General features: G+C 70.4%; 47 protein-coding genes and 2 pseudogenes (1 of these 49 running past the window's edge). 20 read left to right on the top strand and 29 right to left on the bottom strand.

Going from position 1 to position 57,671, the window contains the following annotated elements; translation table 11 throughout:
- A pseudogene (locus OM076_RS02490) lies at positions 1-594 on the bottom strand (hypothetical protein); the annotation flags it as partial.
- A gap of 96 nt (positions 595-690) precedes the next feature.
- On the opposite strand from OM076_RS02490, the gene OM076_RS02495 reads away from it, so the two are divergent.
- Positions 691-1,809, top strand: a complete 1,119-nt coding sequence (locus OM076_RS02495) for a M20 family metallopeptidase (RefSeq protein WP_270037797.1) — start codon at positions 691-693, stop codon at positions 1,807-1,809.
- Here the strand turns inward: OM076_RS02495 and OM076_RS02500 are convergent.
- The 3 genes from OM076_RS02500 to OM076_RS02510 are packed head-to-tail and all read right to left on the bottom strand — an operon-like array spanning position 1,788 to position 3,839.
- Positions 1,788-2,426 (bottom strand): response regulator, encoded by a 639-nt coding sequence (locus tag OM076_RS02500; RefSeq protein WP_270037798.1) that lies wholly within the window; start codon positions 2,424-2,426, stop codon positions 1,788-1,790. The genes OM076_RS02495 and OM076_RS02500 overlap by 22 nt on opposite strands.
- The gene (locus OM076_RS02505) at positions 2,411-3,358 is read right to left on the bottom strand and encodes a HAMP domain-containing sensor histidine kinase (protein WP_270037799.1); all 948 of its coding nucleotides are present in this window, start codon (positions 3,356-3,358) and stop codon (positions 2,411-2,413) included. The genes OM076_RS02500 and OM076_RS02505 overlap by 16 nt, the downstream gene beginning before the upstream one ends.
- A gap of 52 nt (positions 3,359-3,410) precedes the next feature.
- Entirely contained in the window at positions 3,411-3,839 is a 429-nt protein-coding gene (locus OM076_RS02510) for a universal stress protein (RefSeq protein ID WP_270037800.1), read from the bottom strand.
- Positions 3,840-3,928: 89 nt separating this feature from the next.
- Here OM076_RS02510 and OM076_RS02515 point away from each other — a divergent pair, with 89 nt between their 5' ends.
- The gene (locus tag OM076_RS02515; RefSeq protein ID WP_270037801.1) at positions 3,929-4,984 is read left to right on the top strand and encodes a M42 family metallopeptidase; all 1,056 of its coding nucleotides are present in this window, start codon (positions 3,929-3,931) and stop codon (positions 4,982-4,984) included.
- Positions 4,985-4,998: 14 nt separating this feature from the next.
- Positions 4,999-5,688 (top strand): haloacid dehalogenase-like hydrolase, encoded by a 690-nt coding sequence (locus OM076_RS02520; RefSeq protein WP_272597543.1) that lies wholly within the window; start codon positions 4,999-5,001, stop codon positions 5,686-5,688.
- On the opposite strand, the gene ggt is transcribed toward OM076_RS02520, so the two are convergent.
- From ggt to OM076_RS02550, 6 genes are all read right to left on the bottom strand, one after another.
- Positions 5,672-7,612, bottom strand: coding sequence for a gamma-glutamyltransferase (ggt, locus tag OM076_RS02525; protein ID WP_270037802.1), 1,941 nt, complete (start codon positions 7,610-7,612; stop codon positions 5,672-5,674). The genes OM076_RS02520 and ggt overlap by 17 nt on opposite strands.
- Before the next feature lie 54 nt (positions 7,613-7,666).
- A complete protein-coding gene (locus OM076_RS02530; protein ID WP_270037803.1) occupies positions 7,667-9,097 on the bottom strand; it encodes a hypothetical protein in 1,431 nt (476 codons plus the stop codon).
- The gene (locus OM076_RS02535; protein WP_270037804.1) at positions 9,091-9,660 is read right to left on the bottom strand and encodes a hypothetical protein; all 570 of its coding nucleotides are present in this window, start codon (positions 9,658-9,660) and stop codon (positions 9,091-9,093) included. The genes OM076_RS02530 and OM076_RS02535 overlap by 7 nt, the downstream gene beginning before the upstream one ends.
- 71 nt (positions 9,661-9,731) lie before the next feature.
- Positions 9,732-10,610 (bottom strand): MauE/DoxX family redox-associated membrane protein, encoded by an 879-nt coding sequence (locus OM076_RS02540; protein WP_270037805.1) that lies wholly within the window; start codon positions 10,608-10,610, stop codon positions 9,732-9,734.
- 74 nt (positions 10,611-10,684) lie between these two features.
- Positions 10,685-12,814 carry a MopE-related protein gene (locus OM076_RS02545; RefSeq protein WP_270037806.1) on the bottom strand — a complete coding sequence of 710 codons (2,130 nt, stop codon included), beginning with the start codon at positions 12,812-12,814 and terminating at the stop codon, positions 10,685-10,687.
- A gap of 159 nt (positions 12,815-12,973) precedes the next feature.
- Positions 12,974-14,680, bottom strand: a complete 1,707-nt coding sequence (locus OM076_RS02550) for a hypothetical protein (protein ID WP_270037807.1) — start codon at positions 14,678-14,680, stop codon at positions 12,974-12,976.
- Between the two features lie 183 nt (positions 14,681-14,863).
- Between OM076_RS02550 and OM076_RS02555 the strand changes: the two genes are divergently transcribed.
- A complete protein-coding gene (locus tag OM076_RS02555) occupies positions 14,864-16,252 on the top strand; it encodes a hypothetical protein (protein WP_270037808.1) in 1,389 nt (462 codons plus the stop codon).
- A complete protein-coding gene (locus OM076_RS02560) occupies positions 16,249-17,691 on the top strand; it encodes an Ig-like domain-containing protein (protein WP_270037809.1) in 1,443 nt (480 codons plus the stop codon). Before OM076_RS02555 ends, OM076_RS02560 begins: the two co-directional genes overlap by 4 nt.
- Here the strand turns inward: OM076_RS02560 and ettA are convergent.
- Positions 17,688-19,343, bottom strand: a complete 1,656-nt coding sequence (gene ettA / locus OM076_RS02565; protein ID WP_270037810.1) for an energy-dependent translational throttle protein EttA — start codon at positions 19,341-19,343, stop codon at positions 17,688-17,690. The two genes, OM076_RS02560 and ettA, sit on opposite strands and share 4 nt — an antisense overlap.
- 102 nt (positions 19,344-19,445) lie before the next feature.
- On the opposite strand from ettA, the gene OM076_RS02570 reads away from it, so the two are divergent.
- The 3 genes from OM076_RS02570 to OM076_RS02580 are packed head-to-tail and all read left to right on the top strand — an operon-like array spanning position 19,446 to position 21,842.
- Entirely contained in the window at positions 19,446-20,171 is a 726-nt protein-coding gene (locus OM076_RS02570) for a gamma-glutamyl-gamma-aminobutyrate hydrolase family protein (RefSeq protein ID WP_270037811.1), read from the top strand.
- 13 nt (positions 20,172-20,184) lie between these two features.
- Positions 20,185-21,066, top strand: a complete 882-nt coding sequence (locus OM076_RS02575) for an ABC transporter ATP-binding protein (RefSeq protein WP_270037812.1) — start codon at positions 20,185-20,187, stop codon at positions 21,064-21,066.
- A gap of 35 nt (positions 21,067-21,101) precedes the next feature.
- Positions 21,102-21,842 (top strand): ABC transporter permease, encoded by a 741-nt coding sequence (locus OM076_RS02580; RefSeq protein ID WP_272597545.1) that lies wholly within the window; start codon positions 21,102-21,104, stop codon positions 21,840-21,842.
- A 160-nt stretch (positions 21,843-22,002) separates the two neighbouring features.
- Here the strand turns inward: OM076_RS02580 and OM076_RS02585 are convergent, their stop codons facing one another.
- On the bottom strand, positions 22,003-23,355 hold the full coding sequence (locus OM076_RS02585; protein WP_270037814.1) for an HD-GYP domain-containing protein: 1,353 nt from the start codon (positions 23,353-23,355) through the stop codon (positions 22,003-22,005).
- A 475-nt stretch (positions 23,356-23,830) separates the two neighbouring features.
- On the opposite strand from OM076_RS02585, the gene OM076_RS02590 reads away from it, so the two are divergent.
- Positions 23,831-25,075, top strand: a complete 1,245-nt coding sequence (locus OM076_RS02590) for a tetratricopeptide repeat protein (RefSeq protein ID WP_270037815.1) — start codon at positions 23,831-23,833, stop codon at positions 25,073-25,075.
- Positions 25,076-25,122: 47 nt separating this feature from the next.
- Here OM076_RS02590 and OM076_RS02595 read toward each other — a convergent pair whose 3' ends face one another.
- Positions 25,123-26,505 (bottom strand): MDR family MFS transporter, encoded by a 1,383-nt coding sequence (locus OM076_RS02595; RefSeq protein WP_270037816.1) that lies wholly within the window; start codon positions 26,503-26,505, stop codon positions 25,123-25,125.
- 83 nt (positions 26,506-26,588) lie between these two features.
- Here OM076_RS02595 and OM076_RS02600 point away from each other — a divergent pair, with 83 nt between their 5' ends.
- The gene (locus tag OM076_RS02600; RefSeq protein ID WP_270037817.1) at positions 26,589-27,107 is read left to right on the top strand and encodes a DUF3455 domain-containing protein; all 519 of its coding nucleotides are present in this window, start codon (positions 26,589-26,591) and stop codon (positions 27,105-27,107) included.
- Here OM076_RS02600 and OM076_RS02605 read toward each other — a convergent pair.
- The gene (locus OM076_RS02605; protein ID WP_270037818.1) at positions 27,092-28,567 is read right to left on the bottom strand and encodes an FUSC family protein; all 1,476 of its coding nucleotides are present in this window, start codon (positions 28,565-28,567) and stop codon (positions 27,092-27,094) included. The genes OM076_RS02600 and OM076_RS02605 overlap by 16 nt on opposite strands.
- Here OM076_RS02605 and OM076_RS02610 point away from each other — a divergent pair.
- Together OM076_RS02610 and OM076_RS02615 are read left to right on the top strand one after the other, a co-directional pair.
- Positions 28,566-29,015 (top strand): MarR family winged helix-turn-helix transcriptional regulator, encoded by a 450-nt coding sequence (locus tag OM076_RS02610; RefSeq protein ID WP_270037819.1) that lies wholly within the window; start codon positions 28,566-28,568, stop codon positions 29,013-29,015. The two genes, OM076_RS02605 and OM076_RS02610, sit on opposite strands and share 2 nt — an antisense overlap.
- A 129-nt stretch (positions 29,016-29,144) precedes the next feature.
- Entirely contained in the window at positions 29,145-32,300 is a 3,156-nt protein-coding gene (locus OM076_RS02615; RefSeq protein WP_270037820.1) for a M14 family metallopeptidase, read from the top strand.
- Between the two features lie 50 nt (positions 32,301-32,350).
- Here the strand turns inward: OM076_RS02615 and OM076_RS02620 are convergent, their stop codons facing one another.
- Positions 32,351-32,977, bottom strand: coding sequence for a type 1 periplasmic-binding domain-containing protein (locus OM076_RS02620; protein WP_372517993.1), 627 nt, complete (start codon positions 32,975-32,977; stop codon positions 32,351-32,353).
- Positions 32,978-33,151: 174 nt separating this feature from the next.
- Here OM076_RS02620 and OM076_RS02625 point away from each other — a divergent pair, with 174 nt between their 5' ends.
- The 3 genes from OM076_RS02625 (at position 33,152) to OM076_RS02635 (ending at position 37,288) form a co-directional block, all read left to right on the top strand.
- Entirely contained in the window at positions 33,152-34,369 is a 1,218-nt protein-coding gene (locus tag OM076_RS02625; protein WP_270037822.1) for a HupE/UreJ family protein, read from the top strand.
- A gap of 83 nt (positions 34,370-34,452) precedes the next feature.
- The gene (locus tag OM076_RS02630) at positions 34,453-36,321 is read left to right on the top strand and encodes a purple acid phosphatase family protein (protein WP_372517991.1); all 1,869 of its coding nucleotides are present in this window, start codon (positions 34,453-34,455) and stop codon (positions 36,319-36,321) included.
- 61 nt (positions 36,322-36,382) lie between these two features.
- Complete coding sequence (locus tag OM076_RS02635; RefSeq protein WP_270037824.1) at positions 36,383-37,288, top strand: WxL protein peptidoglycan domain-containing protein; 906 nt, start codon at positions 36,383-36,385, stop codon at positions 37,286-37,288.
- Positions 37,289-37,383: 95 nt separating this feature from the next.
- Here the strand turns inward: OM076_RS02635 and OM076_RS02640 are convergent, their stop codons facing one another.
- The gene (locus OM076_RS02640; RefSeq protein ID WP_270037825.1) at positions 37,384-39,531 is read right to left on the bottom strand and encodes an MMPL family transporter; all 2,148 of its coding nucleotides are present in this window, start codon (positions 39,529-39,531) and stop codon (positions 37,384-37,386) included.
- Between the two features lie 121 nt (positions 39,532-39,652).
- Between OM076_RS02640 and OM076_RS02645 the strand changes: the two genes are divergently transcribed.
- Complete coding sequence (locus OM076_RS02645) at positions 39,653-40,351, top strand: alpha/beta fold hydrolase (protein ID WP_270037826.1); 699 nt, start codon at positions 39,653-39,655, stop codon at positions 40,349-40,351.
- Here OM076_RS02645 and OM076_RS02650 read toward each other — a convergent pair.
- From OM076_RS02650 to OM076_RS02675, 6 genes are all read right to left on the bottom strand, one after another.
- Entirely contained in the window at positions 40,348-41,313 is a 966-nt protein-coding gene (locus OM076_RS02650; RefSeq protein ID WP_270037827.1) for a Dyp-type peroxidase, read from the bottom strand. The two genes, OM076_RS02645 and OM076_RS02650, sit on opposite strands and share 4 nt — an antisense overlap.
- Positions 41,243-42,721 carry a bis-aminopropyl spermidine synthase family protein gene (locus tag OM076_RS02655; RefSeq protein WP_270037828.1) on the bottom strand — a complete coding sequence of 493 codons (1,479 nt, stop codon included), beginning with the start codon at positions 42,719-42,721 and terminating at the stop codon, positions 41,243-41,245. Before OM076_RS02655 ends, OM076_RS02650 begins: the two co-directional genes overlap by 71 nt.
- 12 nt (positions 42,722-42,733) lie before the next feature.
- Positions 42,734-44,044, bottom strand: a complete 1,311-nt coding sequence (locus OM076_RS02660) for a hypothetical protein (protein ID WP_270037829.1) — start codon at positions 44,042-44,044, stop codon at positions 42,734-42,736.
- 150 nt (positions 44,045-44,194) lie between these two features.
- Positions 44,195-44,827 carry a TetR/AcrR family transcriptional regulator gene (locus OM076_RS02665; protein ID WP_270037830.1) on the bottom strand — a complete coding sequence of 211 codons (633 nt, stop codon included), beginning with the start codon at positions 44,825-44,827 and terminating at the stop codon, positions 44,195-44,197.
- Between the two features lie 66 nt (positions 44,828-44,893).
- On the bottom strand, positions 44,894-45,157 hold the full coding sequence (locus tag OM076_RS02670) for a hypothetical protein (protein ID WP_270037831.1): 264 nt from the start codon (positions 45,155-45,157) through the stop codon (positions 44,894-44,896).
- The gene (locus tag OM076_RS02675; RefSeq protein ID WP_270037832.1) at positions 45,157-45,795 is read right to left on the bottom strand and encodes a hypothetical protein; all 639 of its coding nucleotides are present in this window, start codon (positions 45,793-45,795) and stop codon (positions 45,157-45,159) included. The genes OM076_RS02670 and OM076_RS02675 overlap by 1 nt, the downstream gene beginning before the upstream one ends.
- 98 nt (positions 45,796-45,893) lie before the next feature.
- Here OM076_RS02675 and OM076_RS02680 point away from each other — a divergent pair, with 98 nt between their 5' ends.
- Positions 45,894-48,257, top strand: coding sequence for a PASTA domain-containing protein (locus OM076_RS02680; protein ID WP_270037833.1), 2,364 nt, complete (start codon positions 45,894-45,896; stop codon positions 48,255-48,257).
- Between the two features lie 4 nt (positions 48,258-48,261).
- Here the strand turns inward: OM076_RS02680 and OM076_RS02685 are convergent, their stop codons facing one another.
- From OM076_RS02685 to OM076_RS02695, 3 genes are read right to left on the bottom strand one after another with little or no spacing between them, the layout of a single operon-like run.
- Positions 48,262-49,698, bottom strand: a complete 1,437-nt coding sequence (locus OM076_RS02685) for an alkaline phosphatase PhoX (RefSeq protein WP_270037834.1) — start codon at positions 49,696-49,698, stop codon at positions 48,262-48,264.
- Positions 49,699-49,755: 57 nt separating this feature from the next.
- The gene (locus tag OM076_RS02690; RefSeq protein WP_270037835.1) at positions 49,756-50,139 is read right to left on the bottom strand and encodes a nuclear transport factor 2 family protein; all 384 of its coding nucleotides are present in this window, start codon (positions 50,137-50,139) and stop codon (positions 49,756-49,758) included.
- Entirely contained in the window at positions 50,139-50,888 is a 750-nt protein-coding gene (locus tag OM076_RS02695; RefSeq protein ID WP_270037836.1) for a phosphotransferase, read from the bottom strand. The genes OM076_RS02690 and OM076_RS02695 overlap by 1 nt, the downstream gene beginning before the upstream one ends.
- Positions 50,889-51,015: 127 nt before the next feature.
- Between OM076_RS02695 and OM076_RS02700 the strand changes: the two genes are divergently transcribed.
- Entirely contained in the window at positions 51,016-51,456 is a 441-nt protein-coding gene (locus OM076_RS02700; protein WP_270037837.1) for a hypothetical protein, read from the top strand.
- Here OM076_RS02700 and OM076_RS02705 read toward each other — a convergent pair.
- Both OM076_RS02705 and OM076_RS02710 read right to left on the bottom strand, forming a co-directional pair.
- A complete protein-coding gene (locus OM076_RS02705) occupies positions 51,395-54,742 on the bottom strand; it encodes a tetratricopeptide repeat protein (protein WP_270037838.1) in 3,348 nt (1,115 codons plus the stop codon). The genes OM076_RS02700 and OM076_RS02705 overlap by 62 nt on opposite strands.
- A gap of 207 nt (positions 54,743-54,949) precedes the next feature.
- A complete protein-coding gene (locus OM076_RS02710; protein WP_270037839.1) occupies positions 54,950-55,948 on the bottom strand; it encodes an aldo/keto reductase in 999 nt (332 codons plus the stop codon).
- Between the two features lie 41 nt (positions 55,949-55,989).
- Here OM076_RS02710 and OM076_RS46735 point away from each other — a divergent pair.
- A pseudogene (locus OM076_RS46735) lies at positions 55,990-56,088 on the top strand (helix-turn-helix domain-containing protein); the annotation flags it as partial.
- Between the two features lie 24 nt (positions 56,089-56,112).
- Positions 56,113-56,469, top strand: a complete 357-nt coding sequence (locus OM076_RS02715) for an SbtR family transcriptional regulator (RefSeq protein ID WP_270037840.1) — start codon at positions 56,113-56,115, stop codon at positions 56,467-56,469.
- Between the two features lie 149 nt (positions 56,470-56,618).
- Here the strand turns inward: OM076_RS02715 and OM076_RS02720 are convergent, their stop codons facing one another.
- A complete protein-coding gene (locus OM076_RS02720; RefSeq protein WP_270037841.1) occupies positions 56,619-57,200 on the bottom strand; it encodes a hypothetical protein in 582 nt (193 codons plus the stop codon).
- A 148-nt stretch (positions 57,201-57,348) separates the two neighbouring features.
- Positions 57,349-57,671: the final stretch of a peptidoglycan-binding protein gene (locus OM076_RS02725; protein WP_270037842.1), read on the bottom strand. Its footprint extends 1,078 nt past the window's final position; the window shows 323 of its 1,401 coding nt (coding positions 1,079-1,401); its start codon lies beyond the right edge, outside the window — the gene reads right to left on this strand; its stop codon occupies positions 57,349-57,351.

The raw sequence follows: 57,671 nt of genomic DNA on the forward strand, positions 1-57,671 counted from the left end.
GGCTCCGGCGGCGGCGGCCGGGGCGGGTCCGGCGGACGCGGCGGCGCTCTCGTTGCCGGGCGTCGCCTGCTCGCCCGCCGGAGGGGCGGTCGCGGGCGCGGCGCCGGCCTCGGGCACCTCCGCGGGGCTGGACGGCTCGGACCCCTCGGCGCGGTCGGAGGAGGCCGCGACCGGGATCGGCGGGGCGGGCGGGATCGGCGCGCGCCCGACGCCGATGTCGATCGAGAAGGCGTTGCGCTGGACGATCTCGCCGCCCGCGACCTCGCGGCCCTTGTCGAACTTCCCGCCGCCGTCGTACGCGGCGGCCGGCAGCACCTCGTGGCCGCAGCCCGGCCCGCAGACGTGGGCGGTGCGGGCGAGTGTGTGCCCGCAGCCCGGCCCGCAGATGTGCGCGTCGAGCATCCGCAGCACCGCGGCATTGCCCGCGCCGGCCTGGAGCGCGCGCATCGCCGACGCGCGACCGTCGGTGCCCTGGCGAGCGAGCGAGGCCATCGAGACCGGCCCGGACGGCATCGGCCCACCGAACTGCGGGGCCGCGACGGCCGCCGGCGCCTCGGGGGCCATCTCAGCCGTCGTGTCGCGCTGCCGATCCATCAGTCCTCCTCGCCGGAATCGTCGGCCGGGAGCCTACGGACGCGCCGCGCATCCGCAAGGGCTCATCGGGCAGACGATCAGGTCAGAGTGTCCGGGATGGACGACCTCACCGCATGGCTCGACGCGCGGGCCGACGAGATGGCGGAGCTGGTGATGCGGCTCGTCGCCATCGACACCGAGAACCCGCCCGGGCGCGGGTTGCGCGAGTGCGGCGCGGTGCTGCGCGACGCGCTCGAGCGCCTGGACTTCGCTCCTGAGCTGATCGAGCTCGGCGACGACGCGTGCATCGTCCGCGGGAGCGTCGGCTCCGGTGCGCGGCTCGTGTACTTCCACGGACACTTCGACGTCGTTCCGGCCCAGAGCCGGCAGCAGTTCGAGCCACGCCGTGAGGGCGGCCGGATCATCGGGCGCGGGACCGCGGACATGAAGGGCGGCCTCGTGAGCATGCTCTACGGCGCCGCGGCGGCGCGCGAGCTCGGGCTGCTCGGCGACACCCGCATCGGGCTGCACTTCGTCTGCGACGAGGAGACCGGCAGCGCCGTCGGCTCCGGGTACCTGCGCGAGGCCGGGCTGATCGACCCGTCCGCGGTCGCGATGCTCACCGCCGAGCCGACCGGCGGCGTGATCTGGAACGGCTGCCGCGGCGCGATCACCATGCGGATCTCGTTCGAAGGTCGCGAAGCGCACGTCGGCTACGCGAACACGGGTGAGAACGCGTTCGAGAAGCTGGTCCGCGGCGCCGCGCCGCTGACCGAGCTGGCGCGCGAGCTGTTCGCTCGCGACTCGATGCTGGTCGTGGGAGGGACCTCCGGGAGCGGCGCCAACTTCAACGTCGTGCCCGGCGAGGCGTGGTTCTCCGTCGACCGCCGCTTCAACCCGGACGAGGACCTCGAGACCGAGATCGAACGGATCACGAAGCTCGTCGGGGAGGACGCGCGTGTCGAGATCCTGCAGCGCGCGCCGTCGGCGTCCACGGACCCCGAGCACGCGCAGACGCTCGCGGAGATCGTCAACGAGATCGAAGGCACGGCGCCCGTCATCGAGCTCTGCCCGGGCGTGCTCGAGACGCGCTGGTACGCCCAGCTCGGCATCCCCGCCTTCGCCTATGGCGGCGGACGTCTCGACGTCTCCCACGGCCCCGGCGAGTACATCGACGAGGCCGCCATGCGGCGCTGCGCCGCGGTCTACGCGCGCTACGCCTCGATCAGCCCGTGACGGATCGCCCAGCGGGTGATCTGCACGCGGTCGCGCATCCCGAGCTTGGCCAGGATGTTCTCGCGGTGGCGCTCGACCGTGCGCGGGCTGATCACCAGCAGCTCGGCGATCTGGTCGGTCGTGTGCGCCTCGGCGATCAGCTTGACCACCTCGAGCTCGCGCGGGGTGAGCGGGCTCTCGAGGTCGTCGAGGTGCGCGCGCATCAGCGTGCGGATCGTCGGCGGTGAGAGGAACGGCTCGCCGCGCATCGCGGCCCGGCAGGCGTCGACGAGCTCCTTGTCGGCGACCGTCTTGAGCACGTAGCCCGACGCGCCCGCCTTCAGCGCCTGAAAGCAAAACTCCTCGACGTCGTGCATCGAGAGCATCAGGATGCGCATCTCCGGGCGATGCTTGAGCAGCTCGCGCGCCGCGTCCAGGCCGGTGCGCCGCGGCATCGCGACGTCGATCACCGCCAGGTCGACCGGCTCGCGCAACCCGCGCTCCACGGCCTCGATCCCGTCGCCGGCCTCGGCCACGACCTTCAGGTCCGGCTGCGCCTCGAGCACCATCTTCAGGCCGCGGCGGACGACCGTATGGTCGTCCGCGAGGAGGATTCGCGTCGTCAGGGGGACGGCCACAGGTCCAGCCGTACTTCGGTCCCGCGCTCGGGCAGCGCGCGCACCCGCAGCCGCCCGCCCGCCAGCAGCGCCCGCTCGCGCATACCCCCGACGCCGCCGTCGGTCGCGGTGGTGTGGATCACGGGGATGCCGCAGCCGTCGTCGGACACGCGCAGGACGACCGCGCCGTCCTCCTCCTCGAGCTCGAGCTGCGCCGTGCGCGCCTGCGCGTGGCGCGCGACGTTGGTCAGGCTCTCCTGGGCGACGCGGTAGACCGCGAGGTCCTGGTCGGGGCTGAGCACCGGCAGATCGGTGTGGACGGAGTGGCGTACGCGCAGGCCGGTGAAGCTGTTCGCCAGCGTGGTCAGCGCGCTGCGCAGGCCGAGCTCCTCCAGCGCTCCCGGCCGCAGCCCGCGCGCGATCTCGCGCACCTCTTCCACGCCGGCGCGCGCGGCCTCCTGCGCCTCCACGATGTCCCCGTGCAGGTTGGCCGGCGCGCGCCGGTGGATCTCCTCCAGGGCGAGCACGACGCCGGTCAGCGTCTGTCCCACCTGGTCGTGCAGCTCGCGGGCGACGCGCACCCGTTCGGCCTCGGTGGCGGCGAGCGCGCGGCGCGCACTGCCGTGGCGCTCGGCCTCGAGGCGGTCGAGCATGTCGTTGAACGCCTTCGCCAGCTCACGCACTTCGGCGGCCGGGCGGCGGATCGCGACGCGGCGGCCGGGATCGTGCGGATCGACGCGGCGCATCGTGCCCGTGAGCCGCTCGAGCGGGACGAAGATCCGGCGCAGCAGCAGGACGTTGAGCACGATGACCAGGACTCCGCCGGTCACGAGCACCTCGATCTCCGCGGCCGTCGGCGTCGCGCTGACGCTCGCCGGGGTGACGACGAGCGCGAGCACGGCGCCGACCACCACGAGGGCGTTGACGATCACGACGCGCCAGAACATCGACATTCGCTCCAGTCTGGTGGCCGCGCGTCAGGTTTCGATCCGGGCCAGTACCCAACTACGCCGGGGGGAGCACCACCACGGGGGTGGTTGCGCTCCGCAGCAGGCCGCGGTCGAAGCTCGGGCGGGTGACGGGCTCGGCCTCCGGATCCGCCGCCGGCCCGACGATCATCACCGGGCAGCTGGCACGCTTGGCGATGTGCTTGGCGACGCTGTTGAAGCGCTTCGCGCGCGTGCCGACGACGATCAGTTCGGCGTGATGGCCGTCGGCGACGGCGAGGATCCGCTGGGCGGGCGGGCCGTGCTCGACGATGCGTGCGGTCGCGCCGGCGTCCGCGTGGAACGCGGGCACGTCCGCGCCCCAATGGCTGGTCGAGACGTGGGTCAGCAGGAGCATGGCACCGGCACGGTCGGCGGCCGCCTTGGCCGCCGCCATCACCGTGGTGCCGGTTTCGGTGTCGTCGACACCACACAGGACGAGGCTCATGCCGCCAGCATGCGCCGTGTTTGCAGGGGACTCCATGGGGAGCGCTCCCCACGTGTGGCGGGAGGTCGGCGCTAGAGTCCCCGATCGCCATGGGGATGCCAGAGACCCTCTACAAGCTCGTGACCGCAGCCGGTCCGTCCGGTTACGAGCAGGCCCCGGCCGCGGTCTTCCGCGAAGCCGCGGGCGCCTTCGCCGAGGTCACCTACGACACGGTGGGCTCCACCGTCGCACGGGTGCCTGGAACCGGCGAGGGCCGGTCGGTCGCGATCGTCGGGCACATCGACGAGATCGGCCTGATCGTCCACCACATCGACGACGACGGGTTCCTCTGGTTCACCGGCGTCGGCGGGTGGGATCCGGTCGTGCTGGTCGGCCAGCGGGTGGCGATCTCGACGCGCTCCGGCGTCGTCGTGGGCGTCGTCGGCAAGAAGCCGATCCACCTGATGAAGGACGACGACCGCAAGCGCGTCCCGCAGCTGAAGGACCTGCACATCGACATCGGCGCGAAGGACGGCGACGAGGCCCGTGGGCGCGTTCGCGTGGGTGACGTCGCGGTGATCGACGCCGAGCCGGTCGAGTTTCCCAACAACCGCTTCGTGTCGCGCTCGATGGACAACCGGATCGGTTGCTACGTCGCGCTGGAGGCCGCGCGGATCGTCTCCGAGGCGGGCGGCGCGCCGGGCGACGTCTACGCCCTCGCGGTCACGCAGGAGGAGATCACCTTCGGCGGCGCGCGCACGTCGGCGTACTCGCTGAACCCGGACGTGGCGATCGCGGTCGACGTGACCTTCGCGACCGACCAGCCGGGCCTGTCCGAGCAGGAGCTGGGCCGCCATCGCTTCGGCGGCGGGCCGGTGCTGACGCGCGGGTCGACGCTCGATCCGCGTGTGTTCGAGCTGCTCTATGAGGCGGGTGAGGCGGAGGGCATCCCGTTCACCGTCACCGCCTCCGCACGGGCCACGGGCACGGACGCGGACGCGTTCCACATCACCCGCGCCGGCATCCCCACGAGCGTCGTCTCGGTCCCGCTGCGCTACATGCACTCGTCGGTCGAGATGATGCAACTCGACGACGTCGAGAACGCGGCGAAGCTGATCGCGGCGTTCGCGCTGCGGCTCGCTCCGGACATCGACTTTCGCCGGTAGCGCTGACGCTCCTCCTGCTCTTCGACATCGACGGGACGCTGCTGCAGAAGGCGTCCGTCGAGCACGGGCGCGCGCTGCGCGAGGCGGCGGGTGCGGTGCACGGAGTGGACGTGATGAACGTCGACGCCGTCAAGTACGTGGGCCGGACCGACGCGGCGATCACCCGCGACCTGCTGCGTGCGGTGGGCCTCGAGGGCGCGGCGATCGACGCGCGCTGGGACGAGGTCAAGACCGCCGCCGCCGAGGCGTACGCGCGGCTGTGCCCGCCGGACCTGAGCGCGTACGTCGCGCCGGGGATGGTCGAGCTGCTCGACGAGCTGGCGGCGCGGCCCGCGGAGTTCCGGCTCTCGCTCGTGACCGGCAACCTGGAGCCGATCGCGCGGCTCAAGCTCGGACGCGCGGGGGTCGGGCGCTACTTCGAGGCGCTGCGTGGCGGCTTCGGCTCCGACGACGAGGATCGCGGGCGGCTGCCGGCGATCGCCCGCGCCCGCGCCTCGGACCCGCCGTGGGAGCGCTCGCGGACCGTGGTGATCGGCGACACGCCGCACGACATCGCCTGCGCGCGGGTGGACGAGGTGCGCGTGGCCGCGGTCGCGACCGGACCGTTCGCGATCACCCAGCTGGCGGACGCGGACGCCGTCGTCGACGACGCCCGCGCCCTCCTGCCGGTGCTCGAGGACTGGGTGGCTACGCCCCCGGCTTGACGACCGCCGCGGCGCCGCCGCCGCGGCGCTTGGGCTCGGCGACGGCGGTGAACGTCAACGTGCTGCCGCCGCCGTGATCGTTCCCGCCGCCCTTCTTACCGGCCGCGCGGCCGTGCGGGCCGCCGTGGCCGTGGCCGTTGTCGTTGCCGCCGTGCCCTCCATGGCCGTCATCGCCGTGGCCTCCGTGACCGCCATGGTCGCCGTCGCCGCCGTGACCGCCGCCCGCGGTCTGGCCGAACTCGATGCCCGTCGCGGCGCCGATCTCATCACCCGCCGGCGCCCGGTAGGCCTCCTTGTAGGTGTTCAGCAGCGCCTGGCCGTCCGGAGAGTTCACGAAGGACGACTCGGCCTCGGTCGTCGCCGAGTTGCGCTGGCTGGCGCGCGGCGCGGCGATCGAGTCCGGCAGGGACATCCCGAGATCGATCCGGTTGACGATCGTCTGCAGCACCGTCGTGATGATCGAGGCGCCACCCGGCGAGCCGACCGTGAAGAACGGCTTGTCGCCCTTGGTCACGATCGTGGGCGCGATCGACGAGCGCGGGCGCTTGCCGCCCCGCACCGCGTTCGGGGCGTCGAGGTTGGGGGACGTGATGTCGAAGTCCGTCAGCTCGTTGTTGAGCAGGAAGCCGTAGCCGGGGACGACGATGCCGTTGCCCCCGGTCTGCTCGATCGTGAACGTGTAGCTGACGACGTTGCCGTTCTTGTCGGCCACGCTGAGGTGCGTGGTCGAGCCGACGCGGTCGATCGAGGCCGCGCTTCCCCCTGGCGCCGAGGTGGGCGGGTTGCCCGCGGCGACGGGACCGGGAGGCGCGGTCGGGCCGATCCGGCTCGCCTGCTGCGCGGCGTAGCCCGGGTCCAGCAGACCCGCGATCGGGTTGTCGACGAACGCCGGGTCGCCGAGGAACGCGTTGCGGTCGGCGTAGGCCAGGCGCGAGGCCTCGAGGTAGCGGTACAGCGTCTCCGTCGAGTTCGCGGCGGGCGGGAGCGACTGCATGATGTTCAGCGCCTCGAGGTCGGTCGTGCCGCCCGAGGACGCCGGCGGCATCCCGTAGATGTCGTTTCCGCGGTAGTTGATGTGCACCGGCTCGCGCGGGATGACGTTGTAGTGCTTGAGGTCGTTCTGTTCGAGCAGACCCGGCCGCCAGGTGTGGTCGGCGGTGGGCGCGAGCGGCGGCGTGTCGGCCGCCTTGACGATCGCTTCACCGATCGGGCCGCGGTAGAACGCCCGCTTGGTGCCGTAGCGGCCGAGCAGCTCGTAGGTCTTGGCCAGGTCGGGGTTGGTGACCGTCGTCCCGACGTCGTGCGGGGTGCCGTCGGCGTCGAGGTAGATCGCCGCCGTCGAGGGCACGTCGTCGAAGTACGGCGCGTTGGGCGTCGTCTGGTCGAAGAACGTCTGGTCGACCGTGAAGCCCTTGCGCGCGACGTTGGCGCCGTACGCCAGCGCGCGGCCGAGCGAGTAGGTGCCGTACCGGTGCAGGACGTAGTCCCACAGCGCGGGCGTGCCGGGCACGCCGGTGCTCAAGCCGCTGTAGCGGTTGATCGGGAACTGCGCGTCCGTGGGCGGCACGCCGTTGATGAAGAACGAGTTCGGGACCATCTTCTGCGGCGCGGTCTCACGCGAGTCCAGCGTCGTGATCTTGCCACTGCGCCCGTCGCGGATGGTCATGAAGCCGCCGCCGCCGATGCCGCAGCTGTAGGGCTCGACGACACCCAGCACGCTCGCGGCGGCGATCGCCGCGTCGAACGCGTTGCCGCCGCGCGAGAGCACGTCGATCGCGGCGTTGGTCGCCAGCGGGTCGACGCTCGCGGCGGCACCGCCCGTGCCGGTCGCCGTCGGCTGCTTGTCCTGCGCACGTGCTGGTGGCGCGGACAACGCCACCACGGCCATGGCTGCCCCCACCGGCAGCCAACGAAGTCGCATCATTGATCCTCCAATCGCTTGTTCGCGCGCCTACCCCCACCCGGCGGCGACCAAGCGTCAGAGGTCGATCCGGAGGATGTCGGCGGTGGCGTTCTGCCCGCGCAGTTGACGGACGCGGGTGACGTAGACCGCGGTGTCCGCGGTGGCGGTCGTGGTCAGCGTGTCATGGACGCCGGGCGGCGGGTTCTCCCACAGCGGCTTGTTGATGTGGCCTTCGGCGGGAAAGCGGCCGGGCTCGTGGCCCGCATCGCGCCGTGCCGTGGGCGTGGTGCCGTAGAGCGTCCGGTCGCTGTTCACCTTGCGCGGGAAGAACGGCCCTGTCATCACCTGTTGACGTTTGAACGTCGCGCGGATGTACGTGAGCCGGTTGCCGAGCAGCGACGGCCCGCGCAACTCGGCGCGCGGCTCGCGGCGCATCACGGTCCGCACGCCGGTGGCGAGGTCATAGACCTCGATCTGGCCGGCGAGCTCGTAGAGGAGCAGCGTGCCGGAAAGGCTCGGCTTGCCGACCGCCCCGGTGACGACCGGGGTCGGGTTGAAGCCCTGGGTCGGATCGAGCGGCGCGACCCAGAGCGCCGGGCCGGCGCGCCACGCGACCCAGTCCGTGCTGACCGCGAGGGCATCGGCGCCGGGGGCGGGGATCGCGGCGACGTTCTCGACGACGACCGTCGCGCCGGAGAGGTAGGCGAGCCGTCCTCCGCCGACCGCGGGGTGGTTTCCCGGCAGCACCTGGATGCCCGCCGGGCTGCGCAACTCGCCGACCGCCCCGGGCCGGTGGAACGCGAAGACGAGCCCGTCGACGCTCGGGTCCGCGTAGCCGACGGCCTCGACCCTGACGGCGGCCTGTGCAGGCGTGGCGGCGAGCGCCGCGGCGGTCACGACCAGGGCGAGCGCGTCGAGCGTTCGCAGGCCGCGCAGGATGCGCGGACGCTCGGCCACCGCGGCGTGCAGGTCGCCGCCGCCCGACGGGGCGAGGGCGATCACGGGCAGCGCTCGTCCCGCCCCGAACGCGACCCCGATCATGAGGCCGGTGTGCGGGTCGCCGAGGGCGACGCTGATCCCCGCCAGCGCCCACACGGCGAAGCTGAGGATGAAGGTCGTGAAGCCGAGCCCGAGCAGCACGCCGTAGAGGCCGGCCGCGAGCGGGACCGGCATGACGCGCCGCCACGACTCAGGCACCTGCCGGCGGACCTGCGGCATGATCCGCGCGCCGCGCGCCTCGCCCGCCGCGGCGGCGAGCGCGATCGCGGCGGCGACGAACGGCGCGTTCGCACCCAGCGCCTGCCCGAGCAGCGCGAGGCCGCCGAACGTGATCGCTCCTCCCGCGAGCGCACCGAGCGCGAACGTCGCGCAGGCGACCGCGGTGGTCCGGAGCCTGCCGGCGTAGCCGCTCGGCGCGAGCGTCTCGACCATCGAGAACCCGCACGGCGACCACGCGCCCGTCACCCCTGCGACGACGGCGGCGGCGATGACGATCGCGCTCAGCACTTGACCTTCGTGTCGTAGTACATGACGCAGAAGACCTTGCGGCCGTGGTAGCAGTAGCCGGTCAGCGCCTTGTCGCCGTTGACCCGGTGCTTGACGTGGCCGCAGCAGTCGACGAGCTTGCGCACGTGGCCGCCGCAGCAGCGGTACCAGGCGCCGTCGATGTGGGGCTTGAAGTCGTACTCGACCGCCGTGGCGTCGCACACACGGGTGCGGGTGGCGTGCGCGAGCGGCGTGCCGTCGGCGTCGACGAGCAGGTTGCCGTCCTCGTCGACCGGTGCGCCGGTGGCGTCGATGTAGCGGCCGAGGTCGTCGACCGGTCGTCCGCTCTTGGCCTTCAGCGGCAGGCCCTTGGCGTCGATCCGCGGAAGGCCAGTCGGGTGCGGGCAGCTGTCGGTCGTGTAGATGTGGCCGCAGAAGTGGTACGCCTCGGCTTCGCCGGGAGCGACGAGCGAACCGATGGTCTTCGCTCCCGCCACGCCCATCACCGCGGCGCCGACGCGGGCCAGGAAGCCGCGGCGCGAGCTCGCCGCCGCGACCGCGTCGGCGATCCGCGCGCCGCTCATCGGGGCACCCTCCCGTGTCTGGGCCCCTGGGCCACGGGTATGGGCCCTCGCCATCGGGTGGCCAGGGTCGCTCATGCGCGCACCGCGCCGCGGCGGCGTTCGGCGGTCGCGAGGACGGACTCCAGCTGCGCGCCGGTGTTGAACGTGCCCTTCGCCAGCACCGTGCCGTCCGCGTCGAGCGCGACGGCGAACGGGCTTCCGGGAACGTCCGCGGCGGCCCAGGCGTCGGCGTCGCCGACCTCGTCGAAGGTGCGCAGGATCACGCTGGGGTGTCGGCCGAAGGCGGCGATCGCGGGCGCGAGCACGCGGCACATCCCGCAGCCCTCGGAGGTGAAGACGGCGAGCGCGATCCGGCCCTGGGCGAGCTCGAAGCGGGTGGCGAGGGCGCTGCGGGCGCCGACCTCCGGGCCTTCGTGGGCGACTTCGAGCGCGCCTTTCGGGGCGACGGAGAGCCGCAGCATCCCGACCTCGCGGGCGAGGGCGAGCACCACGACCGCGAGCGCGATCAGGCCGAGCAGCGCCGCGGCGAGCCCGATCGCGAGCCATTGGTCGGTGCTCGGCTCGGTGCGGGGGAGGACGGGAGCCAGCGCGAGCGCGGCGGCCAGCGCCGCGGCGCGGCCGGCAGACGCCTTGCCGACCGTCCCCTTCGCTCCGAAGCATCCGCACGGCGCTCCGGTACGCCCGCTGAGGATCGCGCCGACCTGCACCGCGGTCGCGCCGGCGAACAGCAGCGCGCCGGCGTTGGCGGCGAGGGTCGATCCGGCGCCCACCGCGATCCCGAGCACCAGTTCGGTGCCGATCAGCGCGACCCACACGGCGAACGCGAGACGCGGCGAACGCAACCCGTAGGTCGCGAGCGCGGCCCGTGCGGCACTCCCGCCCGCAGCCTTGGATGCGGCGGCAGCGACCATCACCAGCCCCAGGACGAGGCAGACCACGACGGAGACCATTGACGGCCGCGAAGGTAACAGCATCCGGGGGCGGCCGGACGCCGGTTGGCCGTCCAGCCGCCCTCAGGAAAGGCTCAGGAGCAGGTCTTCTGCACCTTGGTCTGGCCCGGCAGCACGCAGAACGGCTCGGTCACCGGGATCTTGCTCTTCTTCAGGACCAGGCGCGCGACCTTGGTGTTGAAGTTCGGCGCACTGACCCAGATCTCGACGGTCTGCCCCGCCCGGAACCGCCGTTGCGACTTGCTCAGCGAGCTGATGATCGTCGACGCGCTCTTCTTGACCTTGCCGGCCTTCAGCGCTTTTGACTTGAACGCGCAGCGCTTGCCCTTGCAGTAGATCTTGGCCTTCCAGCCCTTGGGGAACTGCTGCGTGACCTGCAGCGTGGTCAGCGTGAACCGCGTGCTCTTGACGTTCCACTTGCTCACGACGCCCGACGTGAGCGTCGGGAACGGTTCCGCCAGCCCGTCGCAGTTCTCGTCGAAGTTGTTGCCCCTGATCTCGACCGCGCCCGGCCGGATCGCCGCGTTGTTGTCATTGCAGTCGAGCCCGGCGTTGAAGCCGTCGCGGTCGTTGTCGAGGCCACTCGGGTTCGGTATCGGGGCCGCGGGCGCCACCACGTTGACGCCGACGGTCGCCGGCGGTCCCGCCACCCCGCGGGTCGGGGTCACGGCCCGATAGGTGAACGTGTCCGACCCGACGAAGCTGCCGAACGGATTGAAGAACACCGCCCCGTTGACGATCTCGCCGATCTGCCCGGCCGTCGGGGCGTTCGCCTTCTCGATCGAGTACGCGTCGCCGTTGATGTCCGAACACGCCAGCGGGATCGAAACGGCGGTATTGACCAGCGTCTCGACATTGACGGACTCGCAGGTCGGCGCGTAGTCGCGCGTCACGGTCGCCAGCATCCCCAGCGCGCTCGTGACATAGAAGCGCGGCTGGAGCGGGTCCATCGCGATCCGCATCCAGTCCTCGCCGACCTGCCCCAGCGCGAGGCACCTTCCCGTGCTGCCGGAACTCGAGAGGCACCCGCGCGCTCCCGGGCGCAGCGTCAGCGCACTGGTCGCCGCGTTGCGCGTGAACGAGACCAGCGTCGACGTGCCGAACGCGGCGGCGACGAGCTCATTGCTGTCCGGGGTCGCGGCGACGTCGATCACGCTGGCCAGGCCGACCGGCACCGGCGTGCACCCTGCCGCGGCGCCGTAACAGCCGGCCTGCGCGAGTCCTCCACCGCCGGTGCGATTGAACGCCGTCAGCCCGCCCGCCCCGCCCGCATAGACCGTGCGGCCGTCCGGTGAGATCGTGACGACGTACGTGGCCCCGAGCCCGTCGTTGCCGTTGATGCAACGGAGGCCCGCGCCCCCACTGGCGCCCGTGGAGCTGACGCACGTCCCGGGCCGCTGCGTGAGCGTCCCGTCCGCCGCCCGATTGAAGATCGAGACGCCGCCGGGAACCCCGAACGCGACGTAGACCTGCGCACCGTCAGGGGACACGGCGAGTTTCCAACCGTCCCCTGCCAGCCCGTCGACGTTCTGGCAATTGTCGACGTCGCCCTCATTGAAGCACCCGTCGAACGCCGGCTTCTGCACGACCGCCCCGCTCGCGCCGATCCGATCCAGCACCGCGAGCCCGTTCGTACCCCGCACGTACACGTTCCGGCTGTCCGGACTCACCGCCACGCTCCCGACCTCCTGTCCGCCGGTCAGCGGCGTGCACCCCGCCCCGATCCCGACGCAGTTCACGTAGCGCAACGCCCCCGTCTCCGGTGTGCGGGCGAAGCTCAGCAGCGCGCCCCGGAGCGTCGCGAGATAGACGTTCAGCCCGTCCGGACTGACCGCGACGTCATACGCGTGGGTCGGATTGTTCGCCCCGCCCACCTTCGTGCACGCCGCGGCGGAGTTCGTCGCCACGAAACACCCACCGACACCCTGCCGCACAGCCAGCGTCCCGGTCTGCGCGTTGCGATCGAAGATCTGCAACCCCGTGAAGAGCCCCGCCGTGCCCACACCCGCATAGACCTGCCGCCCGTCCGGGCTGATCGCCACGCCCACCGGGTTCGCCGGCAACCCGGCCGGACACCCGGTAAACGCCACCCGCGCCAAGCACCCGTCGACGAACAGATCCCCGTCCGCCGCCCGCGCACCACTCGCCCCGCCACCCGCCACGACAACGACCGCCAACGCAGCCACGACGAAGCGTGCCCTCAACGAACCCCACATCTGCCCTCCCGGATCCTTCCGCGTCAGCCCATGCTGCGGCCCCGACGGTACTCGTCAGGTTTTGAATGCGTCAAGCGGGTTTGACCGATGCACGCACACGCCCGGGGATCGGGCGCCGACCAACGGTCAGCGCCCGGACGACTGACCTCAGCTACTGCAACTGGCTTTCGCCGTGCTCGAGTTCGGCTGCAGACAACTCGTCGAGAGGATCGGCTTCTTGTTCTTCTTGACCGCGAGCGTCTTGACCATGCCGAACGAGCCCGGCTTGGTCACCGTGACCGTGAGCACCGCTCCCGCCCGCAGCGCCTTGTTGCGGAACGGCGTGAGGTTGACCGTCCCCGATGCGTTCTTCTTCGTGAAGACCACGTTCTGCTTCTTGCCCTTGACCTTCTTGGTCGGGCAGCCCCCGCCCTTGCAGGTCGCCACGACGGTCGAGCCCGACGGCACGCCCTTGACCTGAAGGACCGTGAACTTCGTCGACGCCGCCGCCGACGGGAACAGGAACGCCAGCGTCACGTTCACGCGGCCGGGTGGCACGCTGGCCACCACCACGGGCGGCGGTGGCGGCGGCGCGGCCACGGTGTAGCTCTTCGACGCCGATGCGGAGTTCCCGGCGTTGTCCTTACCCGTGACGGTGAAGTCGAACGTGCCGGGGGTCGACGTGTCGATCGCCGCGCCGGACGGCACCGGACCCGCGCAGGACGCGACGCCCGACCCGCCCGCTTCGTCGGTGCAGCCGTAGTCGGCCGTCACGCCCTGGCCGACCGAGTACGTCGTATCGCCGGGGCTGCTGACGCGGATCGCCGGCGCGGTCTTGTCGACCACGGTCAGCTTCGCGGTCGCCGATTTCGGGATGTCGGCGCCGGCGGGCACGCTGTTCCCGGTCGCCGTCAGCACGACGTCATACGTGCCCACGGGCGTGCCCGGCGGCACCGGGAGGGTCACCGTCGCCGTGGTGCTGGCGTTGCGTGGGATCGCGATCACCGTCGCGCCGAGTTGCGGCTGGGCGCCCGGAATTGTGGTGGTCGCCTTCAGCGTGAGCGTGGGTGCCCCTCTGTTCGCGGCGTCCTGATTCGACAGCCTGTAGGTCAGCGTCGCGGTCTGCCCGGGAGGGGCGGACAGAGCGTCTGGCGCCCGAACAGCGAAGTCACTCACGACGAGGGCCGTGGACAGATTGGCGATCGTCGCGCGCCCCGTCGTCGTGCTCGGCGGCGGGGAATCGAAGCAGAAGAGGCTGCCAACGGCGCAATCAACTGGCGCGTCGGCGGGTGACGACGCGCTGACCCCGCGGGTGCCGATGACCGGCCGCCAGCGGAACGGCCCGGCGAAGGGCGTGCCGCCCGGACCTGTGGGCAGGATGAACTCCGGGTCGACGGTGATCACGAAGTTCGCGGGGTTGGTGCCGTCGAACGAGATCGTGCCGGTCGAGAGGTAGCCGACCCAATGGAAGCCGGCGACCGGTACGTACTCGGCGGTCAGCGCATCGGAGTAACCCGGGCTCTGGGCAAAGGTCAGGCGCCCATCGTCATTCCGGAAACTCGCCGGTGCACCGGTGCCATCGGGAACACGGAAGCCGATGAACACCTGCCCGTTGCCGGGCAGCGGCGACGGCGCGATGACGTCTTGCCCGTTGTCATTCTCGGCGGTGGACCCCGCCGTCGCCGGTTTGCAGTCCTGGTAACGGGTCCCGTCTTGGTCGTTGGCGCAGATCTTCACGTGGAGCGTGACCGCACCCGCCGCGCGTTGGGACGCGCTCTCTTCCTTGATCGCGATACAACCGCTGAAGGCGATCGCCGCAAGCACCAGGCAGGCGCCGAACGCGGCCCGGGACAGTCTCTTCGTGAATGCCGGCATGGGGTTTGGACGACCGTACCCCTGCCGCCAGTCGACGGTCAACCCTCGGCCTAACCGTCTGGGCAGGCGACGCCCTCACGGACCGTCGGTTGCGCAGAAGAGCCTGAACGGAGAGACTCGCATCTCAGTTGGGGCGAAGTTCTCGCGGGGTGACCTATCAGGGCCATGTGGAGATGGTTGATCGTGAGCGTCGCGCTGGCCTTGACCGGGCCAGCAGCCGCGCGGGCGGATGAGCCGCCGTACGGGTACCTGGTCCTCGGCTGCAGTGACGGGAGCCGCTTGCTGCCGATGGACGGCTGGTCAGCGTCGGGAGCGGGCTTCGAAGCGTGCGCCGCCGGCCGTGGGCTCGGATTCCAGCTGAGCGGGCCTGGTCACTCCGGACGGTGGACGCTGTCGGTCCCTACCGGCGTCACCATCGAGTCGGTCGTGTTCAGCGGCATCAAGGCCGACGGGGATCCGGAAGCGCAGCTCCTCTACCGAGACGACGTGGGCGCTGAGGGATTGCCTTGGCGATTGCTGCCTGATCGATTCGGCTATGTGCGACCCGGCGTGAACTCGTTCACCTACGAGTTCGGGTGCGCGACGCCATGTTCGGCGGCGGCGTCCCTGCGCGTGGCGCGCGTCGAGACATGGCTGAGAGACGTGCTGCCACCGACGGGCGTGTTCGACGCCGAGAACCGGGCGTTCCGCTTCGAGGATTCGGGCGGCGGTGTGCAAAGCGTCCGCTTGGAAGTCGATGGCACGAGTGGAGGTGAGCTCGACGTGGGCGGCGGAAGCTGTCATCTCCCGTTCGTCGCGATTGTGCCGTGCGCGAGGGAAGGCGTGATCGATCTCGAAGCGCAGGGCCTCTCGCCCGGCTATCACTCCGTGTTCGCGACGCTGAACGACGCGGCGGGCAACCGCTCACATGTCGGCCCGTTCGTCGTCAGGACCGGTCCGCCGCCTGTGGCCGCACCGTCGTCTGATCCGAGCGCGAGTGGGGACGGCGTGCTGACCGTCGACGGGGCGAACACACGGACGGTCCCGTACGCAACCGTGAAGGTCACCGGCACGGCGCGTAGCGCGGACGGCTCGCCGGCGCCGGGAGCGCGAGTCGATGTCGCGGCGCGCGTCGGGAACGGCGCGTGGCACCCGCTGGTGGCGGCGAACGCCGACGCGCATGGTCGCTTCATGGCGATGCTCCCGAAGGGGCCATCGCGCGAGGTGCTCCTTTCGTATGCGGGCGCGGTGGCGACGGTCAGGTTGCTCGTCATCGCACCAGTGCAACTCGCCGTGGATCGCCGCAGGGTTCGGAACGGGCAGACGGTTCGGTTCAGTGGGCGAATTCCGGACGCTGGGGCTGCGCAGGCGCGGATCACGCTGCAAGCCTGGGCCCGCGACGAATGGGTGCCGTTCAAGTCGGTCGCGCTCAAACGCGGCCGCTTCGCTGCGCGCTACCGGTTCACCGGCACGCCGACCACGAGTCTCTATCGCTTTCGAGCGGTTGTCGATGCAGCGCCAGATCTTCCCTATGCGGCCGGGCACTCGACCACGGTCAGCGTGCTCGTCCAGGCGAAACGAGGCACGCGATGAAGAGCGTGGCTTTGCTCGCCGCGGCGGTGCTCGCCGCGACCCCGCAGCCGGCGTGGGGCGCGGACCCACCCCAGACGTATGTCGTTCCGATGTGCTCCACCGGATCCGGCCCTCAGCCCCTCTCTGGATGGGTCAGGTTGGACGCGTTCGGTGCCAACGAATGCGAGCAGGGCCGGGGCTTCGGCGCGGACACACGCTCTGCGGCATACATTCAATGGACGTTCGGTGCCCCGACCGACACGCGGATCGCGGGCGTCCGCATCTGGCGAGCGGGTCAGCTGGAAGGAGCCGCCTACTACACCCTCGTCGCGCGAACGCTGGGGAGGGCCACACCGACACTTGAATACTCGCCCGACCTTCGCGGTGGGGCTGTGAATGGGCGCGCGTTCGGAGGTCTTGACGCGGATGCGCTCCAGTTCTCGCTCCAGTGTCTCAGCGAATGTGGAAACAGTTGGGTGCGGTTCTACCGGATGGAGATGGTGCTCAGGGACATCGTGAATCCACGTGTGACCGGCGTGGGTGAGAGCGCGATTGGCGGCGGTGCGCTCAGTGGAACGGTAACTGTGCGCACGTCGTTCGCGGATAACGGCGGTGGGGTCCGCCAGGTGAGCGTGCTCGTCGACGGTGGCGAGTACGTGCGTGGGAAGGCGCTCTGCTCGCAGCCATACGCGTTCGCCGTGCCCTGCCCGCTGAGCGGTACTCAGGAGTTGGAGATCGACACGCGCGGGCTCGCTGACGGCGAGCACACGCTGACCTTCGAGCTCGAGGACGTTGCGGGAAACCGCTCGATCAGCAGGCCTTACGAGGTCTGGGTCAGGAACGCGCCCGACCCGCCGGTCGTCACGCCCGCCCCTGAGCCGCTGGTTCGGCTCGTCGCCGAATGGTCGACGCTCACGGCGACGTACAACAAGACGACGGTCGTTCGAGCGAGAGCGCGCGATGTCGCGGGCAACCCGCTAGCAGGCGTCAAGGTTGGGGTGGCGGTGCGTCCCGCGATCATGGGCGCGCCGTTCGTGCTCGACACGCCGGTCTTCAGCGATTCGCAGGGACGCATAACGGTCAAGCTTCCCAAGGGGACGTCGCGGGAGGTGAGGCTCACGCACGGAGATCAGACGACCACGATCAAGGTCGTCGTCAAAGCACCGCTGCAGTTCTCCGCGTCGCCCGCCGCCACCCGAAACCACAAATCGATCCGGCTGTCCGGCTCTGTGCCGGGCACCGATGCCGCGACCGACGTCGAGCTTCAAGCCCGCGATGGCACGAAGTGGATCCCGTTCAAGACGGTCCGGCTTCACAACGGCCGATTCAGCGCGCGCTACCGGTTCATGAGGACGTTTCAGACGACCCGGTATCGCTTCCGGGCCGTCATCCACGGTGATTCTCGATTCCCCTACGCGCCGGCCAGCTCGCGCGTCGCGAGCGTGCTCGTGCGGCCCTAAGCGCGGGTGAGCTTCTTGTAGGAGATGCGGTGCGGGCGGTCGGCCTCGGCGCCGAGGCGCTGGTGGCGGTGCTCCTCGTAGGCCTCGAAGTTGCCTTCGAACCAGACCACCTGCGAGTCGCCCTCGAAGGCGAGCACGTGGGTCGCGACGCGATCCAGGAACCAGCGATCGTGGGAGATGATCACCGCGCATCCCGGGAACGCCAGGAGCGCGTCCTCCAGAGCTCGCAGCGTGTCCACGTCGAGGTCGTTGGTCGGCTCGTCCAACAGCAGGACGTTGCCGCCGCGGCGCAGCAGCTTGGCGAGGTGGACGCGGTTGCGCTCACCGCCGGAAAGCACGCCGACCTTGCGCTGCTGGTCGGTGCCCTTGAAGTTGAAGCCCGCCACGTAAGCGCGGGAGTTCAGCTCGCGGTCGCCGACCTTGATGTGCTCGTAGCCCTCGGAGATCTCTTCCCAGACCGTCTTGTCGGGGTCGAGGGCATCACGGGACTGGTCGACGTAGGCCAGGTCGACGGTCTCGCCCAACCGCAAGGAGCCGGAGTCGGGCGTCTCCTGCCCGACGATCGTCCGGAACAGCGTCGTCTTGCCGGCGCCGTTGGGGCCGATCACGCCGACGATGCCCGCGGGCGGCAGCATGAAGGAGAGATCCTCGATCAGCAGACGGTCGCCGAAGCCCTTGCGCAGATGTGACGCCTCGATCACCGTGCCACCCAGGCGCGGCCCGGGCGGGATGTGGATCTGAGCCTCGTCGAGGTTCGCGTTGCGCTCCTCGGCCAGCAGGGCCTCGTAGCGATTCAGGCGAGCCTGGGACTTCGTACGGCGGCCCTTGGGGTTCGTCCGCACCCACTCGAGCTCTTGCTTGATCGTGCGCTGGCGCGCCGACTCGGACTTCTCCTCCATCGCGAGTCGCTTCTGCTTCTGCTCGAGCCAGGCCGAGTAGTTGCCCTTGAAGGGCAGCCCGGCGCCGCGATCGAGCTCGAGGATCCAGTTCGCGACGTTGTCGAGGAAGTAGCGATCGTGGGTGACGGCCACGATCGTGCCCTCGTAGTCGGCGAGGTGCTGCTCGAGCCACGCCACGGACTCGGCGTCCAGGTGGTTGGTCGGCTCGTCGAGCAGCAGCAGGTCGGGCTTGGAGAGCAGCAGGCGGGCGAGCGCGACACGCCGCCGCTCGCCACCGCTCAAGGAGGTGACCGGAGAATCGCCCGGGGGACAGCGCAGGGCGTCCATCGCCTGGTCGAGCATCGAATCGAGCTCCCAGGCGCCGGCGGCGTCGATCTTGTCCTGGAGCTTGCCGAACTCGTCGGCGGTCTCGTCGGAGTAGTTCATGGACAGCTCGTTGAAACGGTCCAGGAGGTCGCGCATGGGGCGCACGCCGTCCTCGACGTTCCCCCGCACGTCCTTGGACTCGTCGAGGTCCGGCTCCTGAGAGAGGAGCCCGACGGACGCGCCCGGGGCGAGCTGCGCCTCGCCGCGATAGTCCTGATCGATGCCGGCCATGATCCGCAGCAACGTGGATTTGCCGGAGCCGTTGAGACCGAGCACGCCGATCTTGGCCCCGGGGTAGAAGCTGAGGTTGATGTCCTTCAGGACGGTCTTGTCCGGAGGGTGCGTCCGGCTCAGCTTGTACATCGTGTAGATGTAGGAACTCGACATCGCGCCAGCAGCTTAGAACCCGACCGTATGGCGAAACCAACTTGTGAAAGCTTGGACCAAAGGTGGGTGCGGAATCCCGCAAGTTCCGCCGATGATGTGGGCATGCGCCCCCTCATTGGCGTCACCACCTCGGAACTGCGGCCTAGCCGCCTCGCGACCACGCGCCGCCACGGCGAGCCTGCCCATCCCGAGATGGCGCTGGGGATGACCTATCTGCGCACGCTCGACGCCGCGGGGGCGATCCCGGTGGTCCTGCCTCCCGTCGGCACGGACCACCTCGCGCCGCTCATCGAACGCCTCGACGGCATCTGCCTGTCGGGCGGTCCTGACCTCGACCCGGCCGCGTACGGCGCGGATGAGCGCCACGTGGAGCTCGGCCCGACCGAGCCCAGCCTGGACGCCTTCGAGCTGAGCCTCGTGAAGCTGAGCCTGCAGCGCGGCCTGCCGATCCTGGCGATCTGCCGCGGCAGCCAGGCGCTGAACGTCGCCTGCGGCGGGACGCTGCGCCAGCACGTCCCGGGGCACCGCCAGACCGCCCTGGCGACCGAGGCGACGCATGAGGTCCAGGTCGTCCCGCATTCGCGTCTGCACCGCATGGTTCGAACCCGGACGCTGGCCGTGAACTCCTTCCACCACCAGGCGGTGGACGAGCTCGGCGAGGGCCTGCGGGTGGCCGCGACGGCGCCGGACGGGACGATCGAGGCGATCGAGGGCGACGGCTTCGTCGTCGGCGTCCAGTGGCACGCGGAGACGATGGTCGCCCACCGGGCGCTCTTCGAGGCCCTGGTTTCGGCGGCTTCCCGTACCGAACTGCGCGCCGCCGCGTGACACTCTGGAGGGCGTGTCCGCCCTCACATTGCGCGGCGTCGTCAAGCGCTTCGGCGAGCTCACCGCTGTAAATCACCTCGATCTCGACGTCCCTGAGGGGACGTGCGTCGGACTGCTCGGCCCCAACGGCGCGGGCAAGTCGACCACGATGCGCCTGCTCACCGCGCAGGCGATCCCCGACGCGGGGGAGATCGAGATCCTCGGCTTCAAGCTGCCCAAGGAGTCGAAGGTCGCGCGCGCCGCGTGCGGCGTCGTCCCGCAGCTCGACAACCTCGACGTCACGCTGACGGTCGAGCAGAACCTGCTCGTCTTCGCCCACCTCTATCGGGTCGAGCGCGCGAACCGCAAAGCCGCCGTCGAGCGCGCGCTGAAGATCGCCAATCTCACCGATCGCCGCACCACGAAGGTCGACAAGCTCTCCGGAGGGATGCGCCGGCGGCTGCTGATCGCTCGCGGGCTCGTGCACAACCCCCGCCTGGTGCTGCTCGACGAGCCGACAGTGGGTCTGGACCCGCAGGTCCGCCAAGAGCTGTGGGCGCTGATCGATCTCTTGCGGAGCGAGGGCACGAGCATCCTGATGTCCACGCACTACATCGAGGAGGCCGAGCGCCTCTGCGACAGCGTGACGATCATGTCCCACGGCAGCGCCGTGGCGACCGGTCCGCCGCGGGATCTCGTGGCCGAGTACGCGGGCGACGAGGCGGTCGAGATCTACGGTCCGCCGGCCAAGCTGGCCGAAGTTGAGCGCACCGCCCGCGACAACGGGCTCAAGACGCGCCGCACGGGGACCTCGGTGTCGGTCCTGGGCGCCAACGGCAACGCCCCCGAGGGCGAGCGGCGCCCGACGAACCTCGAGGACGTCTTCGTGTTGCTGACCGGGGAGGAGATCTCGTGAAGGAGCGCATCGGGCGCCTCGAGCGCCCCGCCCTGATGGGCGTCCTCGTCCGCGAGATCATCAACTTCAGCTCGTTCTGGCGAAGCAGCACCTTCAGCGCGACCGTCGAGCCGACGGTCTACCTGCTCGCGTTCGGCTTCGGGTTCGGCTCGCTGGTGTCGACGGTCGGCGGCTACGACTACGTCGACTACGTCGGGACCGGCACGGTCGCGACCGCGGTGCTGTTCTCCAGCGCCTTCCCCGGCATGTTCGGGACCTTCATCAAATACAAGTTCCAGCGCACCTACGACGCGATCCTGGCCGCGCCGGTGGACACCGAGGAGCTCGTGACCGCCGAGTCGCTCTGGATCGGCATCCGTTCCGGGACGTACGGGTGCGCGCCGATGATCGTCGCGATCTTCTTCGGCCTGAATCCGAGCTGGGGGATGCTGCTCGTCCCGTTCATCGGCTTCATCGCGGGCTTCGGCTGGGCCAACTTCGGCATCGCCATCGCTGCGCGGATGAACTCGATCGACAACTTCAGCTACGTGATCAGCGCCGTGCTCACGCCGCTGTTCCTCGTCGCGGGCACGTTCTTCCCGATCGACGGCCTGCCGGAGTGGGCGCAGGTCCTGGCGCAGCTCAACCCGCTCTACCACCTCGTCCAGCTCGTGCGCAGCGCGGTCTTCGGCTTCCACGCCGGCTCGGACCTGATCCACCTCGGGGTGCTCGTCGCCTGGGCGATGATCACCTGGCGGGTGGCGGTGCGGTGGCTGGCGAAGCGGCTGATCGACTAGAACCCGCGAAGGGAACCACGGTGGATCGCTCGCCAGATCCACGGTCGTCGCTGCCCGCGGCAGTTGCCGCTTGCATACTGGTTGTACGTGGGCGGCGACTGCCGCCCGGCAGCGGCGGGCGGGGCCCGCGAGAATCCGCCGTGGTTCCGAGAGCGGGTTCCTAAGCGGGCGGGCCCATGACGAACGGCCCGTCGAGGACGCCGCGGACGCGGCGCTGGACCTGCAGCTCGGTCTCGAGGTCGGCGATGTGGCCCATGTGGCCCGCGCCGCCCCCGCCGCGCAGGACCTGGGTCGCGAACAGCCACACGAGGCGGCCGTCGAGCTGGGTGCCGGCGACGTGGCGCAACTCGGCCTCCGCCTCGGCCGGCGACATCTGGATGCGGTAGGAGTCCGGTGCCGTCAGGACGTCGTAGACCTCGGCCACGGCCAGGATGCGGGCGGTCATCGGGATGCTCTCGGCGGCGAGGCCGTCGGGGTAGCCGCGGCCGTCGATGCGCTCGTGGTGGGCGAGCACTGCCGAAGCGACCTCGCCCATGCCCTCGACGCGCAGCAACAGCCGGGCGCCGTCGGCCGGATGGCGCTCGATCAGGCGGCGCTCCGCCGGGTGCAGCTCACTTCGGCCGATCAGGATGTGATCCGGCAGCGCTTCCTTGCCCAGATCGTGGACGAGGCCGGCGGTGTGGACGATCGCCTGCTCGCGCTCGGAGAGGCCCGCGGCGCGGGCGAGGTCGTGCGCGTAGTGGGCGACCGCCGCGGCGTGGCGGGCCGCGGATGGGTCACGCAGGGCGAGCGTCTCCAGCAGCAGCCCGAGCATGCCCTCGTGGCGCACGTCGAGCTGGTCCGTCCTGCGCTCGATCTCCTCCGAGTGCATCTGGCCTTCCAGCAGCGCCCGCAGGAGTAGCTGGTAGACGCCGAGCGCCAGGGCGAAGAGGCCGATGATCGCGGCGCCGTAGACCTCGAAGCCGTAGACGGCCATCGCGGTCATGACGGCCGAGGCGATCTCCCACGGCAGCACCGGGATGAACACGGTGCGCAACATCTCGACCAGCGAGCCGCCGCGCAGCAGGCGCGTGTGGCCGGCGATCATCAGGAAGTTGAGCGCATTGGTCGCGAGGAACACGCAGAAGACCGCGACCGCGTAGCCGCCCTCGTCGGTTCCGGCGAGCTTGAGGGAGTGCAGCGTGAGCCCGCCGAGGAGCGGGAACGCCGCGTACGTGAGAAGGTTGTTAAGGAGATATGTGCCGCGGACGCCGCGGCGGGTCGAGTCCACCAGCGCGGACGCGATGCCGAGCGTCGCCGCGGGGGCGGGACCGAGCAGCGCCATCGCCAGCACCAGGCCCGTGAAGGAGCCGCCGATCCGGAAGCGCTTGGCGTCCAGGACCAGGAGGTCGGACCCGAGCACGAGCAGCGCCACGAGGCCGGTGAGCGGCAGCGGCGTCCACTGATCCTCGTCGGAGACGTACACGATCGCGGCGATCGCGACGACGAGCAACACGCTCTGGGCGATGACCATGACCCGCCTGCGCCCACCCAGAGGAACCCCGTGGGCAGGGGCTCTGGTCCTGGACGGAGCCGGTGCATCCGCACCGGCAGCCGCTCTCACCACGGAGAGCGACCAGATGACCAGGCCCAGCCAGACGACGAGTGCGATCCAGACGATCACAGCGAGCAACTTAGTGCGTACCCCTGTTCGAGCGCAATCAGGCCCAGGCCTTAGTTGGGGTGTTTCTGCTTTCCAGGATGCTGGAAAACTTGAATTTGGACTGTGGCATAACCTTGTCGCAGGCGGGTAGTGGGCCGTTCAGCGGGGGTCAGCCCGCCGTTCCGTGCCACCGACCACAGGGGGGTCACCATGGGTTGGCGGAACTAGCGGTTCCGGAGTGCGTAGGTGCCGGCCGGGCGAGCTGTGTAGGGGTCGCCCGGCCGGCAGCACCACGAGTGCGCTCGGCACACCGGTGTTACCGGTCGCTCGGTACCGTGTGAGGGTCATGCCGCAGGTGCTGGACATCGAACAGGCCGTGCTCCTCCTGGAGTTGGAGCCCCCCTTCGACAAACGCGACGTCCAGCTCGCGCGCCGCCGGATGGCGAAGCGGTGGCACCCGGACATCGCCCCGCCGGGCCGCCAGCACGAGCACGAACGTCACCTGAAGGCGATCAACGAGGCGGCCGATCAGCTGTCGTCGATCGCTGAAGACTCGCGCGGCGGGAAGGTCTCGAAGAACGCGGTCAAGGTCGCCGCGGCGGCCGCGCGCAAGCGCCGCGCCGAGGAAGGCGCCCGCGCCTACGCCGAGGAACAGCGCCAGCGCGCGCAGAGCGCGGATCAGCAGAAGCACGATCCTTTCGGTTCGCGAGTCCCCGATCACTCGGTCGTCCATCGCTACGCCCGCTGCCTCTCCTATCCCGAGTGGGGCGTCGGCAGCGTCAACGGCATCTACTTCACCGGCGGGGGCGACGACGTCCAGCAATGGGCCCGCGTGTCCTTCCAACCCGGCATCCGCACCGTGCCCGCCGGCTCGCTCCAGTTCGTCGACTTCTCCAAGCCGGATCCGGGCGCGGACCGCGTCGAGCGCTTCATGACCGCCGCCAAGCACGCGCTCGCCGAGGGTGACTTCAAGCTCGCCGCCCGCCGCCTCGTCTTCGCGCGCGACGCGCAGCCGGACAACCCGGCGGTGCTGCGGCTGATGACGCTCGCGTTCTGGCAGGCGGGTGACCACAGCGCCGCGGCGCGGTCGGCGCGCGACTGGATCCGCTCCGAGCCCGATCGCCCGGCGCCCTACCGCTACGCCGCGCGCATCTACGAGAGCATGGGGGCGCTGTCGCAAGCGGTTGACGCCGCTGAGCGGGAAGTTGCCGTGGCGCCGAACGACGGCACCGCGTGGGAGCGCCTGGGCCGGCTCCGGCTGCGGCGCTTCGATCGCGAGGGCGCCCGCGAGGCGCTCGAGCGCGCCCGCGCGACCGAGCCCTCCGTCGAGGGGCTGCTCGACCTCGCGCTGGTCGCGAACCTGCAGGGCGACGTGGGCGCGGAGGTCAGCGCCTGCGAGCAGGCCACGATGATCGCGCCGGAATCGCCCGCCGCCTGGGCGCGGCTCGCGCACGCGCTCGCCCGCACGGATCGGATCTCGGACTGCCTGCAGGCCTGCAAGCGCGCCTTGGAGCTCGCCGACGACCCCGAGGTGCGTGACCTCCGCGAACAGGTCGCGCGTCTCGCGCCCAGGGAGCTCCGCGCCGCTTAGTGCGTCGAGCGTCGAGTTTCTCGCGCTCTACTCGAGAAAGTCGACGGTCAGTGTGTGGTCCGGAGCTCGTGCTCCGGCAGCATGAAGGCGAGCACGACGGTCAGCGACGCGAGCGGGACGATCGCGACGAAGACGGCGTGGGTGGCGTGGTCGAGCCCGCCGGCGAGCCGCGCGGTGAGCAGGGCGCCGAGGCCGGCGACGGCGAGGCTGCCGCCCATCGAGCGGAAGAACTGGATCGCGGCGGTGGCGACGCCGATCTCGCTCATGTCGACGCGATTCTGGGTCGCGATCACGAACGTCTGGAACATCGTGCCCATGCCGAGGCCGACCACGGTCAGGTCGAGCGTGACGACGATCCGCGAGGTGTCCTTGCCCACGAGCGTGAGCAGGATGCAGCCGGCGAGCACGAGGATGCTCCCGGCGATCGGGAAGATCTTGTAGCGGCCGGTGCGCGAGATGTACTGGCCGGAGGCGAAGCTCGCCAGCACCCACCCGAACGAGAGCGGGATCAGGACGACGCCGGAGCTCGTGGCGCTCGCGCCGAGCACGCGCTGGACGTAGACGGGCACGTAGATCGTGATCCCGAACAGCACGCCGCCGATCAGCAGCGCGGCGGCGGTCGAGACGGAGAACGTCTTGCCGCGGAAGAGGTCGAGCGGGAGCAGCGGTTCGCTGACGCGGCGCTCGATGAAGGCGAAGAGCGCCAGTCCGGTGACGCCGATGACGGCCGCGGCGATCACCTCGGGCGAGTCCCACGCGTAGCTCGATCCGCCCCAGGCGCTCGCCAGCAGCACGGCCGTCACGCCGATGCTCAGCGCCAGCGCGCCCGCGTAGTCGATCGAGTGCTCGCGCGGGGTGTGCTGGATGCGCATCGTCTTGACCACGACCGCCAGCGCGACGATCCCGAGCGGCAGGTTGATCAGGAAGATCCAGCGCCAGCTCGCGGAGTCGGTGAGCGTGCCGCCGAGCAGCGGGCCCGCGACGGCGGCGGTCGCCCACATCGCGCCGACGTAGCCCTGATAGCGCCCGCGTTCGCGCGGTGAGAAGAGATCGGCGATCGCGGCCTGGCTGAGCGGGATCAGCCCGCCGGCGCCGATCCCCTGCAGCGCCCGGAAGGCGATCAGCTGCCCGATGCTCTGCGAGAGCCCGCACAGCGCCGAACCGACCAGGAAGATCGTGATGCTGACGATGAACAGCCGGCGGCGCCCGTAGAGGTCGCTCAGCTTGCCGTAGAGCGGGACCGTGACCGTGGTCGACAGCAGGTAGGCCGTGACGACCCAGCTGAGGTTGTCGAAGCCGTTGAGGTCGTCGGCGATCTCCGGCAGCGCGGTCGCGACGATCGTCTGGTCGAGCGCGGAGAGCAGCGTCGCCAGCATGATCGCCCCGAAGGCGACGAGGATCTGGCGCTGCGACAGAGTTTCGGTGGTCATCGAATCACCGAGGGTAGCCGGGGGCAAAGATAGGGGTCGCGTCCCTATTTACGCAGCGTCAGCGACCCGGGACGCTGCTGCTCATGAAGATCCTCCCCGCGCTCTCCGCCGCGCTCCTAATCTCAGGAGTGCTGGCCACCACCGCCTCGGCACGGCCGCTCGTCGAGCCGCAAGTGCCGCCCGAGATCAAGGTCGAGGCAGGCCACCAGCTGTTCGACATCGGCCACGCGCTCGGCGTGCAGATCTACGCGTGCAACGGCACGGCGTGGACGTTCGTCGCTCCGAAGGCGATCCTCGTCACCGAGCGTCTCCACGTGATCCATCACTTCGCCGGCCCCACGTGGCAGGACCTCGATGGCAGCTCGGTCGTCGGCCAGCTCGTCAAGCCCGCGACGGTCGACCCGAAGTCGATCCCGTGGCTGCTGCTGTCGCAGAAGTCGGCGACGCCCGGCAAGTTCGGCAACTACCTCACCAACACGTCGTTCATCCAGCGCATCAATACACGCGGCGGGCTGGCACCGGCCGCCTCGACCTGCACCGCGGCGAATTCCGGCCAGCAGCGGGAGATCCCATACACCGCGGACTACTACTTCTGGAAGTAGCCGCGCGGGCCGAGCGGGACGGTGGCGAGCCGTGTCAGCGCCGCGTCCAGCTCGGCTAGTGCTTCGCTGACCGCGTCGTCGCCGCTCGGTATGGCGACGCGGTCGGCAGGAGGCGCCGGGGCCTTGCCACCGATGTGGCGGCGGATCGCGCCGACGTCGCGTGCGAGCTGGCCGAGGTGGCGCCGCGTGTCGTGGCGGGTGAGGCGCTCGGCGGGTGCCGTCGCCAGCGTGGCGACCGGCGCGGCGCAGGCGGCGACGGCGTCGATCGCGTCTGCGCGGTGCGCTCCCGCACGCAACCGGCGCTGGAGGCGCAGGGGCCGGGCGATCTGCTCGAGCGCCTCGACAGTGCCGGCGAATCGATGGGCGGCGGATCCGGTCTCTCGCCCGGCGATGACGTCGCTGAGCGCGGCGAGCGCGTCGGCGATCCGGCGCCGGAGCACGTCGGTCGTCCGCACCGGCAGCACGAGCCAGGCGGCTGCGACCGCGATCGCCGCGCCGACCAGGATGCCCAGCAGCCGCTGGCCGAGGAGCTCGTCGCCGCGTTCGCCGAAGTAGCCGTTGAGCAGCGCGAGCACGGCCGTGATGCCCGCCGCCCAGAACGCGTAGCTGAGCGGCCGCAGCCAGGTCGCCGCGGCGAGCACGACGAAGATCGCCACGACGGTGATGGGCTCGCCGGGCGCGATCCGCCCGGCCAGCAGCGTCGCGGCGATTGTGCCGGCGAGCGCCCCGGCGATCCGCAGCCCGCTCTTGTGCAGGACGTCCGCCCGGCCGCGATTGCCGCTGGCGACGATGAACGCGGTCAACACGACCCAGCTCCAGTGGGCGGGAAAGAGCGCCCGCCCGGCCGCGAAGGCGATGCCGAGCGAAAGCCCCATCTGCACCGCCATCCGCGTACTTGCGGGAAGACGCCGTGCGGCGGACGGGCGTGGTTGCGCCCCCGCCTCGTCGGCGGCGCCGAAGCTCCCGGTGGCGAGGTGCAGTGCGGTCACCCATGTGAACGCGATCACGGCGACCACCGCCGCCCAGAGGGTCGGGTCGTCGCTGCCCGGTGCGGCGACGATCGGGGTGGTGAGGAGGGCGATGAAGGGGAGGGCGACGAGCGTGCCGGCGCGGGCGGCGGCGCTGCCGAAGCGGCGCACCCAGATCGAGCCTGCGATGGCGATCACGAAGAGCGCGTCGCCGGCGTTCGGGTGGTGCACGAGCAGCGGGCCGACCTGGCTGGCGGCGACCGCGATGAGCGGCAGCAGCACGAGCGTGCGCACGCGGTGGGCGCGGTCGGCGGTGCGCTGGGTGCGCTCGAGTGTGAGCGTCAACACGACGGCGAGCACCATCAGTTGCGCGTGCTGATGCGTCATGTGTGCGAGGAGCAGCGCCGAGCCGTAGGCGCCGAGCACCGCGACCATCGTCACAGCCGCGGCTCGCGAATCAATCCTACGCAGTGCGTACGATTGTTCAGCCATGAATCGCGAGGATACCGAGAATTCGCTACGCGATGACGAAGTATCTGAACTGCGCCGCGGCACGTTGCGTCTCGCTCGCCGGCTGCGGGCCGAGCGCCCGGCGGGCGCGCTGAGCGCGAACAAGGTCCTCGTGCTCGCCCACCTCCGCCGCGTGGGTGCAAGCACCCCCGGGCAGATCGCGGAGGCCGAGCGCCAGCGCCCGCAGTCGCTCACGCGCACCTTCACCGAGCTCGAAAGCGCGGGCCTGATCACCCGCACCCGCAGCCCGAACGACCGCCGCGCGAGCGTCCTCGAGCTCACCCCGGAAGGCCTGCAAGCCCTCGCCGCCGACATGGCCGACCGCGACGCCTGGCTCACCCGAGCACTCGCCGACCTGACCGACGCCGAGGTCGACCTCCTGCGCATCGCCGGGCGGCTCATGGACCGTCTCGCCGGCGGGACCCGGTAGATGAGAATGACGACGGTTCTCGTTTGCGAGGTTCTTCGCCGCCGCTTAGGATCGCGTTAACTGCCGAAGGGGGCTCGCCAGTGCCCCCAGGGGAGGGAGATGTTTTCTCTATCGCGTAGCCACGCCGTTATGGCGTGCGTCGCCGTGGGCCTGATCGAGACGCTGGGTGCGTCCGCGGCCACGGCACAGACCGGCAACACGGTCGAGCCGCTGAACCAGTACGTGGTCAGCGGTCACGTCGACACGGACGCGCTCGCGCGGGCCGGGTTCGACATGCAGGAGGCCAACGTCACGGGCTCCAAGGGCAAGTTCTTCATCGTCGCGCGCCCGTCGCAGGCCGCCGCCCTTGCCAAGGACGGCGCCACCGTCACGGCGCCCTTCGGGGTGGCGCGAGCGATGGCCGCGCCGCCGTCGCCGCTCCAACCGCCGACCCACGGATACAACGTGTTCCGGCCGTGGAGCCTCACTCCGGCACCGTGTCCGGGCACCTGCTCCACGCCGCTCACCAACCTAAAGACCTACTACCACCAGCTCGCCCGCGACAACCCGGACGTCGTCAAGGAAGAGGTCATCGGGCACTCCGTCCTCGGCCAGGAGATCATGGCCTACAAGGTCACCGCCAACGCGCGCGATGAGCGCGACGGCGACCGGCCCGCGGTGCTCTACGACGCCACCCAGCACGCCCGCGAGTGGATCTCGACCGAGGTCGAGCGCCGCTTGTTCACCTACATGGTCGCCAACAAGAAGCAGAAGGGCGGCGCTGACATCAAGCAGCTGCTCAAGAAGACCGAGCTGTGGTTCATTCCCGTCGTCAACGTCGACGGCTACGACTACACGTTCGTCAACAAGGGCTCACGGCTGTGGCGCAAGAACCTGCGCGACGTCGACGGCGGCGGATTCAGCCAGGACCATGACGGCGTCGACACCAACCGCAACTTCCCGACGAACTGGAACTATGACCTCGAGGGCGCCTCGGGCGACCCGGCCAACGAGACCTATCACGGCGCCGGCCCAGGCTCTGAGCCCGAGGTGCAGGCCGTGCGCGGGCTCGAGCGGCGCATCGGCTTCAAGTTCCAGATCGACTACCACTCGTTCGCCCAGCTGATCCTCTATCCCGAGGGCTGGCAGGTCGAGACGCTCGCCTCGGACTCGCCGCTGATGGCCGCGCTCGCCGGCGACGACAACAACCCCGCCGTCGCGGGGTTTGATCCCGACGTCTCGGCGGAGCTCTACACGACCAACGGCGACGTCACCGACGACGCCCTGCGGACCTACGGCATCCAGTCCTACACGGTGGAGCTCGATGGCGGCACCGGCCCGGATATCGGCGGGACCGTCGACGGGCCGGACTCGTTCAGCCCCGGCGGCTTCGTCTTCCAGGACTCAGAGGCCGACGTCCAGGCCGAGTTCCAGAAGAACCTCGCGTTCACGCTCGACCTCGCGCGCTCGGCGAAGGACCCGGAGAACCCGGTCTCGCACCTGTTCAACACCGCGCCCGAGTTCGTGCCGACGCCGTTCCCGATCTCCTACGGCGACCCGCAGACCGTCGAGGTCAACGCCAAGAAGTCGCTCGGTGCCGTGCGCGTCTACTGGCAGGTCAACAACGGCGGCGTCCACTGGGGCCCGACGACCGAGTACCAGGGCGGCCAGCGCCACTATGGCGACCCCGGCGTCTACTACCACCACCTGCGCGGTCTGGTCTCCGGCACCAGGCCGGGGGACACGGTCAAGGTCTGGTTCCAGGCCGGCCAGAAGCACGCTTCGGACCCGTTCACGTACACAGCCAAGGCGGAGAGCTCCAACAAGGTGCTGCTCGTCGCGGCCGAGGACTACAACGGCCCCAGCCCCGCGCAGACCCCTGGACCCCACTACCTGGACAGCTACGCCAAGGCGCTGCAGGACGCGCGCATCGGCTACGACACCTACGACGTCGACGCACTCGGGGCGCCGTCCACGCTCGGCGTCTACAGCCACTACAAGGCCGTGATCTGGGAGACCGGCGACGATCTCTACACCCGCCACCCGGGCCAGCCCGGCGGCACCGGCGTCTCGAAGACGCTCGACGACGAGATCATCGCCGCGCGCGACTACATGAACGACGGCGGCAAGCTCCTCGTCGCCGGCAAGACGGCGCTCCAGGGCGCCTGGGACCAGTTCCTCTACAACCCGCTGCCGGTCCCGCCGGCTCCGGATTGCGCGTCCAACCAGACGCAGGGCAACGGCGATGCCGACGACCCGCCCGGCCAGAACTTCAACTGCGTGACGACGTCGAATGACTTCCAGCAGTACTGGCTCGGCACATACCTGCCGATCACGCTCAGCGGCGACCCGGACGAGATCGCCTCGTTCACGCTGCTCAAGAACGCGCCGCTGGGCACGGGCTCGTTCACGCTCAATGGGACGGACTCGGCGGCAAACCAGGACAACCTCTACTCGTTCCTGACGACGTCGAGCATCCTGCCGCCCGCGACGTACCCGCAGTTCACGAGCAACCCGGTGATCAAGCGTGACGGGCCGGCGGCCTTCGATCCGAAGACCGGCACCCACTACGCCTACACCGGGCAGTCGAGCTCGGCGTACATGCGCCTCACCCGCACGGTCAACCTGACCACGGCGACGGCTCCGGCGCTGCAGTTCGCGGTGTCCTACGACACGGAGGCCAACTTCGACTACGTGTTCGTGGAGGCGCACACGCCCGGTCAGGACGACTGGACGACGCTGCCCGATCTCAACGGCCACACGAGCGACGACACCGGGGCGGGCTGCCCGGATCCGGACCCGTTCTGGCTCGACGAGAACCCGTTCCTGCGCCACTACATCACGCGCTCCGGAACCGGCGACACGCTCGCGTGCACCCCGACCGGGACCTCCGGCGCCTGGAACGCGTCGACCGGCAACTCGGCCGGCTACCAGGACTGGAAGGTCGACCTGAGCGCCTACAAGGGCAAGCAGGTCGAGCTCTCGATCACCTACGTCACCGATCCGGCGTCGGTCGGCCTCGGCGTCTTCCTCGACGATGTCTCGGTCACCGACGGCGCCACCGTGCTCAACACCACCTCCTTCGAGGATGGCCTGGGCGGCTGGGCCGTGCCGGGCGCGCCCGCCGACAGCGGCGGCAACGGCGGCGACTGGCGCCAGACCGCGTCCGTCGGCTTCGTCGACGGCCCGGGCGTCGCCACCAAGGACTCGCTCTACCTCGGCTTCGGCCTGGAGGGCGTGACCGGCGCCGCCGATCGCGCGACGCTGGTCAAGGACGCGATGCGCTACTTCGGCGTGTCCCGATAAGCACGCGCTCGCGCGGCCTCGGCGCTTGAGCCGGGGCCGCGCGCGGCGCCTCAGTCGATCCGGATCACGATGCCGGTGAGGCGGTTGAGCACCGCCGCGACACCGGCTCGGATCGCACGCCCGGCACGCTCGGGGGTGAAGGTCGCCGGGTCGTAGGCGTCCGGCATGCCCAGTCCCTCACCGCGGAAGGACGCGCCGGTCCAGTCGGCCGCAGTCACGTTGGCGGTGGGCTCGGCGAGCTCCGCCCCGACGACGAGGAACTGCTGGTCGAGGTGGTTCGCCGTCACCAGGGCCAAGGGGTCGACGAGGTGGTTGCCGACGCAGACGATCAGATCCGGAGCCAGGTTCATGGCCTTGGTGATGCTCGGAATGTAGTGGGAGGAGTCGGTGGCCTTGACGGTCTTCAGGCTCGCGTCCTCCTCCTCAGCCCACTTCGTCACGGCGTCCACCAGCGTCCGCGTCGGCGCGTCTTCACCCGCCGTCAGGAGCACCACCCGGTAGCCCTTCGACGGGTGGACGTCGTCCCACGATCCAGGACGCGGGGCGATGCTCGCCTCCGGCGCGGGGGGCGCCTTGGGATCGAAGAACCCCGCGCCAAGGGTGCCGATGGCGGTGGGCTTGGCGTGCGGCTGCGACCAGTCGTCGCCGGCACCGCAGCCGCCGGCCAGGACGGCCATCGTGACCGCCACGAGCAGAGCGCAGACGCGCTGAGATCGAGAGCGCAAGAAGATCGTCCTTCGGAGTAGCGACCAGGGGGCGACCACTTCCTAGCACCTCACCGAGGCCGGTCGCCGCGTGTTCACACATCGTTCACCGCGCGTGCACGAGTTACCGACAGCATGCGCCGCCGGATGACTCACCCCCTCAGGCATCGACGCCGTTACCTCGTGCTGGCCGCCGCCGCGGCGGCGCTCCTGCTCATCCCTGCCGTGTCCGCCTTCGCCCACGGGTTCACCTCGGTCGTATACGTCGACGCGACGTCCCCCGAGCGCGACCACGTCCGTACCACGCTCGGCCTGGAATACGACCTGCTCGTCGTCTCCGCCGCCGACGCCCAGAAGGACGATGCGCTCTTCAAGGCGGGCACCGCCGCGTTCGACAATCAGGACCCGGCGGAGCAGGCCGCTGCGCTCGAGGCCCACGCCGACACGGTCATGGCCTATGTGACCAAGCGCTTCGGCGTCACCGTCGAGGGAGATGCGTGTGCGCCGAAGCGGGTGGGCGGCTTCAAGATGACGCAGCGCGACGGCGTTCCCTATGCGCAACTGGTGCTCGACCATCGCTGTCCGGAAGCGGGCGAGTCGCACGACCTTCGCAGTGCGCTGTTCCCGGGCTCGGAGGAGTTCGTGCGCGGTACGAAGACGATCGTCACGTACGACCTCGACCTGCAGACCGGCAGCGCGAGCCTCGATGCGAAGCACCCGTCGTTCTCGACGCACCAGTCGCGCTGGGAGCAGTACTGGGAGTTCTTCCGCCTCGGCGCCGAGCACCTCTACACGGGGATCGACCACATCCTGTTCCTGCTGGCGCTGATCGCCGGATCGCGCCGGCTGCGCGAGATCGTCCTCGCGGCGACGACCTTCACGCTCGCGCACTCGGTGACCTTCATCCTGGCCGCGCTCGGCCTGGTGCACGCGCCCGCGTCGATCGTCGAGCCGGTGATCGCGCTCTCGATCGCCGTCGTCGCCGCCATGCATCTCTGGCGCCTCTGGCAGCGCGGATCGCACGCCACCGACCTCGACACGACGAGCAACGGGCACTTCGGCCTCGACCGCGCCGGGTGGGCGCGGCTGGCGATGGTCTTCCTGTTCGGGTTGGTGCACGGGCTCGGGTTCGCGTCGGCGCTCGGGATCGACCGGGCCTTCTCGTGGACGCTGCTGTCCTCGCTGTTCGTCTTCAACCTGGGCATCGAGTCGGTGCAGCTCGCGATCATCCTGGCCGTCTTCCCGCTGCTTGCGCTGCTGCGTCGGCGCGCGCCGCTCGCCGGGCTCTCGGCGACGGGAGCCATCGCCGCGGGCGTGTGCGCGATGGGTCTCGTCTGGTTCGCTCAGCGCGCCTTCCTGACGTGACCACCAAGTCTTCACATCCCGGTGCGCCGGCGTTGGAAAGCTGCGCGCGGTCCATTCGCACTCTGTCAACGAGAGGGAAGACAATGAAGTCCTCGAAATCGCCACGGTCGGCACGGGGTCGTCGCCGTCCAGTGGTAGCCGCGAGCCTCGCGGCCGTGGCCGTCTCGGCTTTCGGCATCGGCTCGATGGCCGTCGTCGCCGGTGCGCAGGCACCGGCCACGAACTCGGCGATCGTCCTTGGCGTCGGCGCCAACGCGTCGCAGCGCGTCGTCTCCTGGTACACCTCGGCCAACACCGCGCAGTCGGTGCAGGTCGCGCCGACCTCGCAGCTCGTCAACGGGGAGTTCCCCGCGAGCGCCACCACCTTCGCGGCCACGGTCGCCGCGAACACCGTCAACGGCGGCTTCAACGCGCACGCCATTCTTGACGGCCTCCAGGAGGACACCGCGTACTCCTACCGCGTCGGTGCCGACGGCGGCTGGTCCGCGACGTACTCGTTCAAGACCCAGAAGTTCTCGGGCAACTTCGACTTCCTGTTCTTCGGCGATCCGCAGATCGGCTCGTCCGGCGACACGGCGAAGGACGGCGCGGGCTGGACGGACACGCTGAACGTCGCCACCGCCGCCAACCCGAACGCCGAGCTGCTCGTCTCGGGCGGCGACCAGGTCGAGACCGCCAACACCGAGTCGCAGTGGAACGCGTTCCTGGCCTCCGACAAGCTGCGCCAGTACCCGTGGTCGGCCACGATCGGCAACCACGACGTCGGCGGCAAGGCGTACGACCAGCACTTCTGGACGCCGAACACCGACCGCTCCGGCCCGTTCTACTCCGGCAGCTCGGCGACGCAGTCCGGCGGCGACTACTGGTACATCTACAAGGGCGTCCTGTTCGTCCACCTGAACTCGAACGCGTACGCCAACGGCTCCGACGCCGCGCACATCGCGTACGTCACGAGCGTGGTCAACGCGCACAAGGCCGAGGCCAAGTACACGGTGCTCGTGTACCACCACTCGATCTACTCGCCGGCCGATCACGCCAACGACGGCGACAACAAGCAGCGCCGCATCGACTTCCCGACCGCGTTCTCGAACCTCGGCGTCGACCTGGTGCTGCAGGGTCACGATCACAGCTACTCGCGCTCCTACGCGATCAAGAACGGCCAGAAGGCCAACGCGGCTGAGCAGCCCGGTGCCGCTCAGGTGTCCGCCGGTCCCGGCGGCGTGATCTACGTCACGGGCAACTCCGCGTCGGGCTCGAAGTACTACGACCTGTCCAAGCCGGTCGCCGGCGAGTACGGTCCGGACCCGCTCGACCCCACGGGCAAGCGCCACTGGGCCAACTCGGTCGAGAACCAGGAGCACGTCCGCACGTACGTCCGCGTCAAGGTCGAGGCGAACCGCCTCGTCGTCGAGGACCTGCGCAGCGGCACCTGCGCCGCCCCGAACGCTGCCGTCGAGCGCGGCAACGTCTCCTGGTGCGGCCCGGACAGCGGTGCCAGCCCGGCTCAGCCGGTCGGCTCCACGGTCGACAAGACCGTCATCTACCGCGGCATCACGGATACCCCCGGCAGCGTCGGCGGCAGCGTCCCGGCGACGCTCTCGCTCACGCTCGGCACGCCGGCCTCGTTCGGCCCGTTCCTGCCCGGCATCGCGAAGGACTACACGGCGCAGACGACCGCTACGGTCGTCTCCTCCGCGGGTGACGCGACCCTCACCGCCTCGGACCCGAGCAGCACCGCCACGGGCCGCCTGGTCAACGGCACGTTCGCCCTGGCCTCCCCGCTGCAGGTCGCGGGCACGCCGCTGCCGTCGACCGTCAAGACGTACGCGGCTCCGGTCTCGAACGACGTCGTCACGGTCGACTTCAAGCAGCCGATCGCCGTCAACGAGCCGCTGCGCACGGGCTCGTACGCGAAGACGCTGACGTTCACGCTGTCGACGACGAACCCGTAGTCATCAGCGCATGACGTTGCCCCCGATCAGTCCCCGCGTCCGGCCCGCAGTTCTCCTACTGTTGGCCACGCTGGGGCTGGTCGGGTGCTTCGCTCGCCCCGCTGCCGCCGCAGAGTGGACGGTCAAGACGGCCGCCAACCAGTTCGGTGACGGGCGGCAGGACTTCCGCTACACCGTCAACCCGGGCGGGACGGTCGAGGACGGCATCGTCGTCGAGAACCCCGGGACGACGCCGCTGCACCTCGCGCTCTACGGCGCCGACGCCTTCACCACCGCGGCGGGCAAGCTCGACCTCCGCGCCGCGGACGCCAAGGCGACAGGCGTGGGCGTGTGGGCGCAGCCGTCCCAAGCCGACGTGACGGTTCCGGCCAACGGGTCGGTCGAAGTGCCGTTCGCCATCACGCTGCCCAAGGACGCCAAGCCTGGCGACTACGTGGGCGGCATCGTCACCGCGGACGCCGATCAGCGCGTCCCCATCCAGATCCGGCTACGGGTCGGCGGAGCGCTCAAGCCGAGCCTTGCGGTCGAGGGCGTGCGCGTGGACTACTCGGGTTCGGCGAACCCGCTCGCGAAGGGCGACGCGACCGTCACCTACGCGATCCACAACACGGGCAACACGATCCTCACCGCCCAGCAGGCGGTCAAGGTCTCCGGTCCCTTCGGGCGCTGGGCCGTGCGTGCGCCGAAGGTCGCCGACACGCCCACGCTGCTTCCGGGCGAGACCTGGAAGGCCTCCGCGTCGCTGGACGACGTCGCTCCCGCGCTGCGGTTGACGGCGTCCGTCACGCTCGTCCCGCTGCTCACCGACGCGGCCGGCTCGACTGCTCCGCTCGCCGCGATCAAGGCCTCAGGACACGCGTGGATCGTGCCGTGGGCGCTGCTGGTCGCGATCCTCGTGCTGCTCGGACTCGTCGTCGCAGCTCTCGCGTACCGCCGGGCCGGCGCCTCGCGGGCGCGAGTCGCCTGAGTACGAGCCTGCTGACGAATACCGGTGCGCCCGCTGCGGCGCATCCGCGGCGGGCTGCATCACATCGGTCGGACCGACCATTCGCCAACAGGCTCTTAGGTCTCCGCGCCTTCGACGGCCAGGCGCGGCAGCACGCGGTCCAGGCCGCGGGGCAGCCACCAGTTGCGATCGCCGATCAGGTGCATCGTCGCGGGGACGAGCACGGTGCGCAGGATGAACGCGTCGAGCAGCACGGCGCTGGCCAGGCCGATGCCGAACTCGGCGATCACCCGCTGCCCGGCGAGCAGGAACGAGCCGAAGACGAGGATCATGATCGTCGCCGCGGCGGTGATCACGCGCCCGGTCGCGGCCTGCCCGATGCGGACCGAGTGGCTGTTGTCGCCGGTGCGCATCCACTCCTCGTGCATGCGGCTGACCAGGAACACCTGGTAGTCCATCGAGAGCCCGAACAGGATCGCGAGCATCATCACCGGGAGGAAGGCCTCGATAGGCCCGGTGCCCACTCCGAGCGGGCCCGCCAGAAAGCCCTCCTGGAAGACGAGCGTGACGACGCCGAACGCGGCACCGGCGGCGAGCAGGTTCATCACCGCCGCGGTGAGCGGGATCAGCAGGCTGCGGAACGCGATCATCAGCAGCAGGCAGCCGAGCAGCACGATCACGAAGATGAACAGCGGCAGCTTGTCGGTCAGCACGCCGGCGAAGTCGTCGAAGATCGCCGTGATGCCGCCGACATAGACCGGCAGCCCGGCTGAGGACTTCGGGATGACGTCGTTGCGCAGCGTGTCGATCAAGCGACTGGTCGCCGCGTCTTGGGGCGCCGTGGACGGGCGCGCCTCGATCAGCGCGATCTTGCCGTTGGGGGACTGGACCGGCGGGCTGACCGACGCCAGGCCGGCCGTCTTGCCCAGCGCGTCGGCGAGCTGCTGCACCTTCGGAAGGTCGGCCTTGCCGTTGGGCGTCCTGGCCACGATCTGGAACGTGCCGTTGAAGCCGGGGCCGAAGCCCTTGGCCAGCAGGTCGTAGGCCTTGCGCGTCGTGGTGCCGGCCGGGTCCTGGCCGGCGTCGGAGGAGCCGAGCCGCAGCGACAGCGCCGGCACGGCGAGCGCGAGCATGACGAGCAGCGCCGCCAGGGCGAAGGGGAGCCGGTGGTCCTGCACCGTCTGCGCCCAGCGCGGCCAGAAGCCGTCGAGCTTGGGGTCGCGCGGACCTTCGGCCTCGAGCCGGCGGCGCTCCTTGCGCGAGAGCACCTTCATCCCGAACATCCCCAGCAGCGCCGGGATCAGCGTGACCGCCGCGGTCATCGTGACGAGCACCACGACCGCGGAGGCGACCGCGACGCCGTTGAGGAAGCTGACGCCGAGGACCAGCAGGCCGAGCAGCGCGACGATCACGGTCGCGCCGGCGAACAGCACCGCCCGTCCGGACGTGTTCAGCGCGCGGATGCACGCCGCCTCCGGGTCGCGCCCCGCCGTGATCGCGTTGCGATGGCGAGTCACGACGAAGAGCGAGTAGTCGATGCCGACGCCGAGGCCGATCAGCGTCGCGAGCGTGGGGGCGAACGTCGCGATGTTGAACAGGTGCGCCAGCAGGCCGTTCAGGCTCAGCCCGCACCCGAGCGCGAGCACCGCGGTGAACAGCGGGAGCAGCGTGGCCCAGAGCGAGCCGAAGGCGATCGCCAGCACGATCGCGGCCGCGATGAAGCCGATGAACTCGCTCGGCCCGCCGCCGGGCTGCTGCGTGGCCTGCTGGATCCCGTTGCCGGCGAGCTCGACCTGCAGGCCGTCGCCGCGCGCGCCCTCGGCGGTCGAGATCAGCTTGTCGTAGGCGGACTTCGGCACGTCGGCGATCGGCTGCTCGCCGTCCATGTGGACGTTGGCGAACGCGACCGTCTTGTCCTTGGCGATCTGCCGCGCGCCGGCGCCCTCCGCGAACGGGCTGTCGACGCGCTCGACATGCGGGAGCTTGCCGATCGCGGCGAGCGTCTTCTCGATCCTTGCCTGGACCGCTGGGTCGGTCACGTCGTCGGCCGCGAACACGACCTGGTTGGTGTCGGTCGACTCGGTGTTGAAGTTGTCCGTGAGGAGGTTCAGCGCCGTCGTGGACTCGGTGCCCGGCAGCGAGAAGGAGTCCGTGTAGCCCGATCCGGCGCTGGCGCTGAGGCCACCGAGCACAAGCAGGGCCGCCACCCAGATCGCCAGCACGACGAACTTGTTCCGGAAGCACCATCGCGCCAGCGATCTCATTCGCGTGCTCCCACACCGGGAAGTCTTGCACTAACGAGCGGCTTGTAGGGTCACCAGACGTAGCCGAGTTTGGTCAACCCGCTCGAGAGGAACAGAGATGCCGAAGCCGACGATTGTGCTGGTGCACGGAGCCTGGGCCGACGGTTCCAGCTGGAATGCCGTCGCGCCGGAATTGCAGGGCCAGGGCTACACCGTGCTGGCGCCGCCGAACCTGTTGCGCGGTGTGCCGATCGACGCCCCGTACGTGTCGTCGTTCATCGCCCAGCGCACGAGCGGCCCGGTCGTGTTGGTCGGCCACTCCTACGGCGGGTTCGTGATCACCAATGCCGCGACCGAGGGCGGCGACGTCAAGGCGCTGGTCTTCGTCGACGCGTTCATCCCCGAGGTCGGGGAGACGACCTTCCAGATCCTCGGCGGCTCAGGGTCCGCGCTGGACGTGCCCGATCCGACCACGGTCCTGGATCTCATCGGCTACCCGGGCGCGCCTGAGGGCGACGTCGACGCGTATCTCAAGCCGGCCACGGTGCACGACGCGTTCGCCCAGGATCTCCCGGAGGCCGACCGTGCGGTGATCGCGGCGACCCAGCGGCCGATCACGCTGGCCGCCAACACGACCCCGTCGGCGGTGGCGGCCTGGAAGACGCTGCCGAGCTGGGCCGTGGTGGGGACCGAGGACAAGGTCATCCCGCCCGCGACCCAGCGCAGCATGGCCGAGCGGGCGGGCGCCACGATCAGCGAAGTGGGCGCGTCGCACGTCTCGATGGTCTCGCACCCCGAGGCCGCGATCGAGGCGATCCTCGCCGCCGTCGCCGCTGTCTAGCCCCTGAGGCCGCCGATTCCGAGGGACCCGTCGCCCGGCGCTTCGCCGGGCGGTTCGGGTGGGTCGTCCATGAAGTCCGCCGGCGGCACGAAGAACAGCCCGCCGGTGGTGGCGGTCGAGAAGTCCAGGATGCGGTCCGTGGTGCCCGGCGGGTTGCCGATGAACATGTGCTCGAGCATCTGCTCGATCACCGACGGGTCGGCCGCGTAGCCGATGAAGTAGGTCCCGTATTCCGCGGCGCCGACGCGCCCGAACGGCATGTTGAAGCGCATGATCTGCCGCTCGGAGCCGTCGGGTCCGACGATCTGGTTCAGCGCGACGTGCGAGTCGGGCGCCTGGTCGGCGAGCTCGATGTCATTGAGCTTGGTGCGCCCGATCACGGCCTCCTGCTGGTCGACCGGCAGCGCGTCCCACTCGGGCAGGTCGTGCAGGTACTTCTGCACCACGACGTAGCTGCCGCCCGCGAACGCGGCGTCCTCTTCGCCGACGAGCACCGCCTCGTCCGCCGCCGGGCCCTCGGGGTTCTCGGTGCCGTCGACGAAGCCGAGCACGTCGCGCAGATCGAAGGAGCGGAAGCCGTGCACCTCGTCCACCGCCTTCGCGCCCGGCGTCAGGCGGTTCATCAGGCGCTCGGCGAGCTCGAAGCACAGGTCAAAGCGCGCGGCGCGGATATGGAACAGCAGGTCACCCGGCGTGGCGGGAGCGGTGTGCCGGGGCCCGCGCAGCTCACGAAACGGATGCAGCCCGGCGGGGCGAGGCGCGCCGAACAGCCGGTCCCACAGCCGCGAGCCGATGCCGGTCACGCACGACAGCCCCGCTTCCGGGACACGGAACCCGACGGACCGCCGCAATCCGCTGACGTCAGGCAGCAACTCGCGCACCACGTCGGCGTCATCGACGGTCAGCACGAGGAAGATCGCGGCCTCGGTGATCGGGGTCAGGACGGCCTGAGGCTCCGACATGTTCCGGAGCGTATTGGACTTCCGCCCGCACGAGCCGTTCCAGCAGATGCAGCGGCAGGTCGATCGGGCGGCGTCCGGCCAGTTCTCCCGCGGTCTCCGCGAGCGGCGCGAACGGCGGCGGGAGCGGCGGCGTGCCGGCGACGTGGACGATCGTGAAGGGCGTGCCGTCGACCGAGCGCCGGAAGCGGACGGCGCCGAGCAGCCGCCGCGTTCGCTCCTGCTCGGACTCGCTGCGCACGCCGTCGGTCTCGTTGGGCACCACGAGGTCGACCTCTGGAGCTTGCGCGGCCAGCGCGGCGTGCACCAGCGAGCGCCCGTGCAACGGAGCGAGGTTCACCGCGACGCGTCCGGCCCGGACGCGCGGGGCATCGAAGAGCTCGTCGACGTCGATCGCTTCGGCGTCTTCGGCGAGCCGGCGGAACACCTCGGGCCCGTCGTTTGCCGACTCGACGGACTGGCGCCCATGCGAGTAGATCGTCGGGACGGTCCTGGCGACGGTGCGGGCCGCGGCGCGCTTGGAACGGCGGGTCGGGCGGAGGACGTACTGCGCCGACCGCGAGCCGATCGCCTGCGCCCCGTCGTAGTGATTGAACCCCGGGAGCACCGCTTCGTAGACGAGGTCGAGCCCGCTGAGCGCGTTCTGGACCTTCAGCCCGAGCGCGGGAGAACTGGGCGGGAATCCGTACGCGAGGATGAGCCGCCCCCGCTCGTGGCGATCGATCGCCTCCACGCCGCGGGCGGCGAACAGCCCCACCCCCTCGGCCGAGTACGGCGGGTCGGTGACGACGATGTCGAACTGATCGCGCAGCGGCTCGGGAAGGCCGACCCGCAGGTCGGCGAAGTAGGGGCTCGCCGTCGAGCGCTCACCGAGGTACGCCAGCAGGTCGTGGTCGATGTCCACGACCGCCAGCGCGCCGATCTCGATGCCCAGCACGCCGAACGCGAGGGTCGTCGCGTCGTGGTCGCCCAGCATCAGCACGCGCGTCTGCGACAACTCGAACTGCTCGTCGAGCCAGCGAGCGCGGCGCAGGACCGTGTCCGCGGTGGCCGCCACGTGATCGAGGCTCTTGACCGGCGCCGGAGCGGCGGCCAGCAGCTCCTGCATCGCTTCGACCGGCAACGGGACCGGCGCGGGCTCCGCGAGCGCCAGCGCGGCGTACGGCTCGGGCGCGAGCACTTCGATCCGGTGTCCTTGCCGGTCGGCGTCCTCGCCCATCAGCTTGACGAGGTGCTCGACGTCGCGGCGGGGCGCGCCGGTCTGGGCGACGAGGCGCTCGAGCGTCGTCGGTCCGGCGTCGAGCAGGTCCGTGAGCAGGCGGCGCGCCTGGCGGGCTTCAGGGCCGAGCGTGCGGAGGTGGCCGGCGACGCGACGCGATCCGTCGGTGGCGGTGTCGTGCGGAGATATCACTCCGCACGGAGCCTACGGCGCCGCGGGAAGCTCGATGACGCACGCTTTCTGCCCGTGCAGCACACAGAGGTCGTCGGCAAGGCCCTTGGCCCGATCCAGGGAGTCCATGAGCGGCTCCCTGTCCGCGACGGCGATGTCTCTCACGTCGCTCTTCTCGATGCCGACCAGACGCGAGGTCTTCTTCGTCTCCTCGAGGTTTGTCCCTTTGTGGAACTGCGCGATGTAGACGCGCCCCGACCCCTCGGCAACGAAGATGCCGTACACCGCCCGGCGGTCCTCGCGCCAGACGGCGGCCGCTCGAACCCGCTCTTCGTTGGAGGCGCGCCAATACGCCAGGACTCCGACGAACACGCCGACGAGCACGAACGCCGTCGTTCCCAGATAGACGAAGCGACGCGTGAGGCTGCCGACGAGTGCCGCGATCACGGCGGCGGGCAGCACACCGACGCCCGCGAGCCCGAGTTGCCATGGCTTGAGGTCGCGATAGACCACGAAGAGGATGAACTCCAAGGCGAGCGCCATGAAGAGGAACATGCCGGTGGTGACGAGCAGGCCCGTCTCGCCCGCCAGGAACGCCCGCTCGTTCGCGGCCAGCCAGTGGCGGTGAGCGGTCCGGTGAAGGGCCAGGTGGAAGCCCCGGTACATGACGGCGAGGATCACGACGACCAGCACTGCGATCACCACGGTCGGCACGAGTGTCTCGGCGCCGATCACGAGCAGGTCCTGGCTCGGGAGGATCCCGAGTGTCGGTGCGGGTGGGAGACCGGCGGCGTCCACCCGGGCCCACGCGATCGTCCCGCCGACGAAGGTCACGAACCCGTAGACGCCCACGCCCGTCGCGACCGTCGCAAGGATCGGCGCAACCCGGTCCCACGGCGTCGGGTCCCGCCGGGCCGGTCTCGCCTCTTCCGGCTCGGGCCAGACGCTGACGACGACGTGGCCCTCACCCTGCTCGAGCAGCGCGCCGACCGAATCGCTCAGCGCCGCCGAGAGCGCCGTGGTCAGCTCAGGCCAGGCGCGGATCGGTGCAGGGCGGACGGCGAATGCCCTCCCAAAGGTCTTCGCGAGCCAGAACAGAGCCTTGGCGACGTGCACCACCCACTTGCGGTGAGTCTGTTCCTCGGCGGGGCAGGCACGAAGATCGAGCCGCACCCGGAGGATGTGATCGAACTCGACGGTTCCGATGCACGCCTTGCTGAGCGTGCCGGCGAGCGGCATGCCGGATGCTTTCTCCACGAGACGTTTCGCGATCACGTCGCGTTGCGACTCGAGTACGTGCACGATCTCCTCGCCGTCGACGCGCCGAGCGGGACGGGGGTTCAAGCGCCCCGGCTTTCGCACCGCGCTCATACGGACCCACAGGTGGACGTCGCCGTTAGGGTCAGCCGTCCCTTTTCCGGTCTCTTGTGAATCCTCCACCAAGTGATAGTTCTAAACCAATAACGGGTCCAGGGTCAACACCGAAACCCGCAGTCACCCGGTCGCGGGCAGCTCGCCGGTGAGGTAGCGCTGGAGGGTCGGTGCCACGCAGGCCACGACGGTGTCCGACGACGCGCCGGCGAGCGCCTCGAGGCCGAGGACGTAGCGCGCGATGCCGAGTCCGATCAGGTGCGCGGCGACGAGGTCGGCGCGCAATCCCGGGCGATCGCTGCCGAGCTCGTTCACCAGCGGCTCCATCAGCCGCTTGCTCATGAACTCGCGCGTGATGGCGGCGGCTTCCGGCTCGGTGGTCGCGGAGCGCAGCAGCGTGATGATCGGGTTGCGTTCGCCGAGCTCGTCCCACGTCGTCACGAACAGCCTCGCGAGGGCTTCGCCGACGTCCGCCCGGTCGGCTTCGAGCAGGCGCTCGCGCGCGACGTCGGGGTCGAACGGCCAGCGAACCGAGGCCGTCAGGAGCTTGGCCTTGGAGCCGAAGAAGTGCACGACCAGCGCCGCGTCGACGCCGGCCTCCGCGCCGATCGCGCGCAGCGAAGCACCTTCGTAGCCGCGCTCGGCGAACAGGCGTCTCGCCGCGTCGAGGATCGCCTCGCGCGAGTGACTCTCGCCTGCCCGCCGGCCGGTGCGGGGCGACTTGGTCGTGGGCTTCCCAGCGCTGGGTCGGGGCATCCGCGGCCATCGTAGGTGGTGCCGCGAAACGACTCGCCCGGACCCTGCGCTGGGGGGTCGAGGTCGCTAGATGGCGATGATCGATGCGTGGGCGGTGGGGCCGGGCGGGTACGCGGCGGTCGCGGCCTGGGCGAACGGCGTGCCGAGCGCGATGGTGGCGACGACGGTGGCGAAGAACAGCTTCGAGGCGGAGATGATGTGCTCCTTGGAGACGGTGTTGGTGGGCCCGTGCAGCGTCCCCGAAGCTCGCGACGCCCGATAGGGATCCATCCGCACCGTCACGTGGCGGCCCACCGACGCATCGGTGGCGGTGCGCCGCCACGCCGGCATCAGTGCCCGACCAGCATGCCGGCGGAGAGGGGCGCGGCCTCCCACTCGAAGCCGTCCGGGTCGGCGAACCGCCCGCCGTCGCCGGCGATGGCGATGCGATGCGAGCCGCTCCCGTCCTGATCGACGCCGGCGTCCTTGGCGAGGGCGCGACGCCCGTAGAGCCCGAGCTTGACCGCGCTCGACGGCATGTCGAACTCGACGTACTTGCGCCCGAAGCTCTTCGCCACCGCCAGGCCGCGGTCGACGTAGAAGCGCTTGCTCGCGGCCACGTCCGAGGCGCCCAGCAGCAGCACGATCCTGTCGATCTCCCGCGTCGCCGGACCGGTGTTCTTCTTGTTGGAGGTCGCGACCTTCCAGATCGTCCCGTCGGGAGCCTGGACGACGCCGCCGAAGCCCCACAACGACTTCGCGGCGGGCTTGAGCGACGTGGCGCCCGCGGCGAGGGCGGCGTCGATCAAGGCGCTGGCCGTGGCCGGTTGCGACACCGTCAGCGACAGCGTGAACCCGCGGAAGCCGTCGGTCGTCGCGTCCGAGGCCCGCAACTGCAGTTCGGGACCGAGCCCGAAGGCCGTCGTGTAGAAGCGCTGGGCGTCGGTGGTGTCGGTCACCTCGAGGGTGACGGAGTCGATGGAAGCCATGCCGGCGATGCTAGGTCTGGGGCCAGAGCAGCGCTTCTCCATTCCTGCTCTCCTCTGTCAAGACACGCGCCGTCTGGCCGATTGAGGTGACCAGCCTTATGACCAAGCCCGTCGGCCACCCGTCCCCCTCGCTCGAGCTCGAGTGCCTGAAATGCGGCACCGTGGCCGTCAACCGCGACTTCTGCTCGTGCGGCGAATACCTGGCGTGGGAAGCCACGACGCTGCCCAGCGACGGTTCCGAGCCCTCGGCGTACCGGCCGCCGGCGCCCACGGACACCTATGAAGCGACGCTGCTCACGCTGCGCGATCCCGCCAGCCTCGACGAACCCGGCGCGGCGGTGTCGGTCTCGGTGATGCCCGGAACCGGGGTCGGGGTGCTGGCCACGGTTCGCAACCAGAGCCAGATCGTGGACGCGTTCGACGTGCGCGTCGACGGACTGCCCGACACATGGTGGACCGTCTCGCCCGCCACCGTCTTCCTGAACCCGTGGGGGACCTCGGAGGAGTTCGAGCAGGAAGTGCAGGTGCAGCTGCATCCTCCGAAGGCGTCGGAGTCGCAGGCGCGGGAATGGCCGCTGACGGTCGTCGCGCACTCGCGCGCCCTCGATGTGGACGTCGCGCGCGCGCCGGCCACGCTGACCATCCAGCCGTTCCACGACACCGTGATGCGCGCGGGCCCGGAACGTCGCCGTGGCCGCAGGCACGCCGGCTTCGACGTGGTCGTCGAGAACCGCGGCAACAGCCCGATGGAGATCGCGATCGCCGCCGAGGACACGGCGGCGCGCTGCCCGGTCACGATCACCCCGGAGCGCACGACGGTGCCGGTCGGCGGCTCCGTGGCGGCGGTCGTGCGGGTCGGTGTGCCGTTCCCGCTGATCTTCGCGCGACCCGTCGACCATCGCCTCACGATCACGCACCAGGCGAACGGCGCCGACTGCGAGCAGGAGCCGTCGCGGGTCACGTTCCAGCAGCGACCGTGGCTGCCCTGGTGGCTGCCGCCGGCCGTCGGTGTGCTGGCGGCGTTCATCACGCTGGTGCTGATGCTCAAGCGCCATCCCGAAGCCCCCAACCTCACCGGACGCACCGTCGAGAACGCGACCAAGCTGCTCAACAAGCACGACCTCAAGGTCGGTCGCACGACGTACGAGTCGGCGCCGAAGGGGATCGCTGTCGGCTCGGTCATCGCCCAGGTGCCCGAAGCGGGCGCGGAGATCGTGCGCGGCACCGTCGACATCACCCTGGCCGAGGCGCCGAAGCGCGGGCTCGTCCCGTCGGTGACCGGGGGCACGCTCGGCGCGGCGGCGCACGCGCTCGCCGCCGAGCACTTGGGCGACAGCCCACAACCGCCCAACGCCGGCGACGACTGGATCGTGATCCGTCAAGATCCCGCCCGGGGCAGCACGCCAGAGGTCGGGACGAAGGTCACGCTCGCGGTCGAGAGCCCCACTCCGGCCGCCACGCCGACCCCGACACCGACCGCGACGCCCACGCCGACGCCAACGCCGACCCCGGCCGCGTCGGCGGCACCGCCGGCCACCAAGGTGAAGTCCGACCTCGCTGCGAGCGCCGGTGCGCCGAAGGCGAAAGCAAAAGCGACGGCGAACGCGAACCCGACCGCGAAGGCGGCGGCGCTCCCGCCGCTCCCGAAGACCTTCGTCTTCGCCGGCGCGACCAGCGGCCGGCTCTATCGGTGGGCGAGCGCGGACGCGAAGGCCGAAAGCCTGACCGCTCCCGCCTACCGGCTCCAGACGCCGACGAAGACCGACGACGGATACGTCGCCGTGCAGATCCTGGACGCGGGGCGCCGGCTCGTGTGGATCGCTGCCGACGGCAAGACGGTCGACGCGATCGCCGAGGGCGGCTACTACCGCCCCGCCTATTCACCCAGCCGGGGCCTGCTGGCCGTCATCGCCGCCGACGGCCAGGGCGACGCGCCCGACGCCGGCAACCTCTGCGTGATGGACCCGCACGACACCGGTGCACCCGCATGCGCACCCGCGCTCGCCGACGGCCGGCGGATCGGCCGGCCCTCGTGGGCACCGAACGGCCGCTCGGTGCTCGCGCTCGCCGCCGGCCCCGACGGCGACTACAACGAGCTGCTGACGTTTGCGCCCAACGGCGACGATCCGGCGCAGTGGGCCGCGCCGACGCGGATCTACCGCTCGGCCGGCTTCCGATCCGCGGTGTGGGTTTCCAACGACCGCATCGCCGTGCTGCTCGCCGTCCGTCCGGGCGGACCGGCGCACCTGCGGCTGCTTGGCCGCCGCCCGGATGGCAGCTTCAAGCAGGTCAAGGACTTCCCCGCGCTGACCGGCAGCGAACTCGCCGCCACGGGTCACTATCTCGCGCTGCAGCGGGGGGACAGCGCCACGGGTGGAGCGATCGACCTCCTCGACGCGGATCGCGCGCACCCGTGGCTCCGGCGCCTGACCACCGGCGTCAACCCCGCCTGGGCGGGGTAGGCGACTAGAGCCAGCCCTGATCCCACGGCCCGGTGATCGCGAACGTCTTGCCCGGGTACTGCAGGTGCACGAAGAGCCACTTGCCGTCGGGCGAGTAACAGGCGCCCGACCACTCTGAGCGGCCGATCGTTCCCTTCTTGGCGTCCTCCCACTTGTGCAGGTCGAGCGGGGTGTCGTCGCGGGCGAACGTCTCGAGCGTGCCCTTCGGCGTGAGCACGCGCAGGAAGTTCGTGCCGCCATTGACATCCTCGCCGTCGCCGTCCTCGCAGACCACGACCCCGCCGCGCGGTGAGACCGTCAGGCCGTCCGGCTGGTCGAGGACCTTGCCGGAGCGCGACTCGTAGAGCAACGTCAGCCGGCCCTTCTTGGTCCCGGACGGCGTGTAACGCCAGATCTGGCCCTTCTCCTTGTCGCCCGCCTCGCTGGCCACGAAATACGCGCTGCCGCCGGACCACATCGCGCCTTCAAGACCCAGGAAGCGTGCCGCGCCGAGCGCGCGCCCCTGCTGGTAGACGGCGTCGGGATGCTTCTCGGCGTCGCTGGGGTCCGGATCCTTGATCGGAACCCACTCGCACTGGAGCGTGCGGCCGACCTTCTGACCGGTGGCGGTGTCGTACTTCGAGCGCCCCTGCACGGCCAGCATCTCGAGCTTCCCGCCCATCGCCAGCTTGCCGCTCACGTGCGGGATGTAGCGGTAGAACCCGTCGCCTGGATCGCCGTTGTCCTCGGTCATGTAGACCACGCCGGACTTGGGGTCGGTCGTGCACGCCTCGTGCTCGAAGCGCCCCATCGCCTTGATCGGCTTCGGCTCGATCGGCGTGGTGGCCGTCAGCGGGACCTCGAAGACGTAGCCGTGCGGCTTCTCGAAGCCATCGCCCTTGCCGACCGTCGACTCCTCACCCGACAACCAGCTGCCCCACGGCGTCTGGCCGCCGTTGCAGTTGTTGTCGGTGCCGTTGAGGATCAGGCTCGAGCCGAGCAACTGGCCCGTGGCCGGGTCCCACAGCGAGGTCGTCACGCCGCCCTGGGCGACGCGGTCGTAGGCGTTCGTCGGGCCGAGCGCCTTGCCGGGGTCGTAGCCCTCCTGGTTGCGGATCACCGCCAACCGGCCGTTACCCGCGTCGGCGACCGTCGTCCCGTCATGGAAGTTCGGGGTCGCGAGTCCGTCGCTCATCGGCGTCCCGGCGACGCCGAAGCTGAAGACGGTGAACCCGGCGGGGAGCGAGAACTCGCCGGTCTGCTGCGTCAGCGGCCCGTACCCAGGCTTGTCGGCGGCGCGGCGCGCGACGTCGCGCATCGTGTCGGCGAGCGCGCCGGGCGCGCCGGTGGCGGCGAGCACCTGCGCGCCGACGGAGGCGCCGGCGACGAACGTCGCGCCCCGGCGCAGCGCCTCTCGACGCGTGACGTGCGGCTCTTCTACCGGAAGACGGACCTTGGCCATTCCGTGGACGCTATGTCCCAGGCTGCGGCGTCGGCGTTATCGACTCGTGATCGGGCTTTATTGGTCGCGGGCCGGAATCGGCTCGGCGAGCGCCGCCCGCGCCGGCGCTGCGTCGAACGGGTCGGCGAAGTACTGCGTCTCGTGCGTCACGAGGCCGTCGGCGATCTCCATCACGCTGAGCGAGAACGTGGGAGCGCCGTCGTAGGTGATCACGCACTCGCTCACCCACACCTCGCCCGCGCCGAGGATCCGGCGGACGGTGAAGTGGCGTTCGGCCGGGTGCCCGCCGCGTTGCGCCTGGATCCTCGTGCGGCCTCTGAAGCGCTCGCCGGACTGCGGGTAGTCGAGGATCGCGTCCTCGGCGTAGATCGCGTGCTCGGTGTCGACGTCCCCGCGTTCTGACGCGTCCCAGTGCTCCTGGATTCGAGCCCGGATATCCATCACGCTTTCCACCCCTTGTATCGACGCCAGAGGACTCCGTACAACGCGTGCACCTGGTCGACCCGCTCGAGCGCGGCCGGGTCGCATTCGCTCCCATAGGCCGCGAGGACCGCGGCGCTGAACGCGTCGCCGTGGGCGGCGCGAGCGTCCGACAGCACGCCCGCGACGTCCCATTCGATCGTGCCGACGCACACGTCTTCGAGATCGTTCCAGCGGGGTCCGCTGCTGGTGACCAGCAGATTCGAGAATGAGGCGTCCCCGTGGATCGGCCGTTGGCCCGCCGCGTCCTCGTGCTCGCGGATGACCTCCGCCAACCGGTCCCGCTCGGCGGAGAGCTCCGATATGTCGTCGTCAGCCGACAACGCATGCAACAACCAGTCGAGCTCGTCGAGAACGGCGGACCGTGGCGGCAGCGGCCCCTGATACTCCGCGAGCGCATCATGCAAGTCTCGTAGCGCCCGCCCGATCTCCGCTGCCTCCAGCGGCGTGCTGCGAACCTCGACGTGCTCCCAGAACGACAGCCACAGGTTGTGGTTGAAGTAGGGACCCGGATCGATCTCCTTGGTCGGCCCGACCACCGCGGTCATGCGCTCTGCGAGGAACGCTCCGACGTCGATCTCGCGCGTCAGCCACGCGTGCGGGTCGGGATGCAGGACGACGGTGCCGGACATGACGCGCGCCACGACCGGGCTCGGCCGCAGGTGGACGATCACGTTGCTGCCGGTCCCGACGGGGAGGGCGTCGGTCACTCGAAGACCTTGCCCGGTTGCGACTTCGACCGCAGCTGCGATGGCGTTTCCGACGACCGATGCCTCCACGGCGAGCGATGATGGCAACTCGTCTTCGCGCTGGGCGCGGAGTGGTTGACTTGGCTTTGTGGATGCGCCGGCGTGGCTACGCGAGCAGGGCGTCGTGCTCCAGTCTGCTCGCGGGCCGCTGCCGAACCTCGCGGAGTACGTCGCCGGCGAACCGATCCGCGGAAGCTGGTGGGGCCACCCCGCCGGTCACGAGATCTTCGCCGTCCTCAATGCCCTCATGGCGTCCGGTGACGTCGTCGCCACTCGGTTGGTCGAGGGGAGGATCACCTTGATTCACCGCCGCGTGTGGCCGGCGCTCGTGCGCGTCGCGGACCGCTTCCCGGTGGAGCGCCTCGCCGCCGTGGACGAGGTGCACACGGCCTCCGGCGCGCACCGCACCGTGGAGGTGCCGTTCCCTTCGTGGGTTCCCGCCGAGGAGCGCGCCAGTGCCGGGTTGCTCACGGTGGATGAGGCGCTCGCGCAGCTGCCGAGTTGCCTGACGACGAACTCGGGTCGCTGAGCGCTTCGGCCTCGCTCTCGACGCCCGGTGCCAAGTCAGACCGCCCAAGCCTCCGTAGGCAATCGGCGACGGACACAAGCGACGTGCGAAGACTCTGACGGTCGACGCGGCCGTGTACGCCGCCCAGGCGCTTGGCCTCGACGGCCTGCTCAAACCACGCGCGCGCCTGCTCGAACTCGCCGAGGCTGAAGTAGCAGTACCCGACCTGGTGGAGGCTGACCCCGAGGCTCTCGTGGTCGATGCGGCCGTGAACGTCGCCCAGGCGCGCCTCCTCGACGGCCTGCTCAAACCACGGGCGCGCCTGCTCGAACTCGCCGAGGCTGAAATAGCAGTACCCGAGGGTATGGAGGCTGACCCCGAGGCTCTCGTGGTCGATGCGGCCGTGAACGTCGCCCAGGCGCGCCTCCTCGACGGCCTGCTCAAACCATGGGCGCGCCTGCTCGTACTCGCCGAGGCTGAGGTAGCAGGATCCGACGGTGTGGAGGCTGCTTCCGAGGCTTTCGTGGTCGATGCGGCCGTGCACGTCGCCCCAGCGGGTCTCCTCGACGGCTCGTTCAAACCACGGGCGCGCCTGCTCGTACTCGCCGAGGTTGAGGTAGCAGGAGCCGACGGTGTGGAGGCTGCTGCCGACGCTCGCGTGGTCGATGCGGCCGTGCACGTCGCCCAGACGGGCCTCCTCGACGGCTTGCTCAAACCACGGGCGCGCCTCCTCGAAATCGCCCAGGCTGAAGTAGCAGGACCCGACGGTGTGGAGGCTGACCCCGAGGCTCTCGTGGTCGATGCGGGCGTGCACGTCGCCCACGCGCTTGTTCTCGACGGCCTGCTCAAACCACGGGAGCGCCTGCTCGTACTCGCCCAGGCTGAGGTAGCAGGACCCGACCTGGTGGAGGCTCCTCCCGAGGGTCGAGTGGTCGATGCGGCCCTGAACGTCGCCCTGGCGGGCCTCCTCGACGGCCTGCTCAAACCACGGGCGCGCCTGCTCGTACCCGCCCAGGCTGAAGTGGCAGTACCCGACCTGGTGGAGGCTGACCCCGAGGCCCGCGTGGTCGATGCGGCCCTGAACGTCGCCCTGGCGGGCCTCCTCGATTGCCTGCTCAAACCACGGGCGCGCCTGCTCGAACTGGCCGATCTCGACAAGCGCCTGGCCGATCAGATGGAGGTCGAAACGCGATGGCGACGGACCGTCATCTCGCCACAGTTGCGGCGTGAGCGCGTAACCGAGCAGCGCGGCCGCGAGCGTCCCGTCGGCGGGCGTCGCGACGAGCTGCTCGGCGAGCGTCCCCAGTGCCGCGAATTGCACTGCTCGCACCGCGGCGAGTTGCTCGCCGAGCGTGTCGTCGAGTCGGTGCGAGCGCACGAAGGCCGCCAGCAGCTGGTGGATCGTGACGTCCTGATCGCCTTGGAGGAGATGCAAGTCAAGACACGCGTCGACGGCGTCGGCATATTCGCGCTCGGACCACTCGAGCGCTTCCGTGAGGTGTCCCCGGAGTTCGGCTTGGCTGACGCGCTGCGCGTTGAGTCCGGCAGCCGCGTGCAGCAGCAGCCGCTCGGACGCGCCCAGGCGCGCGTAGACGCCCGAGAAGCTCGTGTGCGTCTCCTCGGCGATGAGCGAGAGGTCCGGCGTCGGGTAGCGCCCACGGCGTTGCTCGTAAGCCAGCGTCGCCGCGGCGGGGCACAGCTGCACGGGCAGCCCGTCGGCGGCGCTCGCCAGCTGCGTGCCGTAGGTGCGCGCGATCGACTCGCCCGCGAGCGCCTCCACCAACCGCACGGAGTCCTCGCGCCCCAGCGGCTCGACCAGCAGGAGCGACCAGCCCGGCTCGCGCGGCTCGGCCACGGAGGTGATGATCGAGTGGCAGGGCATACCGGCCCGGGGGAGCCACCGCTCGATCGCTTCAAACGAGCCGACGTTGTCGAAGATCAGCAGCGCGGGCGCCGCCGAGAGCGCGTTCAACGCCTGCTCGCACTGGTCCTCCAGCGGCAGCCCTTCCGCGAACCGGACGCCGAGATGGTTGACCGCCACGCGCGTGAGATCGACCGGCGCCGCCTCGCCCGTCGCGTCGATGAAGAACGTCCCGCCCGGATAGCGCTGCCGATGCGTCCGGGCGAACTCCCGCGCCAACTCGCTCTTGCCGACGCCCGGCGCTCCCGAAACGACGACGACCCGTTCTGCTCCGGCCGTGTCCAGTCGTCGCGCCAACTCCTCCAGCTCCGGCTTGCGCCCGACGAACGCGAGGCCTCGCCGCGACGGCACGTTGCTTCGAAACGCCGCCGTCGACGGATCCGGCGTGCTGGATGCGGCCGCCGCTGTGACCTCGGCCGTCGCCGGCCCGCGCAGCGGCACGCGACCGGAGTAGTCCGGTGCGTCGGGGAAGACGCTGGGGTCGACCGTCCATACCGGCCGTGGGGAGTCCTCGAAACGGATCGGGAACACCTCCAGCGACCCGTTCTCCGCGGTCACGTACATCGCGCGGTTGGGCCAGCGGCGCGTCTGATACGCGGCGCCCGCCACGAGGTGGACCAGGCCGCCCTGCGGCGACGTCACCTGCTCGACATCGGTCTCGTGCAGATGGCCTCGCAGCACGACATCCACACCGTCGGCCAGCAGCGAGCGGACGTTCGCGCGCTCACCGTCGGCCAGCCAATCCAGCGGATGATGGATCAGCGCCACGCGCACGTCCGCTCCCAGCGCCTGCAGATCACGCAACGCTCGCTCGAGCGGGCGGCGACCCACCCACAGCTTGGCGTGATCGTCGTCACCCTGACAAAACAGCGCCGAGTTGATCGCCAGCACGCCGAGCCGCACACCGCCCGCCTCCACCAACTCGACCGGCCCGCAACTGCTCACCGGAACGTCCCGCACCCCGTCGAAGAAGTCGCGGTACCACGCCTCGAACGCGCCCTGCTTCTGCGTCAGATGCGGCCGCGGGGCGCTCGGCTCGAAGTAGGCGTCGGCCTCCTCGCGTGAAGCCAGCGAGCGCGCCAGCCCAACACCGAGACCGCGGTCAACATCGTGGTTTCCCGCGATCACGAACAACCGACTGCGGTCCAACCGCACCGCGCCGAGCAGCGCCTCGAAGAACGCCGAGGCGATCGCGTACTCCCCCGCCTTTCCCGAGAAACCGACATCCCCGGTCGCGAACACCACATCCGGTCGCCGCCCTCGCTCGTACAAGTCACCCACCGAGCGCACAAGCGCATCCAGCACCACGTCGCGGTCATAACCGTCGCCCTGGCGGACATGGAAATCAGAGAGATGTAGCCACGTGAGCGCCACGGCGAGCGCCAACCCTACCCGCGACCCTCACCCCAAACGCAAGCTCGACGAGCACGCCGTCGGCAGCGCTCACCCCACGACGCGGAAGGTGTACGTGGCACCGATACTGTCCACCGGGTTGGACCGTGGCACCCGAACTGGTGAACCGGTACGTCCGGCCGTTGATGCGGATGCTGTCGACGGAGATAGGCCGCGTGTTGTTTGGTTCTACGTGCGCGGTCAGTGTTCCTCAGCCGTGGTGAACTGGGGGACCCGTGCAGCAATCGCGGCCAACTGGCGGTCATCGGAGATGCCCTGGAAGTCGGCTCGCGGCGTGTAGAGGGTCTCGAGGTCGTCGATCTCGTGTGGCGTGAGCTCGATGTCCAGTGACGCCACGGCGTCATCGATTTGCGCGACGCTGCTCGCTCCCACCAACGGGGCGGTGACGACGGGCTTGGAGCGCAGCCAGGCGAGTGCGATCTGGGCGCGGGTAACTTCGCGGGTCTGCGCGACAGTGCCGATGGCGTCGATGATTGCGCGATCGCTGTCGGCGGTCAGCGGCGTGTAGAGCAGGTCGGCGTAACCGCCGTCGGTTTGAGCGCGGGTGGTGGCGTTCGCGTCTCCCCACGGGCGGGCGAGGCGGCCGCGGGCCAGCGGGCTCCAGACGATCGTGCCGACGCCTTCGTGGGTGCACAGCGGGAGCATCTCGCGCTCCTCTTCGCGGGCGAGCAGGTTGTAGTGGTTCTGCATGGAGACGAAGCGGTGCCAGCCGTGTGTGCGCTGGAGGTGCAGGGCTCGGGAGAACTCCCACGCGGGCATCGAGGAGGCGCCGAGGTAGCGGACCTTGCCGGCGGTGACGAGGTCGCTCAGCGCCTCGAGCGTCTCTTCGAGAGGGGTGGAGGGGTCGTTGCGGTGCGTCTGATAAAGGTCGATGTAGGCGGTGCCGAGACGCCGGAGGCTGTGGTCGACCTCGGTGAAGATCGCCTTGCGCGAGAGCCCCTTGCCGTTGGGCGTCGAGCGCATCGGGTGGCGCAACTTGGTCGCGATCACCACGCTGTCGCGGTCGGCGAAGTCCCGCAGCGCGCGGCCGAGGATCTCTTCGCTGGAACCCTGCGAATAGATGTTGGCGGTGTCGAAGAAGTTGATGCCGGCGTTCAGCGCATGCCGGATGAGCGGTCGCGCCTCGTCCTCGCCCAACGACCAGATGGGGTGGCCGCGGTCCGGCTCCCCGTAGGTCATCGCGCAACCGCGAGCGGATCCTCGACGCTGCCGGTCAGGCGCTGGCCGCCGACCCGTCCACGTCGCTCAACGCGATCGCCAAGCGCGCGAACGTCGGTGCGGGGACCCTCTATCGCCATTTCCCGACGCGTGAGGACCTTGTCCTAGCGCTCTACCGTCACGAAGTGGAGAACCTCAGCGCCACGGTCGAGGACCTCCTCGCGACACAGCCACCAGCGCGCGCGCTCCGGACGTGGTTCCTTCGCCTTGCCGATCTGATCCGGATCAAGCACGGGCTAGGGGACGCCCTCAACACGGCGACCGCGCGCGACGTCATCGACGCGACCTACGCGCCGGTCCTGGGCGCCATTCGACGGCTGCTCGACGCCGGCGAGCAGGCCGGAGAGCTACGCCCCGGTTTGGACGAGAGCGACGTGCTGCTCTTGATGGGTTGTCTGTGGCGCGTCCCGGCCGGGACAGCCGGAAAGGCCCAAGCCGACCGCCTGATCGACACGGTGATCCACGCGCTCCGTCCCGCATAGAAGACGTCGGCAGTCCGCCATCGCGAAACCGCATGAGAACGCGTGCGCCGGCACGAACCGGGACTGTTTGTGGGCAGATCAATCGCGCGAGGAGTAGCTGGTCTGGCGACATAACCCGCCTTCCAGGGCATCGCGGGACGCGACGCGCGTCAGAGGCGCAGCTTTCGGACGTCTGGCGGTGCAGACCAGTACTCATTCGCTTCGTCGACGAAGGCCTTGAGAAGAGGCCAGTCGTCGCGTGGAATGTCCGTCCAGAACGCATCGGCGCCCCAGATGTCTCTGGCGTTCTTGCCGAGCATGTAGTACGCCACCGCCGGCCGAATGAGTCGCGAGCGGGTGAGCAGGGCGACCGTCTCGAGCTGAGCGAGGCAAGCCCTCCGAGCGACTGCCGGCGGGGAGGAAAGGTGGCCCCCGGTGTAGAGCACGCCGAAGATCTCCGCAAGCGCTGGATCGTCCAGGAGGCGCGTGCCGACGTCCCAGAAGTGCTCCGTCCTCTTGCGCTTGCTGTCGAGCGTGTACTCCCGGGCAACCTTGATGAAGGTCAGAAGGGCGATGACGGCGAGAACGCCAGCGGGCGCGACGGTCCACCACGGAGGCCCCGCCGAAGAGTTTGCCGCCGCGATCATCACTAAGGCGAACACGTTGTGAGCCTCGCGCGTTGACCGGTCGGAACCGTTCAGGACTTGCGCTCCGGCACGGACGATCTCGACATAAGGCCAGTTCGCAGGCACGGCTCCGTGCAATGTGACACTCGCCTCACGGCGGGCGTACGCAGCGTATGGATGCGTATGTGCGCGCAGGGCCGGAGGTAGGCGCGCGGGCAGGGTTGACGCGCTGCCGCCGCCGGCCGCGGCGCCGCTGTGTGGCTCGTTAGGTGGGTTAGTTGTCCCACCTCTCTTGCGTGTTGTTGCCGTTGGTGCGCGCCAGCGGCGGGAGTTCGAGGCCGCCGGCGGGCTTGGCGGACGGACGCTTGTAGCCGGTTGCGGCCTGGACGCTGGAGGGCCGCCAGTGGGTGCCGCCGCGGAGCGTCGGGACGCTCTCGGCGTTGAGGGTGTCGCTGATGGCTTGCAGCGACATGCCTTGGGCGCGCATCGCGCTGATTCGGCCGCTGAGCTCGGGGTCGTCGCGCACCGAGGCGTGGTTGTTAGCGCCGCCGGTCTGCATCGCGGTCAGTCCGGGCCGTGTGCGATCGGCGATCCGGC

The organism is Solirubrobacter ginsenosidimutans (genome assembly GCF_027587205.1).

What these genes read in the sequence shown, in the direction of transcription:
- OM076_RS02495 (WP_270037797.1), top strand. Translation starts at nt 691, where the DNA reads ATGGACGACCTCACCGCATGGCTCGACGCGCGGGCCGACGAGATGGCG.
- OM076_RS02505 (WP_270037799.1), bottom strand. Translation starts at nt 3,358, where the DNA reads ATGTCGATGTTCTGGCGCGTCGTGATCGTCAACGCCCTCGTGGTGGTC.
- OM076_RS02510 (WP_270037800.1), bottom strand. Translation starts at nt 3,839, where the DNA reads ATGAGCCTCGTCCTGTGTGGTGTCGACGACACCGAAACCGGCACCACG.
- OM076_RS02515 (WP_270037801.1), top strand. Translation starts at nt 3,929, where the DNA reads ATGGGGATGCCAGAGACCCTCTACAAGCTCGTGACCGCAGCCGGTCCG.
- ggt (WP_270037802.1), bottom strand. Translation starts at nt 7,612, where the DNA reads ATGATGCGACTTCGTTGGCTGCCGGTGGGGGCAGCCATGGCCGTGGTG.
- OM076_RS02535 (WP_270037804.1), bottom strand. Translation starts at nt 9,660, where the DNA reads ATGAGCGGCGCGCGGATCGCCGACGCGGTCGCGGCGGCGAGCTCGCGC.
- OM076_RS02540 (WP_270037805.1), bottom strand. Translation starts at nt 10,610, where the DNA reads ATGGTCTCCGTCGTGGTCTGCCTCGTCCTGGGGCTGGTGATGGTCGCT.
- OM076_RS02550 (WP_270037807.1), bottom strand. Translation starts at nt 14,680, where the DNA reads ATGCCGGCATTCACGAAGAGACTGTCCCGGGCCGCGTTCGGCGCCTGC.
- OM076_RS02560 (WP_270037809.1), top strand. Translation starts at nt 16,249, where the DNA reads ATGAAGAGCGTGGCTTTGCTCGCCGCGGCGGTGCTCGCCGCGACCCCG.
- ettA (WP_270037810.1), bottom strand. Translation starts at nt 19,343, where the DNA reads ATGTCGAGTTCCTACATCTACACGATGTACAAGCTGAGCCGGACGCAC.
- OM076_RS02570 (WP_270037811.1), top strand. Translation starts at nt 19,446, where the DNA reads ATGCGCCCCCTCATTGGCGTCACCACCTCGGAACTGCGGCCTAGCCGC.
- OM076_RS02580 (WP_272597545.1), top strand. Translation starts at nt 21,102, where the DNA reads ATGGGCGTCCTCGTCCGCGAGATCATCAACTTCAGCTCGTTCTGGCGA.
- OM076_RS02585 (WP_270037814.1), bottom strand. Translation starts at nt 23,355, where the DNA reads ATGGTCATCGCCCAGAGCGTGTTGCTCGTCGTCGCGATCGCCGCGATC.
- OM076_RS02590 (WP_270037815.1), top strand. Translation starts at nt 23,831, where the DNA reads ATGCCGCAGGTGCTGGACATCGAACAGGCCGTGCTCCTCCTGGAGTTG.
- OM076_RS02595 (WP_270037816.1), bottom strand. Translation starts at nt 26,505, where the DNA reads ATGACCACCGAAACTCTGTCGCAGCGCCAGATCCTCGTCGCCTTCGGG.
- OM076_RS02600 (WP_270037817.1), top strand. Translation starts at nt 26,589, where the DNA reads ATGAAGATCCTCCCCGCGCTCTCCGCCGCGCTCCTAATCTCAGGAGTG.
- OM076_RS02610 (WP_270037819.1), top strand. Translation starts at nt 28,566, where the DNA reads ATGAATCGCGAGGATACCGAGAATTCGCTACGCGATGACGAAGTATCT.
- OM076_RS02605 (WP_270037818.1), bottom strand. Translation starts at nt 28,567, where the DNA reads ATGGCTGAACAATCGTACGCACTGCGTAGGATTGATTCGCGAGCCGCG.
- OM076_RS02615 (WP_270037820.1), top strand. Translation starts at nt 29,145, where the DNA reads ATGGCGTGCGTCGCCGTGGGCCTGATCGAGACGCTGGGTGCGTCCGCG.
- OM076_RS02620 (WP_372517993.1), bottom strand. Translation starts at nt 32,977, where the DNA reads ATGGCCGTCCTGGCCGGCGGCTGCGGTGCCGGCGACGACTGGTCGCAG.
- OM076_RS02625 (WP_270037822.1), top strand. Translation starts at nt 33,152, where the DNA reads ATGACTCACCCCCTCAGGCATCGACGCCGTTACCTCGTGCTGGCCGCC.
- OM076_RS02630 (WP_372517991.1), top strand. Translation starts at nt 34,453, where the DNA reads ATGAAGTCCTCGAAATCGCCACGGTCGGCACGGGGTCGTCGCCGTCCA.
- OM076_RS02640 (WP_270037825.1), bottom strand. Translation starts at nt 39,531, where the DNA reads ATGAGATCGCTGGCGCGATGGTGCTTCCGGAACAAGTTCGTCGTGCTG.
- OM076_RS02650 (WP_270037827.1), bottom strand. Translation starts at nt 41,313, where the DNA reads ATGTCGGAGCCTCAGGCCGTCCTGACCCCGATCACCGAGGCCGCGATC.
- OM076_RS02665 (WP_270037830.1), bottom strand. Translation starts at nt 44,827, where the DNA reads ATGCCCCGACCCAGCGCTGGGAAGCCCACGACCAAGTCGCCCCGCACC.
- OM076_RS02670 (WP_270037831.1), bottom strand. Translation starts at nt 45,157, where the DNA reads ATGCCGGCGTGGCGGCGCACCGCCACCGATGCGTCGGTGGGCCGCCAC.
- OM076_RS02675 (WP_270037832.1), bottom strand. Translation starts at nt 45,795, where the DNA reads ATGGCTTCCATCGACTCCGTCACCCTCGAGGTGACCGACACCACCGAC.
- OM076_RS02680 (WP_270037833.1), top strand. Translation starts at nt 45,894, where the DNA reads ATGACCAAGCCCGTCGGCCACCCGTCCCCCTCGCTCGAGCTCGAGTGC.
- OM076_RS02685 (WP_270037834.1), bottom strand. Translation starts at nt 49,698, where the DNA reads ATGGCCAAGGTCCGTCTTCCGGTAGAAGAGCCGCACGTCACGCGTCGA.
- OM076_RS02690 (WP_270037835.1), bottom strand. Translation starts at nt 50,139, where the DNA reads ATGGATATCCGGGCTCGAATCCAGGAGCACTGGGACGCGTCAGAACGC.
- OM076_RS02710 (WP_270037839.1), bottom strand. Translation starts at nt 55,948, where the DNA reads ATGACCTACGGGGAGCCGGACCGCGGCCACCCCATCTGGTCGTTGGGC.